Below are 57,171 nucleotides of genomic sequence, written 5' to 3'. Positions count from 1 at the left end.
TGGGCGGCGCGAAGGCCGGCCCGGCGCAAGCGGAGGAACCGTCATTCTATGCTGTGCCGCCGGGGCGGCGGCCAGGCGGCGCCCCGGCGGTCTCAGGCCGCGGCCAGCAGGCTGGCGTCCAGTTCGTCCAGGCGGTTGATGCCCAGCATGGCCATATTGCGGTCGACCTCGGCGCGCAGCAAGCCGATGGCATGCGCCACGCCCGCCTGGCCGCCGACGGCGGCGGCGTAGTTGAACGGACGGCCCACGAACACGAAGCGCGCGCCCAGCGCCAGCGCCTTGAGCACATCGCCGCCACGGCGCACGCCGCTGTCCATCATGACCGGCATGGCGCCGGCCTCGGCCACCACGCCGGGCAGCGCGCGCAGGGGCGGGATGGCGCCGTCGAGCTGGCGGCCGCCGTGGTTCGAGACAATGATGCCGTCCGCGCCGTGTTCGCGCGCCAGTCGCGCGTCCTGCGGATGCAGGATGCCCTTGATGATGAGCGTGCCGCGCCATTGCGCGCGGATGCGGGCCACGTGCTGCCAGTTCAGGTGGTCGCGCGCGCTGAAGTCGCGCAACACCGAGGCCGACACGATGGGCGCGCCGCGCGTGGCGAACGAGTTCTCGAAATGCGGCATGCCATGGGCCAGCAGGGTGCGCAGGAAGGTGCCGGCCAGCCAGCGCGGCCGCGTCAAGCCGTCCCACGCCAGCCGCAGGCTGGGTTTGAGCGGGGTGGAAAAGCCGGTGCGCACATTGTTCTCGCGATTGGCGGACACCGGAATGTCCACGGTCAGCACCAGGGTTTCATAGCCGGCGCGTGCGGCGCGCGCCACCAGCGCGTCGATGCGGGCCGGGTCGCCGGGCAGGTAGGCCTGGAACCAGGTGCCAGGCGCTTCGCGGATCACGTCTTCGAGCGCGATCAGCGCAGTGCCGCTGAGAATGGCCGGGATGCCCTGTTCGTGCGCGGCGCGCGCCAGCACGATGTCGCCGCGGTAGGCCGACAGCGCGCTGATGCCCATCGGCGCGATGCCGAACGGCGATTCGTAGCGTCGTCCGAACAGTTCGATGTGCTGGCTGCGGCGCGACACGTCGACCAGCACGCGCGGCTGGAAAGCATAGCGGCCGAAGGCGTCGCGATTGGCGCGCAGGGACTGGTTGTCCTCGGCAGCGCCGGCCACGTAGCCGAAGATGGGGCGCGGCAGGCGCTTGCGCGCGGCGGCCTCGAAATCATCCAGCGACAGCATGCGCGCCAGGGCGCGCGAAGGGCGGTCGGCGGGGCGAGCGGTGGCGGCGGGCGTGGTGGCGGGCAGGGAGGAGGCGGACATGGCGGCGGAGAGAAAAACCGCCAATCTACCCAGGCCGCCTCACTGCATAAAGCGAATAAATCCGTACGGGATCATTCGCCTTGCGGAAACGAGGTCCGCGGCAACGCCAGCAGTTCACCCATGCGCACGGGACCGCGCACCGACGGCGTATCGGCCCAGCGCACCTTGTCCGGCCCGAACAGCACGATGGCGGTCGAGCCGAGCTTGAAGCGGCCCATCTCGGCGCCCTTGGCCAGATGGATCGGCGCGCGCGCCGCGTCGTCGTAGCGCACTGCCTTGACGCGGCGCTTGTATGGCGTGACCAGGCCAGCCCAGACGGTTTCGATCGAGGCCACGATCATGGCGCCCACCAGCACCAGCGCCATGGGGCCGTGCTCGGTGTCGAAAATGCAGACCACGCGCTCGTTGCGGGCGAACAGCCGCGGCACGTTGCGCGCCGTCAGCGGATTGACCGAGAACAGCCGGCCCGGCACGTGGATCATTTCGCGCAGCGTGCCGGCCACCGGCATGTGGACACGGTGGTAGTCCTTGGGCGACAGGTAGATGGTGGCGAATTCCCCGCCCTGGAACGGCGCGGCGCGTTCGGCATCGCCGCCCAGCAGGTCGGTCAGGCCATAGCTGTGGCCCTTGGCCTGGAAGATGCGGCCATGCTCGATGGCGCCCATCTGGCTGATGGCGCCGTCGGCGGGACAGAGCACGCCACCGGGTTCATCGTCGAGCGGGCGCGCGTCCGGCTTGAGGGCGCGGGTGAAGAAGTCGTTGAAGCAATCGTAGGCCAGCGCGTCTTCCTGCACGGCTTCGCGCATGTCCACGCCGTACTTGCGCACGAAGCGCGAGATCATCCAGTTCTTGACCGCGGGTTCCCGGCAGTCCGAGGCGTATCCGAAGAAACGCGACACCAGGTGATGCGGCGCCAGGTACTGGCTGGCGAGGAAAAGTTGGTCTTTGATCGGCATCTAGGAGCGCTAAAAAAACGCGTCCCGCGTACAGCGGGACGTGGTTGTCGGTTGTCGCGCGCGGACCGCCGCGCATGGCGGGCCCGGGCGGGCAATTCGCGGGATTGTAGCGCGTTCGAACGCGAATGGACCATGCCGCGAAGCGCATCGCCGCCGGGCTCCGGCCGCGCGGTCAGGCCGCGGCCTTGGCCGACAGCTTGGTCTTGTAGAGCCAGTCCTTGTAGTCGTCCAGATCGCCGTCGAAGGGGCTGAAGCGCCCGTCGGCGACGATGATGAACTGGTCGGTGGTGGCGCGCAGCAGGTGGCGGTCGTGCGATACCAGCACCAGCGTGCCCTCGAACTGGGCCAGCGCGGTGGTCAGGGCCTCGCGGGTTTCCAGGTCCAGGTGGTTGGTGGGCTCGTCCAGCAACAGCAGGTTGGGGCGCTGCCACACGATCAGCGCCAGCGCCAGGCGCGCCTTCTCGCCGCCGGAGAATGGCGCGATCGAGCTGGTGGCCATGGCGCCGTTGAAATTGAAGCTGCCCAGGAAGTTGCGCAGCTCCTGCTCGCGCACCGTCGGCGCGATCTTGGTCATGTGCCACAGCGGCGATTCGTCATGGCGCAGCATCTCGACCTGGTGCTGGGCGAAGTAGCCGATCGACAGGCCCTTGTTGAACTGGGTCTCGCCCGCCAGCGATTGCAGCTCGCCGGCAATGGTCTTGATGAAGGTCGATTTGCCGGCGCCGTTGATGCCCAGCAGGCCCAGGCGCTGGCCCGCCTGCAGCGAGAAGTCGATGCCCGACACGATGATCTTGTCGGACGTGACGCCGCTGTCCTCGTCGGTGTTGCGGTAGCCGGCGCTGACCTTGTCCATGGTCAGCAGCGGATTGGGCGCGCGCAGCGGCTCGCGGAACTCGAACGAGAACTCGGCGGCGGCGCGCAGCGGCGCCACTTCTTCCATGCGGGCCAGCGCCTTGATGCGGCTCTGCGCCTGGCGCGCCTTGCTGGCCTGGGCCTTGAAGCGGTCGATGAAGGATTGCAGGTGGGCGCGCTGGCGCATCTGCTTTTCCATCATGCCCTGCGCCAGTTCCAACTGGGCGGCGCGCTGGCGTTCGAACGACGAGTAGTTGCCCGAGTAGCGCTTGAGCTTGCGCTCGTCGATGTGGACGATGACGTTGACCACGCCGTCCAGGAAGTCGCGGTCGTGCGAGATCACGATGAGCGTGCCCGGATAGCGCTTGAGCCAGTCTTCCAGCCAGATGATGGCGTCCAGGTCCAGGTGGTTGGTGGGCTCGTCCAGCAGCAGCAGGTCGGACGGGCACATCAGCGCCTGCGCCAGGTTCAGCCGCATGCGCCAGCCGCCCGAGAAGCTGGTCAGCGGCAACTGCATTTGCGCCTGCGTGAAGCCCAGGCCGGTCAGCAGTTGCTCGGCGCGCGAGTGCACCGTGTAGGCGTCGGCGTCGGCCAGCGCGGCGTAGATGTCGGCCATGCGCAGGCCGTTCTCGGCGCTTTCCGGCTCGGCTTCGAGCGCGGCCAGCTCCGCCTCCAGTTTGCGCAGCGTGACGTCGCCGTCGATGGCGTATTCGATGGCGGGGCGATCGAGCGCGGGGGTTTCCTGCGCCACATAGGCCATGCGCCAGCTGGCGGGATAATCCAGGTCACCCTGGTCGGCGTGCAGCGTGCCGCGCAGCAGGCCGAACAGGCTCGACTTGCCGGCGCCGTTGGCGCCGATCAGGCCGATCTTGTCGCCGGGGTTCAGCAGCAGGTCGACCTTGTCGAACAAGGGCTTGACGCCGCGCATGAGTGAAACTTGTTGGAAGCGGATCATGAATCGTGTGGCAGGGGGGGGGCGCGACGAACGCGCGGCAAGGTTCCCGCCACAGGCAGCGGCGAAAAAAACGGAACCGGGAAGACATCGCGCCGGCGGCGCGACATGCGGGCCGCGCCGGGCGCGGCGGGCGGAAGCGGCGGGGCCGCTCCGGGATCGCGGGGGGTATTGTAGTTCAGGCGCCGGCCGGGCCGGCCTCGATGGCGGCGGCCATTGCCAGCAGGCGTTCGGCTTCGCGCGCATGCAGGTTCTCGACCAACATGCCGTCCACCACCGCCACGCCCTGGCCCGCCGCCTGCGCCGCGCGCCAGGCCTGGAGCCGCTTGCGGGCATTGGCCAATTCGCTGGCGGACGGCGCGAACGCGGCGTTGGCGGCGGCGATCTGCTTCGGATGGATCAGTGTCTTGCCGTCGAAGCCCTGGTCGCGTCCCTGGCGGCAGGCGGCCGCGAGGCCGGCCTCATCGTCCAGGTCCAGGTGCACGCCGTCGAGCACCGCCAGGCCATGGGCGCGCGCGGCCAGCACTGCCAGCGAGCGCGCCAGCAGCGTCTCGTGGCGCTCGGGCGTATGGCGCGCGCGCAGGTCCTTGACCAGGTCGGAGGTGCCCACCACGATGGCCGCCAGGCGCGCGTGGCCGCCGGCAATCGCGTCCAGCCGCAGAAAGCCCAAGGGCGTTTCGGCCATGGCCCACAGCGGCAATGCGGCCGGCGCGCCAGCCGCATCCAGGGCGCGCGCCAGCGCGTCGAGTTCAGCAGCCGATTGCACCTTGGGCAGCAGCACCGCATCGGCGCCGGCCCGCGCGATCGCGCGCACGTCGTCCAGGCCCCACGGCGTGTCCAGCGCATTGACGCGCACCACGCATTCGCGCCGGCCGTAGCCGCCGGCGCGCAGGGCCGCGGCCACCTGCTCGCGCGCCAATGCCTTGGCGTCGGGTGCGACCGCGTCCTCGAGATCGAGGATCAGCGTGTCGGCATCGAGGCTGCGCGCCTTGTCGAGCGCGCGCGCGTTGGCGCCCGGCATGTAGAGGACGGAACGGCGGGGGCGGGTATCGGTCAGTGCCATGTCGGGGAAAATTCAGTGCTTGCTGTTGCCGACGATCTGCACCGGCATGGTGCAGACATAGCCGACGCCATAAACGGTGCGTATGCCCATGTCGCCGCCGGCCTGCGCGCGCAGCTTGCGGCGCAGCCGGTGCATGTGCGCATCGAGACGATGGGTGTCATAGGCCTCGGTGCTGGCGCCCAGCGCCTCGACCAGCCGCCCGCGCGACAGCGGCAGCGGCGCGGCCTGGATCAAGGCGCCGATCAGGCGGCTTTCGGTGTCGGTGATGTCGACGTGGACGCGCTTGGGCGACACCAGCCTGCGGCGCGCGGGATCGAAGCGCCAGATCTCGGTGGCTGGCGCTTCGGGGTCGGCCGCGGGCACGACACGCAGGCGCCGCGACAGCGACACCAGGGTCGCGCCGAGTTCGGCCAGATTGACGGGCTTGGTCAGGTAGTGGTCGGCGCCCAGACTCAGCCCCGACACCTTGTCTTCGCTCAGCAGCCGGCCGGTGAGCATGATGATGCCCATCGAGGGATACGTGGTGCGCAGATGCGCGACCCTTGTCAGCCCGTCGCCATCGGGCAGCATGGCGTCCAGCACCAGGATGCCGGGAGTGACGTTCAGCAGCAATTGATCCAGTTCGGAGAGCGAGCCCGCCGTGAGGATGGCTTCGCCCAGGCCGAGGTCGTGGATGAATTCGGCGATGGTGTCGCGCCAGTCGCCGTGATCGTCGACGATGATGATGGTCACGGCGCCGGACGAGCAGGCGGTTGCGCGCGGGGCGCTCCATGGGCAAACACGCTTTCCGCTCCTTTCATGCTACGGCTTTTTATTGGTGTGGATGGGTCCGCCTGGCTGGGGCGCAGGGCCGGGATGCGCCAGCCGATGAGATCCCCTCGAGGCGCTCCCGCGGAGAATATCATTATCGCCGTTGTGGCGGCGCAGCATGTTGCGCAGGGCAGCCGCTGGCGCGGCACCGGGTGGTCAAAAAATGAGCAGCCCCTGCGGTGTCGCCGCGCAGGCCGGCCCGCCTGCCTGCGTCAGTTTCTTATCCACAGTTTCTGTGGATAAGAAAGTCGTGCGAAAGTTGTACACCGCCAGGTCGGTTCAGGGCGTTGGCGCGGCGGCCAGATATTCCACCGGCACGCCGGGCGGCACCTTGCGCACGCGGTCGCGTTCGATGCGCGGCGGCGCGAAGCGCGTCTTGCGGGCCGCCGCGTTCTGCAACAGCACCGACAGTACGGCACCCTTGTCCTGGATCCATTGACTTTTGCCGCGCAGCAACTTCATTGCGCTGTCGGCCGTTCCCAACTTGTAGGAGATGGCGTTGATCTGTACCGAATTCCTGCCGTTGAAAGCGGACTCGTCCTGCTCGGTGATCGCCGCCGCGTCCAGGTTGCTGCTTTCGTGGTCGACGCGATAGATGAATTTGATGCCGCTGAACGGGTCCTGCACCACGACGAGCTTGTCCGAACCTGAAACGTCCGAAAGCATGCCGATCACCGGCGATTCGACCAACTGGTTGCCCCGCTGTTCTTCGGTGTAGATGAAGATACTGGGACGATTGTGCCCGACCGGCGCGGGCGGGGCGAGGGGAGAACGATCCATACCTGACTTGAAATGAGCGGGGCGCTCGGACGGCGAGCCTGCCCCGGGTACCGCATTAACGGCCTCCGGTTGCGGGAACTTGAGCGCAGGCCACGATGAAAGACAAAGAGCAAGCCCCGCCGGCCATCACGCTGCGCGGCGCAGGCGCGCCAGCAGGCGCGTCCTGGCGGCGGGCCAGTCCTCTTCGAGGATGGCGAAATAGGCCATGTCGCGGGTGCGTCCCGACTGCGCGATCAGGTGCTTGCGGAATACCCCTTCCTCGACGCCGCCGATGCGGAGAATGGCCTGGCGCGATTGCAGATTGGCCGCCTCCGTCTTGAACACGACCCGCATGATACCAATTGTTTCAAAGGCGTGCTGCAATAAAAGATACTTGGCCTCGGTGTTGGCGCCGCTGCGCTGGCTGGCCGGGGTGAGCCAGGTGGCGCCAATCTCCAGGCGCCTGTGCGCCAGGGCGATATCCATGTAGCGGGTGGTGCCGATGACCTGGCCGTCGGCCCGCCGCACGATGGCAAAGGGCAGGCAGTCGCCGGCGGCCTGGCCGGCCAGCGCGCGCTCGACATAGCGGCGCATGTCTGCGGCGCTGTCGATCGGTTCCGGCTGCAGCCGCCAGAGTTCGGGGTGCAGGCCGACCTCGGCCAGGGGGCCGGCATGGGCGGCTGTCAAAGGCACCAGGCGCACGATGTCGCCTTCCAGAGTAACGGGTTGCAGGGGGGCGAGGGCGGGCAAGGGCAGGGCTCCTGAAAAACGCATCGCGGCCGGGCGTGCGGCGCCATGGCCGGCGGCGGGCGACCGGCGGCGGGCGATGGTCGATTCTACGCCCGCGCGCGGGCTTGCCGCGGCGATGCCCCGGGGGCAGAATGCGCAGCATGAAAACAGACGTGGTGGTCCTGGGGGCGGGCATCATAGGCGTGAGCGCGGCGCTGCATCTGCAGGCGCGCGGACGCTCGGTGACGTTGTTCGACCGCCGCGGCCCGGGCGAGGAGACCAGCTATGGCAATGCCGGGCTGATCGAACGCGCCAGTGTCATTCCCTATGCCTTTCCGCGCGACTGGCGCAGCCTGCTGCGCTATGCCGGCAACCGCCGGCCCGATGTCCGCTACCACCCGCGTTTCCTGCCGCGCATCGCGCCCTGGCTGCTGCGCTATTGGTGGCATTCGGCGCCGTCGCGGCTGGCGCGCGCCGCGGCCGCCATGCTGCCATTGATCGAACGCAGCGTGACCGAGCACGACGTGCTCAAGGACGCGGCCGGCATCTCCCATCTGTTCCGCCGCAATGGCTGGATCGACGGCATGCGCAGCCAGGCCAGCCTGGATCGTGCCGCGGCCGACGCGGTGGCATTGGCCTGCTACGGGCTGGACTACCAGGTGCTGGACCGGCCGGCGCTGGCGGCGCTGGAGCCGTCCCTGTCGCCCAATCTGGTGGGCGCCATCCATTGGCGTGACCCCGTCAATGTGTCCGATCCGGGCGCCGTGGCGCGCGGCTACGCGGCCCTGTTCCAGCAACGCGGCGGCACGCTGGCGCGCGGCGACGCACGCAGCCTGGAAGCGGTGGCCGGCGGCGGCTGGCGCGTGCGCGGCGTGACCGGGCCGCTGGAGGCGCGTGACGTGGTGGTGGCGCTGGGGCCGTGGTCGTCCGACGTGTTGCGGCCGCTGGGCTACCGGGTGCCGATGGCGGTCAAGCGCGGCTACCACCAGCACTTCGCGCTGGAGGATGGCGCCGCGCTGTCGCGGCCGGTGGCCGATATCGACAGCGGTTTCGTGATGTCGCCGATGACGCTGGGCTTGCGCCTGACCACGGGCGCCGAATTCGCGCCGCGCGATGCGCCGCCGTCGCCGGTGCAGGTCGCGCGTGCGCGCCTGCTGGCGGCCCAGTTGCTGCCGCTCGGCGAGGCGGTCGAGAAGACGCCGTGGATGGGGTGCCGGCCCTGCATGCCGGACATGCGCCCGGTGATCGGCCCGGCGCCGCGCCATCCCGGGCTGTGGCTGGCCTTCGGTCACGCGCATCACGGCTTCACGCTGGGGCCGGTGACGGGCAAGCTGCTGGCTTGCCTGGTGACCGGAGAGACGCCGGACATGGACCCGGCGCCGTATGCGCTGAACCGCTAGGCCGGCGCGCAGCGGGCCGGCCAGGCAGGCCGCGACCGCGTCAGGCGCGGGCCTTGGCGCGGCGCTCGCGCACCGCCTGCGCCAGCATGTCGAGCACCGGCAGGGTCTGGGTCCAGCCCAGGCAGGCGTCGGTAATCGACACGCCCGGGCGCAGCGGCTGTCCTGGCTTGAGGTCCTGGCGGCCTTCCTCCAGGTGGCTCTCGATCATCACGCCGGTGATGCGGGTATCGCCCTGGGCCAACTGCGCGGCGATGTCGCGGGCCACGTCCACCTGGCGCAGGTGCGACTTGTTGGAGTTGGCGTGCGAGCAGTCGATCATGACCTGTTCCCGCTGGCCGGCCGCGCGCAACACGGCACAACAGGCGTCGACGCTGGCGGCGTCGTAGTTGGGGCCTTGCTTGCCGCCGCGCAGGATCACGTGGGTGTCGGCGTTGCCGCGGGTTTCGAAGATCGCGGCCATGCCCATCTTGGTCATGCCCATGAAGGCGTGCTTGGCGCTGGCCGCGACCATGGCGTCGGCCGCGATCTGCACGCCGCCGTCGGTGCCGTTCTTGAAGCCCAGCGGGCAGCTCAGCCCCGAACTCAGTTGGCGGTGGCTGGGGCTCTCGGTGGTGCGCGCGCCGATGGCGCCCCAGGCGATCAGGTCGGCGATGTACTGCGGGCTGAGCAGGTCGAGGAATTCGGTGGCGATCGGCAGGCCCAGGCCGCTGATGTCCAGCAGCAGTTCGCGGGCGCGGCGCAGGCCTTCGTTGATGCGGAAGCTGCCATCCAGGCGCGGGTCGTTGATGTAGCCCTTCCAGCCCACGGTGGTGCGCGGCTTTTCGAAATACACGCGCATCACGACCAGCAGGTCGTCGCGGTACTGGTCGGCGGCGGCACGCAGCTGGCGCGCGTATTCCATGGCCTGGCCGTGGTCATGGATGGAGCAGGGGCCCACCACCAGCACCAGGCGGTCGTCGCGGCCATGCAGCACGTCGGCGATGCGGGCGCGGCTGTCCTCCACCAGCGTCTGGATCGCCGCCGAGACCGGCAATTCGTCCTGCAGCAGGGCGGGCGAGATCAGGGGACGCACCGCGCTGATGCGGGTGTCGTCCGTGCGGGTGTTGTCCTGGGTGGCGTCGGCCGTGCCGACCTCGCGGTCATGCAGGGGATCGTCAATGCGGGTCAAGGGAAGCTCCGTGCCGTAGATGCGGGAAAGGGCTGCCATTATCGCACCCGCGGGCGTCGTCCGTCCGGGCTACGTCCCCCCTTGATCTCGCCCGATTGGCGCCTGCATCGCCCTAATCGGTCCTAGGGCTTTCTCGCCGCGCCGCTGCCGGCGAAGATGCCTTAGCATTGACGCAACGCGCTCCCGCGATCGCGTCCGGCCCGGGGGCCTGTCACCGGCGCCGCCAGCCTGTTCGAATGCCGACACATCCGAGGACTTGCGCGATGCCCAAAACCGACGCTGGCGCCGCTACCCGGAGGATCCTGCTGGTCGAGGACCATCCGGTGGAGCGTGCTTACCTGCAGAACATGCTGTTGGCACTGGGGTACCGGCGCGTGGCCGGCGTGAGCAGCAGCGTCGAGGCCATCGCCGCGCTGGCGCGGCAGAGCTACGACGTGGTGGTCAGCGACATCGCCATGGGCGAGGGCGATGGCACCCGCCTGCCCAATGAGTTGCGGCGGCTGGTCGACAGCGGCCGTATCAAGACCATGCCCCCCATCATCTGGATCAGCAGCCTGGCCGACGAACTGCTGCAATCGCATGTGCGGCTGGCCATGCAGGCGGGCTGCCCGTCATCGCAGGCGTTGGCCAAGCCCGTGTCGCGCACCGCCTTGCAGCATGCCATCAAAGCGGCCCTGCACAGCGTGGAAGACGACACGCGTTCGCCACGTCAGATCTCAGTGCGGCGCGACCTGATCGAGGCCGAGCTGGGGCAGGCGCTGGCGTCGGGCGAGGGCATGCGCGTGGTGCTGCAACCGCAGGTCGACCTGGACAGCGGCCGCGCGATCGCCGCCGAGGCCCTGTCGCGCTGGGATCATCCGACGCTGGGCGCCATCGCCGCCGCCGATTTCGTGCCGGCCGCGCATCGGCTGGGACTGGACCGCATACTGTTCAACCGCGTCGCCGATTGCGTGGTCGAGGTGCTGGTGGCGATGCACGCCGAAGGCATCGCGGTGCCGATCGCGATCAACGCCTCGGCCTCGACGCTGTGCGCGCCCGACCTGCCGGGCGCGCTGGAGCAACGGATGGCGCGCGCCGGCCTGCCGGCGCATCTGGTCAAGATCGAACTGACCGAGGACGAGCCGGTCATCGACTGGCTGGCCCTGTCGTCGGCGCTGAACCTGCTGCGGGTGCGGGGCTTCGAACTGGCCATGGATGATTTCGGCGCGGGCATTGCCTCGATGCGGCTGTTTTCCGCCATGCCGTTCACCGAGTTGAAGATCGACCGCGATTTCATCGTGCACATGCACCGCGAGCCGGCGTCCCGCGCGGTGGTGGCGGCAGCCATCGAAATGGGACGGGCGCTGGGCCGCCTGGTGGTGGCCGAAGGGGTCGAGCAGGAGCGCGATATCCAGTTGCTGCGCGAGCTCGGTTGCAAGGTGGCGCAGGGGTACGGCATTTCGGTACCGCTATCCCCGGAAGATTTCATTGCCTTCTGCCGCCGGCAGTGAAGGCCGCCGGCGGCGCCAAGGCGGTCAGAGGCCGGCCACGTCGATGTCGCCAGGATAGTCGACCGAGAACTTCAATACGGTTTCGCGCGACTTGCCCGGCTCCAGGTCCCAGTTCCAGACCAGCACGCCATCATCGTCGCGCTTGATGTCGCGCTCGGCCGGCGACAGCAGCTTGACCTCGATTTTCTCGTTGCGCGAGATGGGCAGCCGGTCTTTGAACGTGACCTGTTCCTTGGTGGTCTTGTTGTTCGTGACGGTGATCTTGTATTCGTAGGTCACGCGCTTGCCGCTGCCCGAAAAGCCCGTGCTTTCGGTGAAGCGATTGACCAGCTGGCGCTTGATCGAGATGCCGTCGTCGGCGCCCAGCGCCAGTTCGAGTTTCTCGCCGGGCATCACGGTTTTCAAGGACGACGCGGCGACGAAGGCGTCGTCCAGAAAGGTATTGAGCGTGCCGGCCAGGAACGGATAGTCGGTGCCATTGCTGGCCAGGGCCGTCAGGAACGCCGCCTCGCGCAGCGCCGGGGTGGACTGGTATTGCAGCGTGGCCGGCAGCTTGGCAGTGGTGATGGCGACGCGCTGCGCGCTATTGTCCGAGGGCAGTGTGGCGGGCGAGCGGATCTGGAACGAGGCGCTGGTGGCCTCGGCCTGCACCGCGGCGGTCGAAACCTCGGCCTCTTCCAGCGGGGCCCCCGCCTCGACCGCCGTCATCTCGGCGCTGGCCTTGGCGCTCATGCGCGCGCGCGCATCGCCGCGCGTCAACGGCGAGGGGGCGGCGGCCGGCATCGGCATGGGCGGCCGGGGGGCCGCCACGTCGATGATCCAGGGCGTCAACTTGGGCGCGCCGCCGCCCAGCGCCGGCCGCGCGGTCGACAGCGTGAGCCTGACGTTGTTCCAGTCTTCGCCGGTGTTCTGGCGGATGACGCCGAAGTAGCCGAGGTCGATGCTGCGGTCGGCCCGGCGCAGCCGCGCATCGTAGGAAGGCGTCCAGCGGGCGCCGGCCACGGCGTACGACACGTTCAGGTCCAGCTTGCCGGCGCGCGCCAGGTTGACGCGCAGCGTGACGGTCTTGGTGCGGCGATTGAGCTGGCCCTGCAAGCGCCCCAGTTCGCCTTGCGCGGCGGTCAATTGGCGCGCCAGGTCTTCGCGCCGCTCGGCCACCTGCCGCAGGCCGGCCAGGGCGCGGGTCAGCGTATCGGCGCTGAGCGCCTGGATCGCCTTCAGTTCGTCGAGCGTGGGGCGCGGGCCATCCTTGGCCGGCTCGGTGGCGCCACGCTGCATCATCGCCACCAGCTCGCGCTGGTTGTCCAGTACCGCGGCCTCGTCGTCCAATGCCGCCTGCTGGCCGGTCAGCTTGCGGATCTGTTCTTCCAGCTGCCTGACGCGCTCGTTGGCGGTGTCGGCCTGATACGCATCGCGCACCCGCACGTCCAGCAAGGTCGCCTGGCCGGAGCTTCTGGCCGATACCTGCAACGAGTTCTCTTGCAGGCTGGCGGGCAGCTTTTCCAGCACCAGCTCATGCTCGCCCGCCGCCAGCTCGCTGCTGGCGGCGCGGGTGACGACGGCGCGGTCCTGGTAGACCGTCACGGCGCCGATGGAGGACGCCAGTCCGGCCGCCGCGGCCAGACCGGGAAGCGTGGCAAGCGCCACAGCCAGTAGAGTACGTTGCACGGGAACACCTTTGGGCAGATTGCGCCGGCGGGCCCCATCGCGGAGCCGGCTGAGGCGATTGCGGGCCAATTTACAGGCGCTGGCCGGCGCCGGGTTTACAGAAGATGACAAACGCGACAGACCAATACCGTCTGGGCGGCCCGCCCTCAGGCCGGCGGGTCCGGGTGCGCCAGCCGGCGCAGCATCTCGACCGCGTTGTGCGCCGCGATCGAACGGTCGTGACGGCGGTAGGCCATGTCCAGCAAGGCATGCGGCGCATCGCCCTTGATGGGGCGGTACTCGATGCCCTGGGCGCCCATGTGGCGCATCGCCGCCGGCACGATCGAGATGCCGACACCGGCCGCCACCAGGCTGACGATCGATGCCATTTGCGGGGCTTCCTGGATCACGCGTGGCGAGAAGCCGGCGCGCAGGCAGGCGCCCTGGATGGCGTCGTACAGGCCGGCGCCGATCGGCCGCGGATACAGTACGAAGTCCTCGTTCGCCAGCGCAGCGATGGGCACGCTTCGCCGGCGGCTGAGGGGGTGGTCCGGGGGCAGGGCGATCAGCATCGGCTCGTCCAGCACGCGCTCGGATTCGAATTCCGGATCGAGCACATAGGGCGGACGCACGAAGGCCACGTCCACGCCGTTCTCGCGCAGGCCGCGCAGCAGGCTGATGGTATTGCTTTCGGTCAGGCTGACGCGCACGTCCGGATAGCGGTCGCGGAACGCGCGGATGGCTCGCGGCAGGTAGGGATGGAATACCGCCGACGCAGTGAAACCCACGGTGATGGCGCCGCGCTCGCCGCGGCCCAGGCGGCGCGCGGTGTCGATGGCGCGGTCCGCGCTGGCCAGGATGGCGCGCGCGTCCTCCAGGAACTGGGCGCCGGCCTCGGTCAGCTCGACGCCGCGGGGCAGGCGCAGGAACAGCGGGGTGCCGATCTCGCGTTCCAGCTGCTGGATCTGCTGGCTCAATGGCGGCTGGCCTATGCCGAGCCGGGCGGCGGCGCGGGTGAAGTGCAGTTCATCGGCGACCACCGTGAAATAGCGCAGGTGTCTCAGTTCCATCGTTATTAAATATAGCGAGTGCCGGTTTCATATATTGGACATATGCAGGGCAAAAGTCTACCTTGGATGCACGGGTCCTTGCCCGGTGCTTTTCGAGATTTCCGATGTCCACCCCCTCCGTTCTTGTTGCCTCCACCGCTGGCGCCACCGCGCCGGTGCCTCCGACCGGCTATCTGGCGCGCGGCAACCCGGCGTTGCGGCGCGCGCAGTGGGCCCTGTTCGCGGCGGGGTTTTCGACCTTTTCGCTGCTGTACTGCGTGCAGCCGCTGATGCCGCTGTTCACGCAGGGTTTCGGGGTGTCGCCGGCGCAGAGCAGCCTGGTGCTGTCGCTCTGTACCGGCCTGCTGGCCGTGGCGATCTTCCTGGTGGGCCTGTTTTCGCAGGCGTTGCCGCGCAAGCGCGTCATGGCGCTGTCGCTGTTCGCCTCGGCCGTGCTGGGCACGGCGGCGGCGGTGGCGCCCGACTGGCACAGCCTGCTGGCGCTGCGCGCGCTGCAGGGCCTGGCCATGGGGGGCGTACCAGCGGTGGCCATGGCCTATCTGGCGGAAGAGGTCGAGCCCGGCACCCTCGGGTTCGCCATGGGCCTCTATATCAGCGGCAGCGCCTTCGGCGGCTTGTCGGGCCGGGTGATCACGGGACTGGTGTCGGATCATTTCGGCTGGCGCGCGGCCCTGGGCACGCTGGGCCTGCTGGGTATCGCCGCGGCCGTGCTGTTCGTGTGGCTGCTACCGGCTTCGCGCCGCTTCACGCCGCAACGTTCGCGCGGCTGGGCCGGCGTTGCCGCCGATGTGCGCGCGGGTATCGGCGCGCATCTGCGCAATGGCCCCCTGTGCGGGCTGTTCGCCCTCGGCGGCCTGCTGATGGGGGCCTTCGTCACGGTCTACAACTATGTCGGCTTTCGCCTGCTGGCGCCGCCGTTCTCGCTGAGCCAGACCTTCATCGGCTTCATCTTCGTGGTGTATCTGGTGGGCATCTTCGCCTCCACGTATTGCGGCCGCCTGGCCGATCGCCACGGGCGCGGCGCGATGCTGACGGCGGGCTCCGCCCTGGCGCTGGCCGGGCTGCTGCTGACACTGTCGGACAGCCTGCCCGTGCTGATCGCCGGCATCGTGGTGTTCACCTTCGGCTTCTTCGCGGCGCACGCAGTGGCCAGCGGCTGGGTCGGCCAGATGTCGCGCGGCTACAAGGCGCTGGCGGCCTCGCTGTACCTGCTGGTGTACTACGTCGGCTCCAGCGTGCTGGGATCGCTGGGCGGCCGGTTCTGGACCGACGCTGGCTGGCCCGGCGTGGCGGCGATGACCGGCAGCCTGCTGGGGCTGGCGCTGGCCATCAGCGCCGTGCTGTACTGGCGCAGCGCGCGCTTGCCGGCTGCCACGGTGGAGCAGGGCACGTCATAATCGGGCCGGGAATCCACTGAAGGGGCTGTTTATGTTTTCGCATGTGTGCCTGGGCGTGGGCGATTTCGATCGCGCCTATGCCTTCTATTCCGTATTGGCGGAGGCGCTCGGCCTGGAGCCGCGCTTTCTCGAACGCGAACAGCCCTGGGCGGGCTGGCAGCCGGCGGGCGGCGGGCGGCCGCTGCTGGTCATCGGCGCGCCCCACGACGGTAACCCGGCCTCGCCGGGAAATGGGCAGATGACGGCCTTCCTGGCACAGGATCGCGCCACCGTGGATCGCTGCCATGCCCTGGCGCTGGCGCATGGCGCCTGCTGCGAAGGCCCACCGGGATTGCGCCCGCACTACCACGCCAACTACTACGGCGCCTATTTCCGCGATCCCGACGGCAACAAGCTGTGCGTGGTCTGCCACGCGCCCTGAGGCGTCCGCTGATCGCGCAGGATCCCACCGCCGGCCGGCGCCAGGCTGCTTTTGATCGGCGCGGGCGCTAGGCTGGGGTACGGGTCGGCGCGGCGCCGGCCGCCAGGGGCGCTTCCATGCCCTGGCTGAGCGCCGCCAGCAGCAGGCGGGGCTCGAGAGACAACTGGGCCAGCATCACGCTGCATCGGGACAAGCGGGTCAGATCGTCGAGTTCCTGCCGGGCCAGCCACTCGCAGGCCTGGACCGACACCTGCATACCCGTCAACGCCGACAGGTTGCCGCTGCGGGCGATCCGCTGCAACAGCAGCAGGTACATGAGATTGGTCTCGTGGATGTCGCGCAGAAGTTCGGTGGATTGCGGCATTGGTCGCCCCTCACTTCACTGAATCGCGGCCGGGCGGGTGCCGGGCCGGGAACAGGCATGACGCGCGCATCCTGAAGGCGCTTGATCGAGCCGGTAAAGGCTTGCCTGCCGGCATTGCCTGTTCATCATATTTAAGTGGTCCCGGGGCCGTCAGTAGTGGATTTCCCGAGCGGGGAAGGGTCATTTCGTCAAAATGGTAAAAAAGACCTATTCTCATTTATAATGCCCGGCATGCGGAAACGCGCCAACCGAACGGCGCCAACCTGAAGGCGCCAATCCCATGCACCGCCGCGTTCCGCCACCCGAGAGGCTCAAGATGACCCTAGCATTCCAGGCGCCCAATTCGCTGCAGCGCGAGCATGCGGCATTGCTGGCCGCCTACGGCCAGGCCCAGGCGCGTTGCAGCCGTCTGCTGAGCGCGCAGGCGCAGCGCATCGCACATCTCGAGGCCGAGGTCTTCAAGTTGCGGGCCCAGGTGATCCAGCGGGATACCGCGCTGGCCTGGGCGCGGCAGGACCGGGCCGCGCTCGAGGGCACGATCCCGGGGCTTGCCCCCCGCATCGCGCTGGCGCGGCGCGTGAGCCAGTTGGTGGAGCGGGTGCAGGGGCTGATGCGCGAACGCCTGGCCTGGCAGGACCGCGCGGCCCAGGCGCGCGAGCGGTCGCGCGACCGCGCGGTCGAGCCGCCAGCGCCCGCCGCGGTCATCGCCGCCACTGCGCTGCGCGAAAAATCGGTGCTGTGCGTGGGCGAGGACGCCATGGCCCTGATGCTGACACGCAAGGTGGTGGAAATGGCCGGCGGGCGCTACCTCGGCCATTGCGGCGGCGAGAACGCCGACGCCGAGACCCTTGAGGCCAGCCTGGTGGCGGCCGACCTGGTCATCTGCCAGACCGGTTGCGTCAGTCATGGCGCCTACTGGCGCGTCAAGGACCACTGCACCCGCACCGGCAAGCAGTGCGTGCTGGTCGACAAGCCCGAGGCGCTGACCGCGCTGGGACTGGCGCGCGAAAGCGCCGAATTGCCGCGCTGACTCGGAATCACCCGCCGGCCTCGGCCGCGGCTGCGCCGTCCGGCTTGTTGGGTCTCGGTCAGGCGGGCGTGCTCACGCACCCCCAAGACTGCGGCCGGCGCAGGGCCGCGCCGCGCCCGCGAGCAGGGTCCGTGGCTCCATTCGAGCGCGGGACCGTCGAGCATGGTGTACCTCGTCGACGTTGCGTTCGGAGCAGGGGGCGGACAAGGCGGAGGCGGGGGGCCATGAGGCAGCGGTTTGTCGTTAATGGGATTCGCTCGCACTATGGGCGGCATGGTCGCGGGCGGCAAGGCGTAATGCCGCGTTACCTAGGGTTGCGGCTCTGGCGCCGTCGCCGCAATACAGTCCATGGTGGAACGACCGCAGGAGACCCCATGCTGACCCGGCGAGACCGCGTAACCCATTCCTGGACCGATACGCTTGCACGGCTGGAGGACGAGCGCGTCATGTTGCAGCGGATCGCAGCCGGCGTGCCGCTGGCTGACGTGCTGGGGCATATGCTGCACGCGATCGAGGCGCAGTCCAGTGTCGGGCTGCGCGCCTCGATCGCGCTGGTCGAGGACAACGGCGGCTTCTTGCGCCATGGGGCCGCGCCCAGCCTGCCGGCGCAGTTCAATGCCGCCGTCGATCATGCGCCGATCGGGCCGGATATGGCCTCATGGGGCATGGCGGCGGATTCGGGTAGCCCGGTCTACGTCGAAGACATCGCCACCCATCCCGCCTGGGCCTGCTGGCGCGAGCAGGCGTTGTCACATGGCCTGCGCGCCTGCTGGTCCACGCCCATCAAGGCTCCCGACGGCCGATTGCTGGGCGTGTTCTCCAACTACTATGGGACGCCACGCGCGCCCTCGGCCGAGGACATCGACGCGATTGCCGTGATCACGCGCAGCGCGGCGCTGGCGATCGAACGGCATTTGACCGAGACTGCGCTGCGCCGCAGTGGCGAACGCTGGCGCGCCATGTTCGACGGCATGCAGGAGGCCTTCTTCCTGAGCGAAGCGCTGCGCGACGCGGCGGGCCGTATCGTCGACTTCCGGTTCATCGAGGTCAACCCCGCGTTCGAGCGCCAGAGCGGCATGAAAGAAGGCGATACGCTCGGCCATACCTTGCGCGAGATGATTCCCGGGGTGCCGGACGGGATCCTGGACGCTTTCGCGCAGGTGGTCGAGACCGGCGAGCCGGCGCAGTTCGAGTTCGCGGTGCCCGAGCCCCGGGCGGCCTGGTACGAGGCCCGCGCGCGGCGCGAAGGTGATAACCGGATGATGGCGTTGTTCCTGGACGTGACGGCGCGCAAGACAGCCGAAGCGGAACTCTGGGAGGGGCAATACCGCAAGAATTTCGTGCTGGCGCTGGGCGACCGCATGCGTGAATTGCAGCAGCAGGCGGCGATCGAGCAACTGGCATGCGAGAGCTTGGGGCAGCATCTGGCGTTGGGATTGGTGGCGGTGGTCGATTGGCCGGCGCAGGACGCCGGGCCTGTCGTATCGACGCGCTGGCATCCACCCGGCGACCCGTCCGGCCACTGCCTGGGACCGGCATTGCTGGCCCGGATCCATGATGCGCTGGACGCCGGCCGCACGGTCTTCCTGGAGCCGTTGCTGGCGCAGTCCGATGGCGATGTCCAGCCTTCCACCATTGTCGTGCCGATGGACCGCTGGGGCCGGCGCGGCGGGGCGCTGGTGGTGCGGACGGCGGCGGATTCGCGGCTCAAGCGCGGCGACGTGGCCTGTATCGAGGACGTGACCGAGCGGCTGTGCGGCGCGGTCGAGCGCTCGCAATACGCGCGCATGCTGGAGCAGCGGGTCGAGCACGCTATTGCCGAGCGCGACCGCATCTGGCGCATGTCGCCGGAACTGCTGGCCGTGATCGATGCGCAGGGGCGCTATGCCAGCGTCAACCCGGCGGTGCGGCCGATCCTGGGCTGGACCCAGGAGCAGTTCCTGGCCATGAGGCTGAGCCAGCTGATCCACCCGGAGGACTACCAGGCCACCCGCGATGCCCTGGCGCAGGCGCGCCGCGTTGACGCGCCGCAGGGCGCGCGCCATCTGGAGAACCGCGTGCTCAAGCGCGACGGCGGTTATGCCTGGATCACCTGGAGCATGTCCTGGGCGCAGGACAGCCTGTATCTGGCGGGACGCGACGATACCGATTTGAAATCGCAGGCCGAGACGCTGGCGGAGACCGAAAACGCCTTGCGCCAGGCGCAGAAGATGGAGGCGGTCGGACGCCTGACGGGAGGCATCGCGCACGATTTCAACAACATGCTGCAGGGCATCACCGGGGCGCTCTACCTGATCCAGCGCAAGCTGGCCGCCGGCGTGCCGGAACAGGCCGAGCGCTTTGTCGGCGTGGCCATGGACTCGGCCAACCGCGCGGCCCACCTGACGCAACGGCTGCTGACGTTCTCGCGGCGCCAGCCGATCGATCCGCAGCCGTTCTCGGTCGCCGCCACGCTGCAGTCGATGGTCGATCTGTTCCATCGCTATACCGGCGAAGGGGTCACGCTGGCCTTCGACCTGGAGAGCGGGTTGTGGCCGGTGCGCTGCGACCGCAATCAGTTCGAGAACGCGTTGCTGAACTTGGTGATCAACGCCTGCGATGCCATGCCGGATGGCGGCAAGCTGACCGTGGCCGCGTTCAACACGCGCCTGGATCCGGCGTTCCTGCGGCCTTATCCGGGCGCGCAACCGGGCGACTTCGTCGAAGTGCGCGTCACCGATGCCGGTTGCGGCATGTCGCCCGATGTGTTGGCCCACGCCTTCGATCCGTTCTTCACCACCAAGCCGCTGGGCGAGGGCACGGGGCTGGGACTTTCCATGATCTACGGCTTCGCCAAGCAGGCCGGCGGTGTCGTAACGCTGGAGAGCAAGGTGAAGGTGGGCACCTCGGTCAGGATCTTCCTGCCACGCCACCAGGGCACGGCGGCCGGCGCCACAACGCCCGCGCCGGCCGCCGGCGCCAGGCACGGCGCCGCGCGCCAGGCCGTGGTGCTGGTGGTGGAGGACGAAGCCAATGTGCGCGAGATGGTGTGCGAGAGCCTGGCGGAACTGGGCATGCGGGTGCTGGCCGCCGGTGACGGCGATGCCGGCCTGGAGCAACTGCGCAGCGCCGCCAGCCTTGACCTGCTGGTCACCGATGTCGGCCTGCCGGGCTTGAACGGCCGCCAGTTGGCGGACGCCGCGCGCGCCATCCATCCTGGCCTGAAAGTCCTGTTGATGACCGGCTATGCCGAAAGCGCGGCGCGCGGCTCCGGCTTTCTCGACAGTGGCATGGCGCTGATCGTCAAACCCTTTGCACTGGACGTTCTGGCCGAGCGTGTGCAAAGGATGCTGGAACCGGCCGGGGCCGATTGAACCTCGCGCGGTGCCCGCGCTGATGAGCGCGCCTGGGCGGATGCGCACCCTATTCAAGCGTCGGTAAAAATTGCCGGCAGCCGCCTTTGCCAGGGGGCGTCGAGGGCAGGCACGGGGGTTGCGACAGGGGCAGGGCAACTCACACAAGGAGTGAACTTATGAAAATCCGTGCTTTGACCTATGCCATCGTCGTCGCCGCCAGCCTCGGTGGAACCGGCGCCGCCTGGGCGCAGTCAGCCAGCCCTTCGAGCCCGTCCAACACGCCCAACGACGGCACCGCGGTGCCGCCGAACCGCCCGGTGCCTCCGGGCCAGGCCGCGCCGGCGCCCAACGCGCCGCCCAGCACGCCGGGCAAGGCACCGAACCTGGACCACAAGAACAAGGCCGCGCCGGGCGGTAAGCATTCTGGCGAGATGTCGAAAAGCGGGATGTCGAAAAAGCCGCGCGGCGCCAATGAGAATGTGCCGCGCACGCCGGCCGGCGGCGCCACGCCGCCGCCGGGCTATCCGAACACGGGCGGCAGCAAGTAAATGGAATCGCGGGCGGCCCACGTCAGGGCGGCCCGCGTCAGGGCGGCCCTCGTTTCCATGCGCATCCCCGCCCGGCACCCGTGTGCCTGCGGGGATGCGTCGCCTCGAACACGCGTGGCGCGTCGACGCCGCCTCAATGTACGCGCCGCAGTTCGGCCGGCGGCAGGCGCAATTGGCCGCGGTACTTCGACACCGTGCGGCGCGCCAGGACGATGCCATTGGCGGCCAGTTGCTGCGCCAGCGCCACGTCCGAAAGCGGCATGGCGGGGTCCTCGGCCTCGATCAGTTCCTTGATCAGCGCGCGCACCGCCGCCGCCGAGCAGGTGCCACCGGAATCGGTGGGCAGCTCACGCGAGAAGAAATGGCGGAACTCGAAGACCCCGCGCGGGGTGACCATGTATTTGCCAACGGTGGCGCGCGACACGGTCGACTCATGCATGTCCAGGTCGTCGGCGACTTCCTTGAGCATCAACGGCCGCAGCGCCACGTCGCCGTACTCGAAGAATGTCTGCTGGCGCTTGACGATGGCTTCGGCCACACGCTGGATGGTGCTGTAGCGCTGTTCGACATTGCGCACCAGCCAGCGCGCTTCCTGCAGTTCCTGGGCCATGGGGCTGCGGTCGTCCAGGCGCGCGCGCCGGAACAATTCGGCATACACCTCATGCAGACGGGCCTGCGGCATGGCGCCGCGGTTGGGCTGCACACGCCAGCGCGAGCGCCATTTGTCGACGAAGACGTCCGGCACCACGTAGGCCGGCGTCTGGTCGTCGTAGCGGCGTCCGGGCTTGGGATCGAGGCCGCGGATCAAGCTGCAGGCGGCACGCAGCGCCTCGTCATCGCAATCGAGCGCGTGGCGCATCGCGGCGAAGTCATTGCGGGCCAGCCGCTCGATCTGTTCACGCACGATGCGCAGCGCCAGCGCGCGCAGCGGCGCGTTCAGGCCGGGTGCAGCCTCCAACTGCAGGGCCAGGCATTCCTGCAGGTCGCGCGCGCCCAGTCCGGGGGCGTCCAGTTGCTGCACCAGCCGCAAAGCCGCCAGCCATTCGCCGTCATCGGGCGGCGGCGAGAAGTCCGGGCTCAAGGCATCGCACAGGCTGGCCGGGGGCGTGCGCAGGTAGCCGTCCTCGTCCAGCGAGTCGATGATGAATTCGGCCAGCAGCCGGTCGCGCGGGCCGAGCCGGTAATTGCCCAGTTCGAGCGACAGCTTTTCCCGCATCGAAACCGGCGCGCTGGCCCATTGGCCCAGATCGCGCTCCGGGCCATCGGCATGCGCCGAGGTCGGGTAATCGCCGGCATACTCGCGCGGGGGCTGTGGCGCGTCCGCGGCCATGGCCGGGGTGGCGGCGGATTCCGCGCCGCCGTCCGGCGCCGCCTGCGTGGCGCTGGCATTGGCCCCGTGCGGACCCGCTGCCTGCGTATCGGCAGGAGTTTCCGCTTCCTCCAGGAAAGGGTTGCTGGCCAGCGCCAGTTCCACCGCTGTCGTGAATTCCAGCGCCGACATCTGCAGCAGCTTGACCGATTGCTGCAGGCGCGGCGCCAGGGTCATCTGCTGGCGCAGGCGCAGTTCTTGCATCGGATATACCAAGAAATTCTCCCAACGGCAGCCGCCGGAAGGGCGGCGCATCCCTGGATTGATGCAAGGATCATGCCTGCCCGCGCCGCGGGCGCACACGGACCGGGCGCCGCTGGGCGGCGATTCAGGATTACAAGGGGACGGTAAATATTGCCGGCCGGCCGGGCGCTCAGGCGGGGGCCGGGCCGCCGGCTTCCTGTTGGTACATATCCAGCCGGTTGTAGAGGGTTTTCAGGCTCACGCCGAGCGTTGCGGCCGCCAGACGTTTGTCGCCGCCGTGGTGTGCCAGCGTGGCCAGGATGAAATCGCGTTGCGCATTGTCCAGCGCCGTGCCGACGGCAACGCTGAACACGCCATCCTTGAGTTCGGTTCGCGCGGCGGCCCGGGCCTGTGGCAGCGCGGCGTCGAGCTGGTCGTCACAAAGAATGTAGGCGCGCTGCACCGCATTGCGCAGTTCGCGGACATTGCCGGGCCAGTCATGGCGGGCGATGGCCTGCAGCAGGCGCGTCGAGAATTTCTTGGCGGTGGCGTGGCGCTGGTTCAATTCGTCAAGGCATTGCTGCGCCAGTACCGCGGCATCGCCCGCGCGTTCGCGCAGCGGCGGCACGCGCAGGGGGATCACCAGCAGGCGATGCAGGAAGTCCTGGCGCAGGCGGCCGGCGGCCACCGCGGCGGCCGGATCCCGGTTGCTGGCGCACAGGATGCGGGCGTTGGCGCGCAGCAGGTCGGAACCGCCCACGCGCTGATACGTGCCGCTCTCCAGCACCCGCAGGAAATGCACCTGCATGTCCGGCGGCATTTCGGTGACTTCATCCAGAAACAGGGTGCCGCCGCTGGCCGACTCGAAGTAGCCGGCATTCTGCGCCACGGCGCCCGTGAAACTGCCTTTCTCGTGGCCGAACAACTCGGCATGGGCCAACGAGCCGCTGATGGCGCCACAGTTGACGGCCACGAACGGCTGGTCGGCGCGCCCGCTGGCCGCGTGAATGGCGCGCGCCACCACTTCCTTGCCGGCGCCGCTTTCGCCGACGATGAACACGCTGGCATCGGACGCGGCGGCCAAGCGCACCTGCGCGGCCAGCTTCTGCATGATGGGGGACAGGCTGGAGACGTCCATGGTGAGGACCATGGTAGGGGGCGTGCCGCCGCGAGTATGCGTCCAGTTGCAAGCAATCGAAAACTTTGGTGCATCTTGTCGAATTTTTGCGCCACGCCGCGCTGGCTTGGCTATGCTCGACGGAGGCCGGGCGCGTGGTCCGGCAACGGCCCCGAGAGAGAGCATGCCCCACCTGCTGATCGTCGATGATGATGACGCCATCCGCGAGACCCTGGCCGAAATCGGCCGCGAAAGCGGCTTCACCGTCGCGCTCGCCGCCAGCGTGCGCGATGCGTGGATCCAGCTCGAGCGTCGGGCGCCCGACCTGGTGCTGACCGACGTGCGGCTGCCGGAGGGCAGCGGCATGGACATCTTCAAGAATGTGGCTGCGGCCAGTGCCGAGGTGGTGGTGATGACCGGCCACGGCACGCTGGACAATGCGGTGCAAGCGCTGCGGCTGGGCGCCACCGATTATCTGGTCAAGCCGATCTGCATGGAGCGCCTCAATGCGATTCTGGCGCGCATTGTTTCCAGCGCCGGCGACGCGCCGCCGGGCGTGCCGTTCGAAGCGCCGGGGCGCTTCGGCAAGATGTATGGCGACTCGCCGCCGATGCGCGAGCTATACCGCCATATCGGGCGCGTGGCGCCGACCGACGTCACCGTCCTGCTGGTCGGCGAGAGCGGCACGGGCAAAGAACTGGCGGCCCACGCGATCCACGCATTGAGCGCGCGCCGCCAGCGGCCCTTCATCGCCGTCAACTGCGGCGCCATCTCGCCTCACCTGATCGAAAGCGAAATGTTCGGCCATGAACGCGGCAGCTTCACCGGCGCCGACCGTCAGCACAAGGGCTATTTCGAGCGTGCCGATGGCGGCACGCTGTTCCTGGATGAAGTCACCGAAATGCCGCTGGACCTGCAGGTGAAATTGTTGCGGGTCCTGGAGACAGGGCATTTCATGCGGGTCGGCACGCATCGCGAGATCGGCTGCGACATCCGTGTCATCGCCGCCACCAACCGCAGCCCCGAGCAGGCGGTGCAGGAGGGCAAGCTGCGCGAGGATCTTTATTACCGCCTCAATGTGTTTCCCCTGGCGCTGCCGCCCTTGCGCGAACGCGGCGCGGACATCGAGCTGCTGGCCGACCGCTTCCTGCGCACGCAAAACGAGGAAAGCGGCGCCCACAAGGTGTTCTCGCCCCGGGCCGCGGCCGCGCTGGCGCAGTATGCATGGCCGGGTAATGTGCGCGAACTGAAGAACTTCGTGCGGCGCGCATTCATCATGGCCGAAGGCGACGAACTGGAGGCCGATCATTTGACGCCGCAGGTGTCGCCGGGCGGGGCGGCCGGGGGCGCCGAGGTCAGCGTGCCGGTCGGCGAAACCCTGGCGGAGGCCGACCGCCGCCTGATCCTGGCCACGCTGGCGCGGTGCAAGGGGGTCAAGAAGCAGGCCGCGGCGCTGCTGGGCATCAGTCCCAAGACCCTCTACAACCGGCTCGAGGAATACGCTGCGTCCGGTGACCCCCTGCCGGGCGAGTGGCCGGACGCGCCGCGCTGATGCCGGTGGCGCGCTACTTGCCGTGGCGCGTCTTCAGATCAGCCATGCAGGCGTCCTTGGCGTTGCCCGACAGGGCATCGCATTTCTCCTTGCCGACCTTGTAGTCTGCCTCGTTGCGGGTCTTGGCCGCGTCATGGTTGGCTTCGGCCTTTTCCACGGCGGCCTTGGCGTCGGCCTTGGCCTTGTCGCGCGTGGCCTCGGCTTGCCGCAGGCAGACATCTTTCTGGTTGCCTTTCATGGCGTCGCATTGCTTCTTGTCCTTTTCGTATTGATGGTCGACCTGCGCATCGCTGCGCACAGACATGGTCTGCGCGTGGGTGGGCAAGGCCAGTGCGGACAGGCACAAGGCCGTGGCCGGGATCAAGGCGCGGGACAGCGTGATGGGAAACCGATACATGGATGACTCCTTTGCTTGGCGGCGGCAGCAGGTTCTGCCGTTGCGCCGTCCTTGCCGAGCAAGTGGCGTTCCCGCCGGGCACGCCGCTTGCTCGGCACGGGGCAAGGGCGCTGGCAGTGGCGCCGTGGATCAGGAGAGCAAGATGAATTCGTCCGACCATGACAACACCCGCAACGCAGCGCCGTCCCGCCCGGCCGGCTCGCCGGCGGCGCGCGACGATGCCGTCACGCCCGCGCACGACGGCGGCGGGCAGGCCGACACACCGCGCGATGACGCGCAGGCCGCCCGCCGCAGCGGTCAGTTCGGCGCCGACCGGCCCGCTTCCGGCAAACCGGGGCCCGCCAAGCGGCGGGCCGATGACGCGCCCCATCCGCAAGGGCCGGAATATGAGGAAGGCGGCCGCTATCCCGGCGCCCGCGAGCCTGGCTCGCAGCATTGAGCGCCGTTCGATCGGCCGTCGGGACTTCGCGCGGGCACGCCGGTTGCTGCGCGATGGGCATGGCCGCCGGCAGGCCGATTCACGAGGAGGTTGCGATGTCCCTGATTGTCGCCGCGCGCTTTCACACCTTTGATGAAGCGAGCCAGGCTGCCCGCCAATTGCGCCAGGCAGGTTTCTCCGAAGGCGATATCCACACGTTCTACATCAATACCGCGGGCGAACATGCCCGCTATCCGCTTGGCGGCGACCGCAAGGCGGATCCGGACGCGCGTGGCGCGCAGGTGGGCGCGCTTGGCGGGGCGGCGCTGGTGGGACTGGCCGGAATCGCCGCGCGCTCCCTCGGCCCATAGCGCGAGCAGGCGGGCGCAGCGGCCGATAACGTCGATCGCCGTGCCAGAGTCGTTCACGGCGGGCGACAGCGCGCGGATCGCGATCTCGCTGAGCACCACGATGCCAAAGCGCGGGTCCTGGTCGTAGCTGCGGCGCGTGCCGACACTGAAGGCCTGCCGGATCCGCTCGGCGCGCGCCGCCGCGTCCGCCTCGGGATCGCTCTGCGCTTCGGTCCGCGTCTCGGTGCCAGTCGCGGCGTCCGGCGCGCCGAGCCAGGCCAGCACGGTATCCGGATAGACAAAGGTGCCAGGAATCGCGGGCACATGGAGCGGCCGGCCCGCGCGCTCGCCCTCGTCCTGCAGCGCCGCCATGTCGATGAACTGCACGTAGCCGGTCGTGCCCGCGCGCACCGCTTCGGCCCCTTGGGGCGCCGCGCGGCCGGCGCCGCGCAATTCGCGACCGCCGAGAAAGGGTTCGTCGAGCCGCGCCTCGATCGCCGCGCGCGTGGCGCGCTCGACCCGGTCGGTGGTCTCGCCGACGCGTCCGAGCAGCATCAGGTGGTTGATCCAGCGCAATAACGCGATGACGATCAGCACAATGATGCCGACGGTCACCACGAACAGCACCAGCCGGCCACGCGGCCCGTAGGCGCCAGTCTTGAGCACCACGAGCGCGACCATGCTGAAGAGGAACGAACCGATGAACGTGGACAGCACGTTCTGCGTGATGCCGTCCTGGATCAGCAGAACCGTCGCGCGCGGCGTGACGGTGTTGGTAGCCGCGCCGAACGCCGAAGTCATGATGCTCAGGGAGAAGGTCGTCACCGCCAGCATGCTCGACGCGATGATCGACAGGATGCTGTCGACCGCTTCGGCGCTGATGCTGCCCGGCAAGTCCCATGGCATGTAGCGCTCGGCCAGGGTCGCGGCCATCGCCGCCAGGATGCCGAGCGCGCCGATCAGTGTCGCGCGCACCCACAGCTTGCGCGTGAATTGCAGAAGTAGCCATCGCCAACGCGCCACGCCTGTCCCCTTGCAAAGACCCTAGTGTAACGGTACATGATGTTTCTCCAGAAGCGTGCGGGGATTCGCTCGCGGAGAAGGCAGGCTGGGCGCCGGGAAGCGCGTCGAGGAACCCGGATGCCGTACTCAAATTCCCAAGTACGCCTGCCGGACCCTTGGATCGTCCAGCAGCGCTCGCGCGGGGCCACTATGCACGATGCGGCCCGTTTCCATGACATAGCCGCGATGGGCCGCCGATAGCGCCAGATGAATATCCTGTTCGACCAGCAGGACCGTGACGCCTTCGCGCACGATGTCCGCCAGCACGCCCATCAACTGCTCGACCACCACCGGAGCCAGGCCCAGGCTCATTTCGTCGATCATCATGAGCGTCGGCGCGGCCATTAACGCGCGTGCCATGGCGCACATCTGCTGCTCGCCGCCCGACATGCTGCCGGCGAGTTGCCGGCGCCTTTCCGACAGGCGTGGGAAAAAGCCATAGATTTTGTCCAGGTCGCGCGCGATGGCCGCCTTATCGGCGCGCCGGTAGGCGCCCATCAGCAGATTGTCCTGCACCGTCATGCGATCGAACAGTTGCCGCCCTTCGGGTACCTGAACCATGCCGCGGGCGAAGGCCTCGTCCGGCGTGGGCCGGGACAACGCGCGGCCTTCCATCAGGATGCTGCCCGTGCTGGGCAACACGCACGACAGGGCGCGCAGCAGGGTGGTCTTGCCCGCGCCGTTGCTGCCGACCAGCGCGACCAGTTCCGCGCGCTGTATTTCAAGGGAGATATCGTGCAGCACCGGCAGCTCGCCATAGCCAGCGCTCAGGCCCTCGACCTTCAACACGGGGACGTCGGCGGTCTTCATGCGCGCTGCTTGCCCAAATAGGCCTGCACCACCTCGGCGTTCGCCAGCACCTCGTCCGGCGGGCCGTCGGCGATCTTTTCCCCGTGGTGCAGTACCAGGAGCCGGTCCGACAGACTCTTGATGGCCTTGATGACATGCTCGATGACCAGCACGCTGATGCCGGTATCACGCACCTTGCGGATGATCTCGATGACTTCGTCGATCTCGACCAGGTTCAGTCCCGCCATGACCTCGTCGCATAGCAGCACCTTGGGCTGCATGGCCAGGGCCTTGGCCAGTTCCAGGCGCTTGCGATCCGGGCCGCCCAGTTCGTCGGCGCGTTGGCCGGCGGCGCGCCCCAGCCCGACGAAATCCAGGCAGGTCCGGGCCTGCTCGCGCGCCAGGGCCAGCTTGGGTTGGCCGCCACCGCGGCCGAAAAGCGCGCCAACCGCCACGTTATCCAGCACCGACAGGCCAGGGAAGGGCCGCATGATCTGGAAGGTACGGCCAATGCCCAAGCGGGCGCGCCGGTAGGCCGGCAGTTGGTTGATCAGCTTGCCTTGGTACAGGATCTCGCCCTGGCTGGGCGCCAGCGTACCGCTGATCAGACTGACCAGGGTCGTCTTGCCGGCGCCGTTGGGGCCGATCAAACCCAGGATTTCACCCTCGCCCAGCGTGAAGCTGACCTGGTCCACGGCCACCAGCCCTGCGAAGCGCCGCGTCATATTGCGGATGTCGAGGATGGCGGTCATAGCCTGTGCGCCCGGATGTTCTCGACGAAATAGCGCCAGCCCGACTTGCGCAGGCGGCGCCGCAGGTCGGCCAGCCCACGCGGCATCAGCACCACCGCGGCGACGATGACCACGCCGAAAAACAGGCCGGCGGCGCTGGTGATTTCACTGGAAAGGAGTTCCGACACCGCCGACAGCGAAAAGGCCCCCACCACCGGGCCCAGAATGGTGCCCGCGCCGCCGAACACGGCCATGATGATCATCTTGACGTTCAGGCTGATGTCGAAGGCGCTTTCCGGATCGAGGAAAGTGATCCAGTAGGCGTGGATGCCGCCGGCCAGCGCGCTGAACACGCCCGACAAGGCGAAGGCCGCCACCTTGTACAGAGTGGTGTTCACACCCATGACGGCCGCGCCTTCCTCGTTTTCGCGGATCGCGATCAGGCCAAACCCGAACCTGCTGCGAGTCAGGGCGGCGATAGTCAAGGTCGCCAGCACCAGCAGCCCCAGAGCCAACTCATAGAACATGGGATCGTTATTGAGCGGCGGCAGTACCAGGCCGATATTCTGGCCGGCCAGCTTGATGTTGGAGACGATGGCCGTCATGACCTGCGCTAGCGCCAGGGTGGCGATCGCGAAGTAATGGCCGCGCAGCCGCAGCACGGGCAGACCCAGCAGCACGGCAAACGCCAGCGCCAGAGCGACCCCGAGAGCCAGGCCAACCGGGAAGGGCAGGTCCCATTGCACCATGGCGATGGCCACGCCGTAGCTGCCCAGCCCGTAAAAGACCGAATTTCCGAAGGATGCATAGCCGGCGTAACCGCCAATGATGTTCCACCCCTGGGCCAGCACCGCCAGCAGCAGCGTGTTGATGCCGAACTGCACAAGCACGTCCGAGCCGTACCACGGCACGCCGGCCAGCGCGGCCACCGCCAGCAGCAGCAGGATCGCGCGCAGCGTCTTCATGCCGCCTTTCCCAGCAGGCCGCTGGGCCGCAGCAGCAGCACCAGCACCAAGGTGCCGAAGCTGGCGACGTCGGCGAACGTCGGACCCACGTAGAGCGTGGTGAGCGATTCAACGATGCCCAGGAACAGCCCGCCGACCATCACGCCGAGCGGATTGTCCAGGCCGCCGATAATGGCAATGGCGAAGCACTTCGCCGTCAGCGTGGCGCCGATGTAGGGGTTGATCTGCGACACCGTGCCGTACAGTCCGCCCGCGGCGCCGGCCAGCGCCAACCCCAGGCCGAAGGTCACGGCGTAAAGATGGCGCGGTTCCACGCCATAGAGGCGCGCCGCCACCAGATTCTGGGCGGTGGCCCGAATGGCGCGACCCAGACGGCTATGCAGCAAGAACAGCCACATGCCCAGGGTCAACGCCAGCGCCACCCCAAAGGCGGCCAGCCGCGCCACGGGCAGCGTCACCGGGCCGAGCGAATAGCTGTTGCCTGCGTAGGGCGGATTGATGGTGCGGAAGTCGGCGGAAAACACCCATTGCGCCAGGTAGGTCAACACAACTTCCAGGCCAAAAGTGATGAGCAGCGTGTTGAACATCGGCGAGCGCACCACCAGGTTCAGCAGACCGCGCTGCAGCGCATAGCCCAGTGCGAACATGGCCGCAGCGGTAAGCGGCAGGCCCAGGAACGGGTCCACGCCCAGGTCGGTGTACAGATACCAGGACGCATAGGCGCCCAGCATGATGAACGCGCCATGCGCCAGGTTGACGATATTGAGCACGCCCCAGACCAGCGCGAGGCCTTGCGCCATCACGGCGTACAGGCCGCCGAGCAAGATGCCGTTGGCGAGGATTTGCGCCAGCAGGTCCATCGCGTCGAGGTCCGAGAAAGAGTGGGGCGCTTGTCAGCCTGAACGGGGCCTAGCGCGCGTTCCAGGCCGGCATGGGGTACTTCGGCTGGGCGATGAAGCCCTTGGCCCCATATACCTCCGCCAGCTTGTCGCCCTGCACCTGTATCACGACCTGCGGCAGGTCAATCTGTCCCTGCGCATTGAAGGCTATGGGGCCGTAAAGGCTGTCGAATCTGGTCTTGGCCAAGGCGTCGCGCACTTTTTGCGGCGCCGTGGTGCCCGCGGTTTCCATGGCGTGAACCAGCGCTTCGACATCGGCCACGCCGGATGCCGCGTGATAGTCCGGGTCATAGCCGTACTTTGCCTTGTAAGCCTGGGCAAACTGCTGCGCATCGCCGAACCAGCGGTCCTTCAGCGCCGCCGAAGGCAACCATGCGGTCATGCCGAAAGCATAGTCGGCATCGCTGCCCAGCGCCTTGCGGAAATCCTCTGACGGCACGCCAACGGTGAACGAGTACATCTTGGGCGCAACCGCAAGGCTCTTGGCCTGGCGCACGAAGTTCAATATCTCGGTCTCGTGGCCGGCCACCAGCACGGCGTCCACGTTCTTGCTCTTGATCTGCGACAACAGTGAATTGAAATCGGTGGCATTGGTGCTGTAGCGCTCGTCCATCGCGATCGGCAGTCCCGCCGACTTCAGCAGCGGGCGGGTGCCGTCGGCGACGGACACGTCAAACGCATCGTCCGCGTACAACAGCGCCACGCTGGCTGGCGCGGGCTTGAGCGCCTTGAGCATTTGCACGGTGGTGCCGAAATAGTTACTGGCCGGGGCCAGCGTGCCGAATATGTACTTGAATTTACGCGAGAAGATCTGGTCGGATGCGCCGCCGCCCTCGACCATGGGCACCTTGTACTTTTCCGATACGGCGGAATCGGCCAGCGCGAAATTGCTGGCGAAGGGGCCGAGCAGCAGGTTTGCCTTGTCCTGGGTGATCAGCTGGGTGTACTGGCGCACACTGAGATTGACGTCCGACTGGTTGTCGTAGATCTTGAGCGCCAATTTATGGGGTACGCCGCCGATCTTCACGCCGCCGGCGGCGTTTATCTTGTCCACCGCGATCTGATAGGCATCGCGGTAGTAGCGCCCGGTATTGGCGACGGGGCCTGTCAGCTGAATGGAGGCGCCCAGCACGACTTCCGGCGCATCCGCCGCTGCCGAAGTGCCTGCATACAGGACGAACGCCAAGGCGGGCAGGGCATGCAATAGTCTCCGAGACATGATGGTGTCTCCTTTTGGATTTTATGCGGCCCATTCTCGACCCATACGTTGACGTTGACCTGAAGCTTGGCGCCGCGAATTCGCGATGATCATGGACGGGTGGGCCGCAGCGCCTGGCCAGCCCGCATGCGTTACTTTACATAATATACATTATGCGTATTTCGCACAGCCCAGTGCCATATCCCGTGCCAGGCCCGCCCGCCGCTCATTGATCCAGCCCGGCCAGCAGCACGTATTTGACCTCGACATACTCCTCGATGCCGTAATGGCTGCCTTCGCGGCCGTAGCCCGAATGCTTGACGCCGCCGAACGGCACCGATGCCGTCCCCACGGAACCCGAATTCAGGATCACCATGCCTGCCTCGATATGGCGCGACAGGCGCAACGCACGGCCCAGGTCGCGCGTGAAGGCATAGGCCACCAGCCCGTACTCGGACTGGTTGGCGCGGCGCACCACCTCGTCTTCGGTGTCGAAGCGGTAAATCGCGAACACCGGCCCGAAAATCTCGGTGTGGGCGATATCCATGCCGTCATCCAGGCCGGCCAGCACGGTCGGCTCGTAGAACAGGCCGCCTCTGGCGTGGCGCTTGCCGCCCAGCACGATGCGTCCGCCACGGCGCGTCGCGTCATCCACCAGCGCCGCCACCTTGTCGATGCCGGCTTGATTGATGAGCGGCCCCACCACGAATCCCTCGCGCAGGCCCTGGTCGACTGGGATCGCGGCCACCTTCGCGGCCAGGGCCGCGACAAAGCGGTCATGGATCGCCGCGTGCACGTAGATGCGGTTGGGCGAGATGCATACCTGGCCCGAGTTGCGCAGCTTGGCCATCACCAGTTGGGTGGCGGTCTTGTCGACGTCGGCATCGTCGAACACGATGAACGGCGCGTTGCCTCCCAGTTCCAGCGTCATTTTCTTCAGGTCGTTGCCGCAGGCGGCGGCCAGCAGCTTGCCCACGGCGGTTGACCCGGTGAACGACAGCTTGCGGATACGCGGGTCTCCGGTGAACAGTTCGCCGATCGCGCGCGGGTCGCCGGTCACCATCTCGAACACGCCGGGCCCAATGCCGGCCTGGCGCGCATAGTCGAGCATCCGGTAAGCCGTGAGCGGAGTCAGTTCCGACGGCTTGATGATCATGGTGCAGCCGGCCGCCAGGGCCGTGGCAACCTTGCGGGCGATCATCATGAACGGGAAGTTCCAGGGCGTAATGGCGGCGGTTGGGCCGGCCGGCGCCTTGAATACCAGCACTTCGGCATGCTCGGCGTGCGACGGGATGATGTCGCCGTAGATGCGCTTGCCCTCTTCCGCGTACCACTCGATAAAGCCCAGGCCGTAATCGATCTCGCCCAGCGCTTCGGCCAGGCACTTGCCGTTCTCCCGAACCATCAGTTCCGCGAACACATGCCGATCGGCGCGCATCCGTTCGAACCAGCCGCGCAGCAGCTCGGCGCGTTCACGCGCCAGCTTGCCCGACCAGCCGGGAAAGGCGGCGCAGGTGCGGTCGATGGCAGCCCGGACTTCGGCAACGCCCAGTTCGGGCGCCTGGCCGACGCGGGAGCCGTCGGCGGGGTTGAATACGTCAATCATGATGGCGGTGTTTCCTATGCAGTGGGTGACTGCCGGATCGCGGCTTCTGGCGCGCGAGCCGGGCCCTGACGGCCCTGCCCGGCCACCATGCCCTTTTTTGGGGGGACTGGTGCGGTACCGGCATGGATTGCATAATAGGATTATCGTGAATGACAAACCATGGCATGGAATCTATTTTCATTGCCTGAATCTATTGAAATGACAACTTCAAGCTTTCCAGGCACGGACGCCCGCCTGGCCGGGACCGGACAATCGCCCGCCGACGCGTCCACGGCGGCCATGCGCCAGCGGATGGCCGCCCTGCTCGCCGCGTTGGCGCCCGACGAGGGCTACAACCTGACCGCGTTGCCCGACGTGCGGCTGCTGCGCTCGAATCGTCCGTTGACGTCGGTGCCGGTGCTCTACGACCCAGGCATCGTTATCGTCTGCCAGGGCCGCAAGCGTGGCCATTTCGGCGGCACCACCTATTGCTATGACGCGCAGCAGTGCCTGGTGGTCTCGGTGCCCGTGCCCTTCACGATGGAAACGGACGCGAGCGAACGCGAACCCTTGCTCGCCATCTACCTGCATCTGGATTTCAAGCTGGCGGCGGACCTCATGCTGCAGCTCGATGCGCTGGGCGGCTTCGTGGCCGCCGAGCCAAAGGGCATGCTGTCCAGCCCCATGAGCCCGCGGCTGTGCGAATCGGTGCTGCGCTTCCTGGAGGCGATGGGCCGGCCGCTGGAGGCTCGCGTGCTGGGGCCGTCGCTGGTGCGCGAAATCTACTTCCAGATACTCACCGGCGACCAGGGGCCATCGATGCGCGCGGCCCTGTCGATGCAGGGCCATTTCGGCAAGATCACGCGGGCCTTGCGCCGCATCCATGCGGCCTATATGGACGATCTGGGCGTCGAGCAGCTGGCGCGCGAGGCGGGCATGAGCGTGCCGGCCTTCCACGTGCATTTCAAGGCGGTGACCCAGACCTCGCCGATGCAATACCTGAAATCCACGCGCCTGCACCAGGCGCGCCTGCTGATGGTGCGCAATGGCCTGACCGCGGCCGCCGCCAGCGCGGCGGTCGGCTACGACAGCCCGTCGCAGTTCAGCCGTGAGTTCAAGCGCGTGTTCGGGCGCAGTCCGCTCGAGGAAGCGCGGCGCATGAAGGCCGAATTCGCCGTTCCGCCGGCCTTCGCGGCGTCGACCTATGTGTCGTCGCACTGAACCGCATCGCCGTCGGGCTGGTCGGCCGGCAACGGCCGGCGCGGCTCAGCCGGCGTCGTCGAACGAGCCCGTGCGCACCTCGCCGGCGCGCAGGTAGCGGGTGATCAGCACCCCGCCAGGCGTCGGGGCGGCCTGCGCCAGCGTGAAGGCGGAAATTCGCGCATCGTCGCCGAACAGGCGCTTGCCGCGTCCCAGCATGACCGGATAGACCAGCAGCGACAGCTCGTCCACCAGCCCCGCCGCCAGCAGTTGGCGCACTATGTTGCCGCTGCCGAAGGTCAACAGGTCGGCGCCCTCCCCGCGCTTGAGCGCGCGCACTGCCTCGGTCAGCTCGCCCCCAAGGGCCCGGCTGCCGCGCCAGGACAGGCCGTCGGGCCGGTGCGTGGCCACGTGTTTGGGCACGCGGTCGAGCCGGTCGGCCAGGGCGCGGCTGCCCGAGCCCGCCGGCACGTTCGGCCAATAGCCCGCGAAGATCTCGTAGGTGCGCCGTCCCAGCAACAGCTCGAACGGCGCCGCCATCAGGCCGCTCACATGTTTGCCGATGGCCTCATCGGCGTAGGGCACGGTCCAGCCGCCCAGGCGAAAGCCGCCAGCCGGGTCCTCGTTCGGCCCGCCGGGGGCCTGGACCACGCCGTCGAGGCTGGTGAAGATCGAAACAATGAGTCTGCGCATACCATTCTCCAGGAGAGCGGATCGGGAGGATCCTTGGCACTACGACGAACGACTTGATTGGAAATCGACAGAGCCGGCGAGTCCCGCGGCATTGCCGTGCCAGCCCCTGGCGGCGCGGTCGGCGGCGCGCGCCTCCCGGGGACGCCGTCCTGCCTTGCGCCGCATCCCGGGCGGCACGCGACCCGCTTGCGCGCGAAGGATGGCGCGTAGCGGCCGCCCTAGTAATCGTCGCTGACGCCGCGGCGGTTGCCGCCGGTGATGTCGTCGCGGCCCAGCAGATGCAGCGCCACGGCCTCGGCCACTTTCATGCCGTCGATGGCGGCCGACATGATGCCGCCGGCGTAGCCCGCGCCCTCGCCCGCCGGGAACAGCCCGTTGGTGTTCATGCTCTGGAAATCGTCGCGGCGTGTAATGCGCAGCGGCGACGAGGTGCGCGTTTCGACGCCCGTGAGCACGGCGTCGTGCATGGAAAAGCCCTTGATCTGCCGTTCGAACGCCGGCAGGGCCTCGCGAATGGCGGCGATCACGTAGTCCGGCAGGCTGTCGGACAGATCAGTCAACCGGACCCCCGGCTTGTACGACGGCGTCACGCTGCCCAGCGCAGTGGAAGGCCGGCCGGCGAGGAAGTCGCCCACCCGTTGCGCCGGCGCGCTGTAGTCGCCGCCGCCCAGTTCGTAGGCGCGCTTTTCCCAATGGCGCTGGAAGTCGATGCCCGCCAGCGGCGAGTCCTCGATGCCGGGAAAGTCCTTGGGTTCGATGCCGACCACGATGCCGGCGTTGGCGTTGCGTTCGTTGCGCGAATACTGGCTCATGCCGTTGGTGACCACGCCGCCCGGTTCCGACGCGGCGGCCACCACGGTGCCGCCCGGGCACATGCAGAAGCTGTAGACCGCGCGGCCATTGCCGGCGTGGTGCACCAGCTTGTAGTCGGCCGCGCCCAGCACCGGGTGGCCGGCGCTCGGGCCGAAGCGGGCGCGGTCGATCACCGACTGCGGATGCTCGATGCGGAAACCCAGCGAAAACGGCTTGGCCTCCATGAACACCCCGCGCTTGTGCAGCATGCGGAAAGTGTCGCGGGCGCTGTGGCCCACCGCCAGCACCACGTGGCTGGCGGCGATGAACTCCCCGCCCGCCAGGCGCACGCCGCGCACCCGGCCATCCTCGATCTCGATGTCGTCGACACGGCTTTCGAAGCGGAACTCGCCGCCCAGCGAGGCGATCTGCGCACGCATCTGCTCAATCATCTTGACCAGGCGGAAGGTGCCGATGTGCGGCTTGCTGACGTACAGGATTTCAGGCGGGGCGTCGGCGGCCACGAACTCCTGCAGCACCTTGCGGCCGTAGTGCTTGGGGTCCTTGACCTGGGTCGAGAGCTTGCCGTCCGAGAACGTGCCCGCCCCACCCTCGCCGAACTGCACGTTCGATTCGGGTTGCAGGGTGTTCTTGCGCCACAGGCCCCAGGTGTCCTTGGTGCGCTCGCGCACCACCCGGCCGCGTTCCAGGATGATCGGCCGGAACCCCATCTGTGCCAGGATCAGCGCCGCGAACAGGCCGCAGGGGCCGAAGCCGATCACCACCGGGCGGCTGGCCTCGGGCAGGTCGGCCGGCGCGTGGCCGACGTACTGATATTGCATGGGCGGCGTCGGCATCACGGTGCGCAGGCCGGCGACGCGCTTGAGCACGGCGGCCTCGTCGGCCACTTCGACGTCCACGGAATAGGTCAGCGTGATGGCGCTGCGTTTGCGCGCGTCGTAGCTGCGCCGGAAAATGGTCAGGGCGCGCAGGGCATCGGCAGCGATGCCCAGGCGGCTACAGGCCGCGGCGCGCAGGGTGGCGTCGATGTCGTCCTGGGAGGTCGACAGGGGCAGGATGATTTCGGTCAGGCGCAACATGAGGCAGCGGAACCGTGTCAGGGTTCAAGGGCTCGTAAAGCGCGTATTAGAACATGCGCCCCGGCGGGCTACGGGCGCCCGTAGCCCAACCGTTGCGGACGGCGCTCAGTACTTGACGCTCAGGCGCGCCCAGACGGTGCGCCCGGGCTCATTGAAGGCCGTGTTGGCGGCAAAGCCGAAGCCCGCGTCGCCCGCCAGGTTGAGGTGTTCGGCGTAGGTCTTGTTGAACAGGTTGTCCACGCCCAGCGACAGCTTGACCTGCTTGTTGACCGCGTAGCCGCCGTTGAGCGAGAACACCCCGAACCCGGCGCTGGGACCGAAATCCTTGCCCACCACGTTGCCCTGGTTCAGGGCGTAGCGGCGCTGCGCGGCGACCACCCGCCACAGCGCCCCGGCCGACCAGGTGCCATCGTCGTAGGCGGCGCTGAGCTTGGCCTCCAGCGGCGGCATCTGCGGCAAGGCGCGGCCGTCGCTGCGGTTCTGGCCCCAGGCGTACGCCAACGTCGCGCCCAGCTTCCAGCGCGGCGCCACCTGGTACGACAGCCCCAGCTCACCGCCGGCGATGCGGGCGTTGACGTTGCTGGCCTGCGCGGCCCCCCCCATGCCCCCCATGCCGCCCTGGGCGTAGTCGAACAGGATGAAGTCGTCGACGTAGCCGGCGTAGCCGGACAGCCACGCGTCCATTGTGTCGGTCTTGTACTGCGCGCCAAAGTCCAGTTGCGTGGTCTTCTCAGGCTTGACGCCGCGAAAGGCGTTGACCGAGCCGTCCGGCCCCTTCGTCGGAGAAAACAGTTCCCAGTAATCCGGGAACCGTTCCGCATGGCCCAGGCCGATGTAGACGGTGGCCGGCACCGCCTCCAGGTCGCGCTCGTAGCGCAGGAAGCCGCTCGGCAGCGTGTCGCTGCGGCGCTCGCCGGCCGTGGGGTTGGGCATGGGCATCATCGTCGAGCCATTGGCACGGCGGAAGTCCTTGGCCGAGGCCCAGTCGACCCGCGCGCCGCCGATGACGCGGCTGTCGTCGGTGGCGTGCCAGGTCAGTTCGCCGAAGACGCCGGTGTTGGCGAAGCTGGCATCCTTGACCCAACGGTGTTCGCGGTAGGACACCATGGCGTTGCCGTTGCGCGAGCGATGACGGCTCTGCTGGAAGTCCAGGCCGGTCACCAGGCTCAGGTCCGGCGCCAGGTTCCAGGTCCGGCGCCAGGTTCCAGGTCCCGGCGACGCGCCCGCCCCAGGTGGCGCGGTCCACGTTCGACGCCATCGCCATCGGCATCATGCCGTGCGGATCCGGCGCGCGCAGCGTGTAGTTGTCCATCACGTGATCGGCGTAGTTGTAGTAGAGCTGCGCCTCCAGTTTGTCCAGCACGCCGCCCAGGTTGCGCTTCTCGAAGCGCAGGCCGAAGCTTTCGCGCTTGAACTGCGAACCGTCCATGCCGCGCCCCGCGTAGCGGGCGTTGCCGTCGCCGGTGCCGGCGGTCAGCTCGTACAGCGTATCGGCGTCGGGCGTGAAACCCAGCGCCAGGTCGGCGTTCCACTTGTCCCAGCGCGACGGCACCTTGTTGCCGTCGCCGTCCTTGTAGTCCTGGGCGTGCGAATGGTTGGCGGTGATGCGGGTGTAGACCTTGTCGTTGCCGACGGTCAGGTCGGCGGCTTGGTCATTGCGGCCGTTTGACCCGCCCACGAGGCTGCCGTCAAAGCGCACGCCGGGCTCGCTGAAGCGCGGCGTGTCGCGGTCGAACTTGATGGTGCCGGCCGACGCGCCCGGGCCCCACAGCACCGTCTGCGGCCCCTTGATGACGGTCAGCCTGTCGAAGTTCTCGGGCGAGATGTACGAGCTGGGCGCGTCCATGCGCGCCGGGCAGGCGCCGGGCATCGAGGTGCCGTTGGTAAGGATGTTCAGGCGCGAGCCGAACATGCCGCGCAGCACCGGATCGCCGTTGGTGCCGCCGTTGCGGATGGCCGAGAAGCCGGGAATGGTCTTGAGGTAGTCAGTGCCGTCGCTGGCCGGCAGCGGCTGGCGCGGGACCTTCGGATCGGTGGTGAAGGTCAGCGGCGCGCTCGGCGCCACGCCGGTGATGACCACCGGGTCGGTGACCGTGACACCGTCGGCGTCGACGCTGTTGGGCCAGGCGGGGAACGACGCGGCCACGGCGGTGGCCAGGCAGCCGGCCCGCAGGATTTCCTTTTTATTGCGCATGGGATTCTCTGGATCTGAACAGGCTGGACGCGCGCGCGACCGCGCGGGCCGCATCGATACGCGCCAGCGAAAAAATGGGAAAACGAAGGTTCAGGCCGACAGAGGTGGCGCGCGCGGCTGCCGCGGCAACCGCGCCTGCGCGCTGGAGAAATGGATGTCGATGGTGGGCGCCGGCAGCAGCGGCGGCGTGGCGGGCAGCAGCCAGGCCCGTACGGCCAGCCCGGACGGCGGGGCGCCGCCCAGCATGGCGCAGCCGGCGAAACAGCAATGCGGCAAGGCGCCGCTGTGCTGCTGCGCATCCTGCGCGACGCCGTCGGCGTCCAGCGTGACCACGCGCGGTCCGCTGGCGGTGCAGATGATGGTGGTGGCGCCGGGCGCGCTGCCGGGCCCGGCCAGCGCGGCCGATGCGATCAGCGCCTGGAAGGCGAACAGGAACACCGCGGCCAGCGCGGTCCAGCGTCTGCTGAAAAGGGCTCCTGTGGCGGGCATTCGCATCCTTTTGAAGAGGCGGATGGTAGCACGCTACTTACGCAGAAATGGGCCGCGCCAAGCGCAGTAGGACACTAGGAAAGGTGGGCGGCGAAGGGGCCGCCCGGCGGCCAGCCGACGGCGCGGCGCCGCACAATCTTCACGCAGACTTAACAAATCCGTCACCCCGCGTTTCTAAGCTTCCCCCTTTTTCAACGGATGGGCGGTACAGATGGCGCACGACAAGCACGACGGCAGCAACGACATTGCCACGATCACGAACACCCCCCTGCCGATAGCGGCCGACCCGCGCCGGCGCAGCCTGCTGAAAGCCGGCTTTGGCGCCACCCTGCTGCCGGTCGGCGGCTCGCTGCTGCTTTCGGCCTGCGCCAGCGACGACGAGGACACAGCGGCGGCCAATACGGCCGCGCCGCCGCAACCGGTGAACATCTCCAGCTTCGCCGTGGCGGTGCTGCCGGACACCCAGTTCTACTCGCGCTACGCCACCGATGCCGAGAACCAGCAGTTCATGCGCAAGTACGGTAGCGAGCCCTACAAGGCCCAGACGCAGTGGGTTGCCGACCACGCCAAGGCGCTGGACATTCCTTTCCTGATCCACCTGGGCGATGTGGTCGACCAGCAAGGCAAACCCGACCAGTGGACGGTGGCCAGCGCGGCCATGCAGATCCTGGAAGACGCCAAGGTGCCCTACTCCATCCTGGCCGGCAATCATGACGTGATCCTGGACCGCGATTACGTCGACGCCAGCAGCCAGGCCAGCGCCACCGACGCGCAGCGCACCCTGGCGAACGAGCCGTATCTGAAGACGTTCGGCACCGACCGCGCGCGCCAGCAGGCCACCTTCGGCGGCCGCGATCCCAGCGGTTTCCATGAGTATCACGTGTTCCAGGCCGAGGGCCAGGCATTCATGGTGCTGTCGTTGTCGTGGCGCATCTCCGATGCCGGGCTGGACTGGGCCAACCAGGTCATCCGCGCCCATCCGACGCTGCCGGTGATCCTGGTCAATCACCAACTGCTCAACATCGACAAGGACGGCGTCAGCCCCCTGGAGGTGCCCTACGGCCTGATGCTGTGGGACAAACTGATCCGCGACAACGACCAGATCTTCATGACGCTCAATGGCCACTATCATGGCGCGGCGCGCCTGACCAAGACCAACGCCTTCGGCAACGCGGTCGAGGAAATGGTGGTGGACTACCAAATGGCCTACCAGGGCGGCAATGGCTTGATGCGCCTGTACGAATTCGACCTGAGCAACAACGAGATCCGCGTGCTGTCGTTCTCGCCGTGGGTGCCGCAAAAGCCAAAGGCCACGCTCAACGCCTTCGACCAGGCGGTGCTGACCGGGGCCAACGAGCAGTTCACCATCAAGATGGATTTTGCCAGGCGCTTCAGCGGCTTCAACAAGACGTTCAAGGCCGCCGCGCCCTCGCATCCCCCGCTGCTCGACCAGGCCCGCGCCTTGATCCTGGCCAACTACGCCGAGCCCGCCGCCACGGTGCAGAAGCCCGCTGCCGACAGCGACGACTATCCGCAGGTGCCGGGCACCCTGGCGCACTGGCGCTTTTTCGGCGGCACCGACGGCCAGCCGGTGCCGGTGGGCCAGGTGATCCAGGATCGCGCCGGCTTGAATCCCGTCAGCCGCGCGCCCTTGAACATCGATGGCGTGGCCGGCGCGCAGCTCGCGGACATGGTGTGGTCCAACGACCACCACTACCTGTCGGCCGCGCCCGGTTCGGTACGGTTCCTGAACACCGACAAGAACACCGCTCGCATGAGCTACTTCACCAGCGCCACCACGGCGCCGCTGAACGCCGAGACGGTGCCCAATGGCTACACGGTGGAAGCCTTCATCAAGATCGACCGCGACTGGAGCGCGCAGAAGCATGCCTGGATGAACATCATGACGCGCGACGGCAAGCGCGGCGATCTGGCCGGTTTCAATGGCGGCGACCCCGAATCCCCGCCCTTGCTGTTCGCCATTTCCAGCCTGCGCGAAGTGCAGTGGGAAGTGGTGCCCGAGGTCAACGGCGCGCGCGGCGCGAAGGCCAACTGGTCTGGCGAAATCATTGCCGACAAGTGGATGCACGTGGCCATCGTCAACGACGACACCACGCACGAAACCATTCTGTACGTCGAGGGCGCGCCGGTGCTGCGCAACGTCGCCGACGCGCCGGGGCTGGCGGCGCTGGCCGCCAACATGCCCTGGGTGATCGGCGCCGGTTCATGGGATGGCGCCCGCGCCGACGGCTTCTTCGGCAGCATTGGCGAGGTGCGCATCGTCGACCATGCCCTGCCGTCGACGCAATGGCTGACGGCGCGCCGACGCAGCTGAACTACGCGTCCCCCAGCCGACCGGTGGCAACGGATGATGGCGGCCGGCCTCATCCGCCGCCGGACCCGCGGCCGTGCGGCGGGGTCGTGGCAAAAAGTAATTGATAATCGTTATTGTTATACTCGCGGGAGGTCTTCGCCCCTCTCTCCCGCCATGTGCCCCGATTCCCGCCCTCCGGACATCCACAGCCTGTACCAGGCGCATCACGGCTGGCTGCGCAATTGGCTGCTGCGCCGGCTCGGCAACGCCTTCGATGCCGCCGACCTGGCCCATGACGCATTCGTACGCTTGCTGGCCGCGCCGCGTGCCTTCGACAGCCCCCAGGGCGCGCGCACCTATCTGCGCAGCATGGGCGACGGCATGTGCATCGACCTGTGGCGGCGGCGGGAAGTCGAACGCGCTTGGCTCGACACGCTCGCCACCTGCGCCGGCGCCGCCGCACCGTCGGCCGAACACCAGGCCATCATCGTCGAGACGCTGCTGCAGGCCGCCGACATGCTGCGCCAGTTGCCGCCCAAGGTGGCGCGGGCCTTCATCCTGGCCCAGGTCGACGGCATGAAGTATCGCGACATAGCCGTCGAACTCGCGGTTTCGGAACGTACCGTCAAGAGCTATCTGGCGCGGGCCATGCTGCATTGCGCCCTGCTGGAAGCCTCATACCAGGCCGCGGCGGCGCCCGGCCATTTTCCCGCGCCAACCGCGCACGCGCCGACGGCGTTGCAGCCATGACCTCGCCCGCATCCGTCGGCGGCCCGATCGCCACCGCGGATCACCACAGCCTGGAGCAGGCCGCCGACTGGTATGTGCGGCTACATGCCGACACCGCGGGCAGCGCCGATTGGCAGCAATGGCGCGCCTGGCTCGACCTCAGCCCGCGCCACCAGGCGGCCTGGGGCTACATTGAATCCGTCAGCAAGCGCTTCGCGCCGCTGCGCGCTGGCGAGCCGCGCGCGGCCTCGGCAGGACTGCAGGCCGCGCTCGCACCGCCCCGGCGCCGTCACCTGCGCAGTCTGACGCTGCTATCCGGTGGGCTGCTGGGCGGCTGGCTGGCCTGGCGCCACAGGCCGCTGCGCGAAGAACTGCTGGCGCTGGCGGCCGATCACCGCAGCCCGGTCGGCCAAGTCCGCGAGACCCGGCTGGCCGATGGCAGCGCGCTGTGGCTGAACACCGCCAGCGCCGTCGATTTCGACGGCGGCCCGGCCGAACGCCGACTGACCCTGGTGCGCGGTGAGATCCTGGTGACCGCCATCGCCGCCTCGCGGCCGTTCGTGGTGGCCACGCCCCATGGGCGCCTGCGGACCCGCGTCGCGCGCTTCGGCGTGCGCCTGCTGGAGCAGGCGACGCAGTTGGCAGTGCTGGACGGCACGGTCGAGATCCACACCGCCAACCGCGGCGACACGGGCGTCCTGTCCACCGGCAGCCAGGTCACGTTCAACGCCGCCGGGATCGACCGGCCGGCTCCCCTCGATCCCGGCACCGGCGCCTGGACCCACGGCATGATCGTGGCCAGCGACATGCGCCTGGACGCGTTGGTGGCCGAACTGGCGCGCTATCGCCACGGCCACCTGGGCGTGGCGCCCGAGGTGGCCGGCCTGCGTGTGATGGGCACGTATCCCCTGATCGACACCGACCGCACGCTGCAACTGCTTGCGCGCGCCTTGTCCCTGCGGGTCGAGCGCAAGCTGCCCTGGTGGACCACGCTGGCGCCGGCGTGAACGCAGATCTGCCCTTTTTTCCGTTTCGTTCGATCTGGTAAGTGCGGGGCCGCCATTCATCGGCGTCCCGTCCGCCGATGCACGAATACGGAACCGTCATGAATCGCTCTCACGCCTTACCCCCCCTCCCCGCCCGCCGCCAAGGGTCGCGCCCCTGGGTGCTGGCCGCCAGCCTGGCGCTGGCCGGCCTGATGCCGGCGCTGGCCCAGCCGGCATCGACAGCCGATAGCCGCCGCGCCTACGAGATTCCGGCCGGCCCGCTGACCGAGGCGCTGAACGCGTTCGGCCTGGCCGCGAGCGTGCCGCTCGGCGGCGCCATGCCGCTGACCCAGGGCAAGACCAGTCCGGGCCTCTCCGGCCGCTACACGGTGCCGGAGGCACTGGCCGCGCTGCTGGCAGGCAGCGGCTTGGCCGCCGCGCGCACGCCTGACGGGCATTACGTGTTGCAACCGCAAGTTGCGGGGCCGGCCACGCTGGCGCCCATCGCGGTGATCGGCGCCGCCGCCCGCGAGGCCGACGCGTTCGTGGCGCAGGCCAGCGGCAGCGCCCTCAAGAGCGCTACCTCGCTGATGGAAACGCCGCGCTCGGTCAGCGTGGTGACGCGCGCTCAGATGGACGCGCGCGGCGCCACCTCGATGGTCGAGGCGGTGCGCTATTCGGCCGGCGTCGGCACGGGCAGCGCCGGGTTCGATCCGCGCTTCGACCAGATCTCGATCCGCGGCTTTTCGGTCAACACCACCGGCGACTATCTCGACGGCCTGCGCCAGACGCCGGGTTCTTACGCCTACTTCCGCACCGAGCCGTATGCGCTGGAACGCGTCGACATCGTCAAGGGCCCGATGTCGGTGCTCTATGGCCAGGGCACACCCGGCGGCGTCATCAACCGGATCTCGAAGCGGCCGGGTCCGGACCCGGTCCACGAGATCATGCTGCAAGGCTCGACCCATGACCGCAAGCAGGCCGCGTTCGACATGGGTGGTGACATCAACGCATCTGGCAGCGCGCGCTACCGCGTGATCGGGTTGGTGCGGCGCGGTGAAACCGAACGCATGATCGCGGATGACCGCGACCTGTTCGCGCCGTCGTTCGAGTTCCGCCTGGGCGAGAACACCACGCTGACGCTGCTCGGCCAATACCTGAAGGACGAGACCGACGCCAACGTCGGCAACTACGTCGAAAACGGCAAGGTCACCAAGATCCGCGTCAGCGATCCGCGCTACGATCACCAGCGCCAGACGCAATACCAGATCGGCTACGAGCTGGAGCATCGCCTAAGCCAGAACGTCACGCTGCGCCAGCAATTACGCCACGGCCGTATCGACCTGGACGCGCGTTATCTGAGCGGGGCCGGTCTGGAGCCGGGTACCCGCCTGCTTAAGCGCAACGCCTGGAGCATCAGAAGCATGGTCAAGAACGTGTCGGTGGATAACAACGCGACCGTGCGGTTCAACACCAGCCAAGTCGCCCACAACCTGCTAACCGGCTTTGACTACCAATGGCTGAAATGGAGTCAGGGCAATGGCTATCTGACCGGCTACCCCGCGCTGGACCTGGACAATCCCCAGTACGGCAACGTGTCGCGACCAACCTCGCCGACGAACCTTTCATCGTCGTTGCAACGCAATGCACAGCACGGGTTCTACCTGTCCGACCAGGCTTCGCTGGGCAACTGGCGCATGACGCTGGGCGGCCGCTATGACACGCTGCGCCATGACAAACGCAACCTGCTGAACCGCAGCAAGCCTGCCACGGCCAAGTCCGACCGCGCCTTCACCTGGCAGGCCGGCGCGCTGTACCTGGCCGGCAACGGCCTGGCGCCGTACATGAACTATTCCACCTCGTTCACTCCCAACACCGGCCTGACACGGACGGGCGAGGTGCTCGACCCGACCCACGGCGAGCAGATCGAGGCCGGCATCAAATACCAGCCAACCGGTTCCCGCAGCTATGTGACGCTGGCCGCCTACCGCATCGAGGAAAAGGACGCGGCGCGCGTCGTGCCCGGCCAGCCCTGGTCGGAACTGGCCGGCACCATCCGCTCCACCGGCCTCGAACTGGAAGGCCTGGCGGATCTGGAGCGCGGCCTGAAACTGATCGCCAGCTACAGCTACAACCGCGGCGAAGTGATCAAGAGCAACAACCCGGCCGAGATCGGCAAGGTACCGTCCTACCAGCCGCGCCACCTGGCCAGCCTGTGGCTTGACTATCGCCTGCCGCAAGGGCCGCTGGCCGGTCTTGGCCTGGGCGCGGGCGCGCGCTACATCGGCGCCAGCTATGGCGACAAGCTCAACCTGATGCGCAATCCGGCGGCCACGCTGTTCGATGTGTCGGTGAACTTCGAACCCGGCTACGCCCACCCGGCGCTCAAGGGATGGCAGGCGCGCCTGAGCGTGCAGAACCTGGCCGACAAGCAGGTACAGACGTGCAGCGGCGGCTATTGCTATCTTGGCCAGGGGCGCCAGATCGTGGGCTCGGTGCGCTACAAATGGTGAGCCGCCCGAGGATCTTCGGCGCCTGGCGCGCCGCCTTCCTGGCGTGCCTGATCGGCACTGCCACGATCGCCTGGCCGGCGCACCGGGCGCGGCCATGCCGATGCGCCGGCATCCGGCATCCCGGCCGATATCAACCCCGTTCATGGCAGATAGCGGCGCCGGGCTATTGATGAATGGGCGCGGCGGCCCCATCATTGCGCGGGGCCTGTCCGGGGCCTCGCCGACGCCGTCATCGCCATGCCACTCCGACCGCTAGCCATCCTGCAAATGGGCAGACCGCCCGAAGATCTGCGCGCCGCCCACGGCGAGCAGGCGGATTGGGTCATGGCGGCCCTGGCGGGCGTGGGCGCGCCCCTGACCGTGATCCATCCGGCCGCCGGCGACGACCTGCCCGACCCGGCCGCGCTGCGCGGCGCGGTGCTGACGGGTTCGTGGGCCATGGTCACCGACCGCGAACCCTGGAGCGAGCGCACCGCGCAATGGCTGCGCGAAGCGATGGATGCGCAGTTGTCGCTGCTCGGCATCTGTTACGGCCACCAGCTCATGGCCCACGCCTTCGGCGGCGAGGTCGATTACCATCCGCGCGGCCGCGAAATCGGGCTGCACGCGGTCAGGTGCCTGCCCGCCGCCGCGGCGGATCCGCTGCTGGCCGGCCTGCCCGATCCGTTCCCGGCCCTCCTGACGCACGAACAGAGCGTGCTGCGGCCGCCGGCCGGCGCCACGGTGCTGGCCGCCAGCCGCCACGATCCGCACCAGATCCTGCGCTACGGCCCGCGCGCCCTGTCGGTGCAGTTCCACCCGGAATTCACCGCCGGGCTGATGGATGCCTGCCTGGCGCGCCGCCAGGATTTCCTGGCGGCCGCAGGCCATGACGTGGCCGCGCTGCGCGCCGCGCTGGCGCCCACGCCGCACGCGCGGGGAATCCTGCGCGGTTTCGCGGCGGCCTGCTGAACGTGGCGCCCCGCCTGAACGGCCCGCGCCACGCCTGCCGCACATCCGCCCTGGCGGGCGGCGCGCCATGATGTACCTGCTGTGGTCGTTGCCGGCGCTGGTGGTGATCGGCGCCATCGCCAGCGGCCGTCTCAACACCACGCTGGCCGCCGTGCTCGGGCTGCTGGCGGCCATGGCGGTGGCAGGGTTAGCGGCCCCCGGCGCTTTCGGCGCGGGCGCCCTAGGGCAGGCGCTGGCGCGCGGACTCTGGATCGGCGGCGTCATCACCCCGTACATCCTGGGCGGCCTGCTGTTCTGGCAGATGGCGGCGCGGGGCAGCGCGCCCGCGGGCCAGCCTGCCGGCGCGCCGGCAACTGCCCTGGCGCGCCGCCGCCTGCTGTTCTTCGCCTGTTTCCTGGTGGGCCCGTTCGCCGAATCGGCCACCGGTTTCGGCGTCGGCATGCTGGGCACCGTGCTGTTGATCCGCCCGCTCGGTTTCAAGCCGCGCGAACTGATGGTCTTCGCGCTCCTGAGTCAGACGCTGATTCCATGGGGCGCCATGGGCAGCGGCACGCTGCTGGCCTCCGCCTATGCGCGCGTGCCGCCGGCGCAGTTGGCTTTGTATGGCATGGTGCCCGTGACCCTGATGATGGGCATCTGGATGACGTTGTTCTGGCGCACGGCGCGGCGCGCGGGCCTGCCGGCCACGATGGCCGAACGCGCCCGCGAGGCGGCATGGATGCTGGTCAGCCTGGCCCTGCTGGCCGCCGCCACCGCGCTGCTGGGCCCGGAAACCGCGTTGCTGGCGGCCTATGGGCCCCTGATCGTGCTGCGGTTCGTGCTGGATCGCCGGCCCGGCCTGGCGCAATTGCGGGCCGCCGCCCGTGGCGCGTTGCCATACATCGTGCTGATCGCCTGCCTGGTCGTCACGCGGCTGGTGCCGGCGTTGCACCAGGGCCTGGCCAGCCTGGCGCATTTCAGCCCCTACCCCGACCTGCCGGCGTGGGCGCCGTTCCTGCATGCCGGCAGTTGGCTGATCGGCGGCGCGCTGCTGATCGCGGCCTGGCGCCGCCGGCCGGGACTGCTGGCGGACAACGCGGGCTACGCCTGGCGCACCGGCAGGCACGCGGTCCTGTCGGTGTTCCTGTTCGCGATGATGGCCGAGGTGCTGGCCGGCGCCGGCATTTCGCGGGCCTACGCCGACGGCCTGTTCCGGGCCCTGGATGACTGGACGCTGCTGATCACGCCGCTGTTGGCCGGCGCCTTCGGCATCCTCGCCAACAGCGGCAACGCGCCCAACAGCCTGTTCATGCCGTCGCAGCTGTCGCTGGCGCTGCACGCCGGCCTGAACCTGCCCGCGGCTGCGGCGCTGCTGCACGTGGCGGGCACGTCGATGGGGTTCTTTTCGCCGGTCCGCATGTCCATCGCCGCCGGCCTGGCGCAGGGCCAGGGCCAGGAGCGGCTGGTGTATGCCCAACTGCTGCCCGCCGCGCTGGCCGCCTTCGGCCTGCTGCTGGCCCTGGCCCTGTTGCTGGTGCTGGCGGGATAGCGCCTGACGTGGCGATGGCCCGCGCGGCCCGTTACGACGGCGGCATCAGTCCCAGCGCGCCCACGATCACCAGCACTGCGCCGCCCAGCGCCAGTTCCGCGACCGTATTGCGCCGGATGGCGCGCAGCGCCCGGACCGGCTGCTTCCGGATACGCGCGATCCAGCGATAGCGGTTGGCCAGCGCCAGGCCCGTCATGGCCAGGGCCAGCGCGACCTTGAGCAGCAGCACCCGCACATAGGCCGACCCTGTATCCAGCACCGCCGGGCCCAGGATCAGCGCCGCGTTGGCCACGCCGCTCACCAGCAGAACCCCGACCGCGACATGCCCCCAGGCTGAAAACCGCAACAAGGCCCGCGTGGCCTCGGCGCGCGCGTGCGGACGCTGCCAGGCCGCAAGCCACGACAGGAACACCGGCAACGACCCCAGCCAGAACGCGGCGGCCAGCACGTGCAGGTAGTCGTTGATTGCGTGCGCCACGCCCCAGCCACCTTCATGCATCGCCGCGTGGCCGCTGAACGCCAGCGGCGCCAGCGCCACCGCCGCTGGCCCGGCCAGCCATGAGGGCCGGCCCGGCCGCAGCCCCAGCGCCACGCCCAGCACGGCGGCCGCGCACAGCGCGCGCAGCACCCAGGCCTGGCCGTAGCGGGTCTGCAGCGTCACCGTGTCCAGCATGTCGCCGTCCAGCATCGCGCGCCAATCGCCGGCAATGCTGGCGGCCTGCAACGGCAGCAGGCACAGCGTCGCCACCAGTCCCACCGCGCCAATGCGCAGCAGGGCCGGCCGCAGCGCGGTTTCAGCGGCCACGCCCAGGCGCGGCGCGCCGCCCAGCGCCAGCATGGCGCTGGCGCCGAACAGCATCGCCGCCGCGCCGGCGCTCACGGCCCGGCACAGCGCAAACACGACCCACAACGTGTCCATTTCAGGGTTTGACCGTGAACGTCCAGGCGCCGTTGGTCTTGTGGCCGTCCTTGGACAAGGCCTGCCATTTCACGGTGTAGGCGCCGGCCGGCAAGGGTTTGGCGACAGGCAGCACCAGCGTTTTGTCATCGCCGGGCGCGGGCGCCGCCTTGGCCGGCACGGCCTGTCGGCCGGCCGCGTCCAGCACGGTCAGCGACGAAAACGCCGGCTCCAGCCCTTCGGAGAAACTGGCGGTCACCGTGGATGGCGCGGTCACCTCGGCCTTGTCGGCCGGCGACGCATCCCGCAGGTGGGCATGGGCCCAGGCCCATTGCGGGGCGAGCGCCAGGGTGGCGGCGATGAATACGGGTTTGAACATGATGGGACTCCGAGGTAGCGACGGCGCAAAGCCGTTGAAAAAAGAACCCCGCGGGCGCGAAAGAAGATTGCGCGCACGCGGCGACGGACGGTACGGGATCAGGCACGGGAGCGCGCCCGCATCGCGCCTGCGCGGTGACAGGGACGATGCGGGCGCAAGAATCAGGCGGCGCGCGGTGGCGCGCGTGATTGCTGAGGCAGCCAGGGCGCCTCGCCGCGCGGGCATGGCGTGGCTGGCGAGACGCGCGGCAGCGCCGCTGCCGCCAGCGGCAGGCGCCAGGCCAGTTCCGCGAAGGCGGGCGGGCCGGCGCCGGTGAACATGGCGCAATGGGCGGCGCAGCAGTGCGGCAACGTGCCGTCCACGCCGTGGGAGGCAGGGAAACCGGCAGGCGCGGTGCCAGAGGCGCCGGCGACGTCCGTGCGATCCAGCGCCACCAGACGTGGGCCGTCGGCCGTGCACAGGATGACGGACGCTCCCCTCGCGTCCAGCGCCAGCGCCGGCGCGCCGGACGCCGTCGCGGCCACCAGCGACTGGAAAACCAGCAGCCCCGCCGCCAGCCAGGCCCGCGCGCGGCGGGAGGCGGCGGACATGCTTGTGAACGTATACCGCGTGTGCTTGCCCATCGTGGCGAGCAGCTTACGACGGCCGCCGCGGGGCCGCAACTTCAATCCGACACGCCACAACTGTTATGCTCCACGCTTTCAACATCAGAACTTGCAGCACACTATGGGCCTAGAACAGCTAGCCGCAATCCGAGGACTGCTTGTCAAGCAGGCTCAAGAAGAGGCGGCTTCCAAGAAGAAACCCCCGCGTCCGAACGCTGGCGAGGCGGCTTCGCAGAAGAAGTCCGGCAGGCCTGCGCGCGCGCCCGCCGCCGAGCGGCGCGAGACGCCGGTCGACCCGGTGCTGATCGCCATTTCGCGACTGCAGCGGCAATTCCCCAAAGCCTTCCCCAAGAAGCCGGCGCCCAAGGTGCCGCTCAAACTGGGGGTGCTGGAGGACCTGGTGCAGCACGCCAAGACCCTGCAGCTCAGCGCCGACGAGATCAAGCAGGCCGTCAAGACCTGGTGCGACGGCCGCCGCTACTGGGATTGCATGGTCGAAGGCGCCGCGCGCGTCGACCTGAACGGCGAACCCAACGGCGCCGTGACCGCCAACGAAGCGCAGCACGCCAAACGCATGGCCTCGCGGCGCCACGCCAAGGCGGGCGGTGGCCGTGGCGGCAAGGGCAAGGCAAATCCGGGCAAGCCGGCGGCCGATGGCGCCAAACCGGCGCCGGCCCAGGCCGATGCCCCCGATGAGGCTGCGGCCGCGCCCGTAGCGGACGCGCCGGCGCAGGCATCGGCGGACACGCCCGCCGCCGACTGATCAGCGCGCGAACGACAACGGCCCGTGCGGTGCCTGGCATCGCACGGGCCGTTGTCATTGCGGCGCCGCGACGTCCCGCAGCTGGTTTCCCGCCGGGTAGCCGCGCTTTGCGCTGCCCGCGCCCGCTTGCTGTCGTAATGAACGGATGCCGCGTCAGGTCACCGGCCCCGGGTTGAACAGCGCCAGGGCGTTGTACAGCTTGAGTTGCTCGGCACAGGTCTGGCGCCGGCCGCTGGCCACGTCCAACATCAGCCGGAACAACTCCCAGCCCACCTCCTCGATGGAGGCCTGGCCGGTGGCGATGCGGCCCGCGTCCACGTCCATCAGGTCGTGCCAGCGCCGCGCCAGGTCGCTGCGCGTGGCGACCTTGATCACCGGCACCTGCGCCAGCCCGTAGGGCGTACCGCGGCCGGTGGTGAAGATGTGCAGGTTCATGCCGGCCGCCAATTGCAATGTGCCGCAAATGAAGTCGCTGGCCGGCGTGGCGGTGAAAATCAGGCCCTTGCGCGTCAGCCGCTCGCCCGGCGCCAACACGCCGTCGATGTTGGACGTGCCGGACTTGATGATCGAGCCCATCGCCTTTTCCACGATATTGGACAACCCCCCCTTCTTGTTGCCGGGGCTGGTATTGGCGCTGCGGTCGGCGCCGCCGCGCCGCAGGTAGTCGTCGTACCAGGCCATCTCGCGCACCAGCGCCTCGGCCACTTCCGGGGTGGCGGCACGCGCGGTCAGTTGGTCGATGCCGTCGCGCACCTCGGTGTTCTCCGAGAACATGACGGTGCCGCCGGCCCGCACCAGCAGGTCCGCCGCGAAGCCCACCGCGGGGTTCGCCGTCACGCCCGAGAAGGCGTCGCTGCCGCCGCACTGCACGCCCACCACCAGATCGGACACGGGACAGGTCTCGCGACGGCGCCGGTCCAGCGTTTCCAGGTGGCGCTCGGCGGTGCGCATGATATTGGCGATCATGGATTCGAAGCCGACATGTTCGTCGTCCTGCAGCACGATGGTCTCGACGGCGCCCGCGCCGGCCATGCCCTGCCCCGCGCGGATCGGGATCGCGCCCGGCGCCAGCAGGCGCTCGGGCTGCAGTTTCTCGCACCCCAGGCTGACCACCATGGCGGCGCCGCCGAAATTGGGATTGCGGGCGATATTGCGCAGCGTGCGCATCGGAATCGCCGCGTCCGGCGCATCGATGGCAACGCCGCAGCCATAGGTGTGCTCGATACCCACCACGCCGTCGACATTGGGATAGCGCGGCAGCAGCTCGCGGCGGATGCGCTCGACCGCGTGTTCCACCACGCCCTGCACGCACTGCACGGTGGTGCTGATGGCCAGGATGTTGCGCGTGCCGACCGTGCCGTCGGCATTGCGGTAGCCCTCGAACGTGTGGCCTGCCAGGGCCGGCGGCGGCGCGATCGCGCGCGTGCCCACCGGCAGGTCGTCGAGCGTGCGCGCCGCGGGCATGGTGGTGACGCGTTCGTTGACCCAACTGCCGCGCGCCAGGTCGCGCGCCGCGTAGCCCACCACCACGTTATAGCGGCGCACCGGAGCGCCCCGCGCCAGATCGCACAGCGCCACCTTGTGGCCCTGCGGCACGGCTTCGGCCAGCACCAGGCCGTCCGGCAACGCCGTGCCGGCTGGCAGGCCGCCCTCGTTGGCGACGATGGCGACGTTGTCCTGCGGGTGAATCTTGATCAGTACGGGCGCGGGGTCAGGCGCGAGCGGCATGTGGCATCCTCGAAAGCGATACCGCGGTTCGCGGCATCTCGCTAGTTATCGTACAACTAAAGAAATTATCCCTGGACAGACCGCTGTCCGCAGCGCGGATTTTCCCGGATAAATGCAGAATCTAGCCAGTAAAACGTGGGTGGGTTCGGATTGAATCGGTGAAAATCATGTTATACGATGACGTACCTATTCAACCGATGTTCGCGCGGTAGTCCGTCCGCCGCGCGTGCGCCACCGACGGATATCCGCCCATGACCACGCCGCAGGAACTCAAGGCCATTGTTTCGGAAGGCCTGCTCTCCTTCCCCGTGACCGACTTCGACGCGCAAGGCAATTTCAACGCCCGGACCTATGCCGAGCGCCTGGAATGGCTCGCGCCCTACGGCGCCAGCGCCTTGTTCGCCGCTGGCGGCACCGGCGAGTTCTTCTCGCTGGCGCCCGATGAGTATTCCGACGTCATTCGCACCGCCGTCACCACCTGCGCCGGCAAGGTGCCGATCCTGGCCGGCGCCGGCGGCCCGACCCGCGTGGCCATCGCCTACGCGCAGGAAGCCGAGCGCCTGGGCGCCAAGGGCGTGCTGCTGCTGCCGCACTACCTGACCGAAGCCTCGCAGCAGGGCATCGCCGACCACGTCGAACAGGTCTGCAAGTCCGTCCAGATCGGCGTCATCGTCTACAACCGCGCCCAGTCGCGCCTGTCGGCCGACAAGCTGGCCCAGCTGGCCGAGCGCTGCCCCAACCTGGTCGGCTTCAAGGACGGCGTCGGCGACATCGAAGCCATGGTGCGCATCCGCCGCAAGCTGGGCGACCGCTTCTCGTACCTGGGCGGCCTGCCCACCGCCGAGGTCTACGCCGCGGCCTATCGCGCCCTGGGCGTGCCGGTGTATTCGTCGGCGGTCTTCAACTTCGTGCCCAAGACCGCGATGCAGTTCTACCGCGCCATCGCCGCCCAGGACCACGACACCACCAATCGCCTGCTCGACGAGTTCTTCCTGCCCTACCTGGAGATCCGCAACCGCTGCGCCGGCTACGCCGTCAGCATCGTCAAGGCCGGCGCCAGGCTGGTCGGCCACGACGCCGGCCCGGTGCGCGCGCCGCTGACCGACCTGCACCCTGAAGAAATGGCGATGCTCGACACCCTGATCCGCAGGCTGGGGCCGCAATAGGCCGGCCGCGGGCGCAGCCAGCGCCTAGATCAGGAACTGCCGATAGGCCTCGTTGGCGGTTTCCTCCGAATGCGCGTAGCCCAGCTGCGCCAGGAAGCGGTCCAGCGCCGCGTCGTCCGCCAGCGGCGCCTGGATGCCCACCAGTACCGAACTGAAGTCCGCGCCCTGGTTGCGGTAGTGGAACAGGCTGATGTTCCAGTTCGGCGCCATCGCCGACAGGAATTTCATCAGCGCGCCCGGGCGCTCCGGGAACTCGAAGCGGAACAGCCGCTCGCCGCCCGCCAGCGGCGAACGCCCGCCCACCATATAGCGGATGTGTTGCTTGGAGACCTCGTTGTGGGTCAGGTCGCTGACCGCGAAGCCCTCCTGCTCCAGGCCGCGCATGATGTCGGCTCCCTCGCCGCGGCGCGCGATCTGCGCGCTGACGAAGATGCGGGCGGTGTTCGCGTCGGCGATGCGGTAGTTGAATTCGGTCACGCTGCGCGCGCCCATCACCGCACAAAAGCGGCGGAAGCTGCCGCGCGCCTCGGGCAACGTGACGGCGAACACGGCCTCGCGCGCCTCGCCCACTTCGGCGCGATCGGCAACGAAGCGCATGCGGTCGAAATTCATATTGGCCCCCGAGGTGATCGCCACCAGCGACTGGCCGCTCACGCCCTCGCGCTCGACATACTGCTTGAGCCCGGCCAGCGCCAGCGCGCCGGCCGGCTCCAGCACGCTGCGCGTGTCCAGGAACACGTCCTTGATGGCCGCGCAGACCGCGTCGGTGTCCACCAGGATGACTTCGTCGAGGAACTGGCGGCACAGGCGGAAGGTCTCTTCACCCACCAGCTTGACCGCGGTGCCATCCGAGAACAGCCCCACTTCGGCCAGGCTGACCCGCTCGCCCACCTGGATCGACTGCGCCATGGCGCAGGAATCGACCGTCTGCACCCCGATCACCTTGACCGACGGGTCCACCGCCTTCAGGTATACCGACACGCCCGCCGCCAGGCTGCCGCCGCCAATGGGCACGAACACCGCGTCCGGCCGCCCCGGAAGCTGGCGCAGGATCTCCATACCGACCGTGCCCTGCCCCGCAATGACATAGGGATCGTCGAACGCCGGAATGAAGGTCAGGTCCTGCTCGCGCGCCAGCGTCTGCGCGTAGGCGTAGGCATCGCTGTAGGAGTCGCCCGCCAGCACCACCTGCACCGTCGGGCCGCCGAAGGCGCGCACGGCGTCCACCTTCACTTGCGGCGCGGTCTGCGGCACCACGATGGTGGCGCGCACCCCGAGCCTGGCGGCGGAGATCGCCACGCCCTGGGCGTGGTTGCCGGCGGACGCGGTGATCACGCCGCGCTCCAGCGCCGCCTGCGGCGTGTTGCGCATCTTGTTGTAGGCGCCACGCACCTTGAAGGAAAACACCGGCTGGTTGTCCTCGCGCTTGAGGTGCACGCGGTTGCCGAGCCGGCGCGACAGGCCCGGGGCCGGGTCCAGTTCGGTCTCGCGGGCGATGTCGTAGACCCGCGCCGTCAGGATCTGGCGCACGTACTCCATGGGCGCGGCTTGGCCCCTGGCGAAGGTATCGGTATCGGTGCTGGTGGCGGCTTGCGGCTGTTGCATGGGTAATCTCTGCGGCGGTTCGGGGAGCGGAGCCCGGCAGAGGCGGCAACAAAAAACCCGCCTCGTGGGGCGGGTTTGTTTGACTGACTGCGGTCGCGCGCTAACCCACCATTCCAGGAATGATGGTAATAATCAGCGAAATGCGGACGGCGCGGAAAATCATGGAGCGTAGCTTCCCGCATGTGCCGCCGTTTGTCAAATGGCGTGGCCGGGCACGCGAACCTACAGGTAGGCCCGCACCCGCGCCGGCAGCTCATCCAGCGGCCGGTGCCGCGCCAGCTGCGCCAGCACGCCGCGGAACATGCTCTTCCTGCTGGCCGCGTCCGGCACCCGCCGCACGAACAGGTATTCGAAGTGCGCCAGCAGCCGCCGCAGCAGGTCCGCATCCAGCGCCAGCAGGATCTGCCTTAGATCGTCGGGCAATGGCTCGTCGGGCGAGGCCAGGAACACCCCCATCTGCGTGCGCGTCAGCGGCCTGGCGCGGTACAGGGCCTCGGTGGCGGCCTGGCAGGCCTGGCGGTCGTCCAATGCCAGCAGCGTGGTGCACTTGAGCACCATCAGGAACACCTGGAATTCCGAGCCCGGTTCGGCCAGCTCGATGGCATGGTCGAAGTGCTCGATGGCC

The 57,171-nt window shown here is 68.6% G+C and carries 48 protein-coding genes and 1 pseudogene (1 of these 49 running past the window's edge); 18 read left to right on the top strand and 31 right to left on the bottom strand.

The features are described from left to right. Nucleotides 1-92: 92 nt before the first annotated feature. From HV701_RS05770 to HV701_RS05740, 7 genes are all read right to left on the bottom strand, one after another. Complete coding sequence (locus HV701_RS05770) at nt 93-1,307, bottom strand: alpha-hydroxy acid oxidase (RefSeq protein ID WP_175132109.1); 1,215 nt, start codon at nt 1,305-1,307, stop codon at nt 93-95. A gap of 71 nt (nt 1,308-1,378) precedes the next feature. Further along, complete coding sequence (asd, locus tag HV701_RS05765; RefSeq protein ID WP_175132108.1) at nt 1,379-2,263, bottom strand: archaetidylserine decarboxylase; 885 nt, start codon at nt 2,261-2,263, stop codon at nt 1,379-1,381. A 172-nt stretch (nt 2,264-2,435) separates the two neighbouring features. Continuing rightward, on the bottom strand, nt 2,436-4,070 hold the full coding sequence (locus HV701_RS05760) for an ATP-binding cassette domain-containing protein (RefSeq protein WP_054419566.1): 1,635 nt from the start codon (nt 4,068-4,070) through the stop codon (nt 2,436-2,438). 175 nt (nt 4,071-4,245) lie between these two features. After that, nucleotides 4,246-5,130, bottom strand: coding sequence for an HpcH/HpaI aldolase/citrate lyase family protein (locus tag HV701_RS05755; protein ID WP_217467950.1), 885 nt, complete (start codon nt 5,128-5,130; stop codon nt 4,246-4,248). Between the two features lie 12 nt (nt 5,131-5,142). Beyond that, entirely contained in the window at nt 5,143-5,862 is a 720-nt protein-coding gene (locus tag HV701_RS05750; protein ID WP_175132107.1) for a response regulator transcription factor, read from the bottom strand. A gap of 357 nt (nt 5,863-6,219) precedes the next feature. Next, entirely contained in the window at nt 6,220-6,720 is a 501-nt protein-coding gene (locus tag HV701_RS05745) for a hypothetical protein (RefSeq protein WP_175132106.1), read from the bottom strand. 126 nt (nt 6,721-6,846) lie between these two features. Beyond that, nucleotides 6,847-7,473, bottom strand: coding sequence for a GNAT family N-acetyltransferase (locus tag HV701_RS05740; RefSeq protein ID WP_175132105.1), 627 nt, complete (start codon nt 7,471-7,473; stop codon nt 6,847-6,849). Between the two features lie 116 nt (nt 7,474-7,589). On the opposite strand from HV701_RS05740, the gene HV701_RS05735 reads away from it, so the two are divergent. Further along, on the top strand, nt 7,590-8,828 hold the full coding sequence (locus HV701_RS05735) for an NAD(P)/FAD-dependent oxidoreductase (protein ID WP_175132104.1): 1,239 nt from the start codon (nt 7,590-7,592) through the stop codon (nt 8,826-8,828). Between the two features lie 40 nt (nt 8,829-8,868). Here HV701_RS05735 and HV701_RS05730 read toward each other — a convergent pair whose 3' ends face one another. Beyond that, complete coding sequence (locus HV701_RS05730) at nt 8,869-9,996, bottom strand: 3-deoxy-7-phosphoheptulonate synthase (protein ID WP_244957774.1); 1,128 nt, start codon at nt 9,994-9,996, stop codon at nt 8,869-8,871. 263 nt (nt 9,997-10,259) lie between these two features. On the opposite strand from HV701_RS05730, the gene HV701_RS05725 reads away from it, so the two are divergent. Then, nucleotides 10,260-11,486, top strand: a complete 1,227-nt coding sequence (locus tag HV701_RS05725; RefSeq protein WP_175132103.1) for an EAL domain-containing response regulator — start codon at nt 10,260-10,262, stop codon at nt 11,484-11,486. Nucleotides 11,487-11,510: 24 nt separating this feature from the next. On the opposite strand, the gene HV701_RS05720 is transcribed toward HV701_RS05725, so the two are convergent. Further along, entirely contained in the window at nt 11,511-13,154 is a 1,644-nt protein-coding gene (locus HV701_RS05720; protein ID WP_254595119.1) for a mucoidy inhibitor MuiA family protein, read from the bottom strand. A gap of 146 nt (nt 13,155-13,300) precedes the next feature. Next, nucleotides 13,301-14,203, bottom strand: coding sequence for a LysR family transcriptional regulator (locus HV701_RS05715; RefSeq protein ID WP_175132102.1), 903 nt, complete (start codon nt 14,201-14,203; stop codon nt 13,301-13,303). 104 nt (nt 14,204-14,307) lie between these two features. Between HV701_RS05715 and HV701_RS05710 the strand changes: the two genes are divergently transcribed. Then, nucleotides 14,308-15,600, top strand: coding sequence for an MFS transporter (locus HV701_RS05710; RefSeq protein ID WP_254595118.1), 1,293 nt, complete (start codon nt 14,308-14,310; stop codon nt 15,598-15,600). Between the two features lie 31 nt (nt 15,601-15,631). Further along, the gene (locus tag HV701_RS05705; protein WP_175132101.1) at nt 15,632-16,021 is read left to right on the top strand and encodes a VOC family protein; all 390 of its coding nucleotides are present in this window, start codon (nt 15,632-15,634) and stop codon (nt 16,019-16,021) included. A 67-nt stretch (nt 16,022-16,088) separates the two neighbouring features. Here the strand turns inward: HV701_RS05705 and HV701_RS05700 are convergent, their stop codons facing one another. Beyond that, nucleotides 16,089-16,385, bottom strand: coding sequence for a flagellar transcriptional regulator FlhD (locus tag HV701_RS05700; RefSeq protein ID WP_175132100.1), 297 nt, complete (start codon nt 16,383-16,385; stop codon nt 16,089-16,091). A 316-nt stretch (nt 16,386-16,701) separates the two neighbouring features. On the opposite strand from HV701_RS05700, the gene HV701_RS05695 reads away from it, so the two are divergent. From HV701_RS05695 to HV701_RS05685, 3 genes are all read left to right on the top strand, one after another. After that, nucleotides 16,702-17,415, top strand: a complete 714-nt coding sequence (locus tag HV701_RS05695) for a DUF2325 domain-containing protein (RefSeq protein ID WP_175132099.1) — start codon at nt 16,702-16,704, stop codon at nt 17,413-17,415. A gap of 374 nt (nt 17,416-17,789) precedes the next feature. Further along, nucleotides 17,790-20,768: a GAF domain-containing hybrid sensor histidine kinase/response regulator gene (locus HV701_RS05690; protein ID WP_175132098.1), complete on the top strand. Its 2,979-nt coding sequence runs from the start codon at nt 17,790-17,792 to the stop codon at nt 20,766-20,768. Nucleotides 20,769-20,941: 173 nt separating this feature from the next. Then, a complete protein-coding gene (locus HV701_RS05685; RefSeq protein ID WP_419761618.1) occupies nt 20,942-21,298 on the top strand; it encodes a hypothetical protein in 357 nt (118 codons plus the stop codon). Between the two features lie 133 nt (nt 21,299-21,431). Here the strand turns inward: HV701_RS05685 and HV701_RS05680 are convergent, their stop codons facing one another. After that, nucleotides 21,432-22,871 (bottom strand): RNA polymerase factor sigma-54, encoded by a 1,440-nt coding sequence (locus HV701_RS05680; protein WP_175132096.1) that lies wholly within the window; start codon nt 22,869-22,871, stop codon nt 21,432-21,434. Nucleotides 22,872-23,040: 169 nt separating this feature from the next. Then, complete coding sequence (locus HV701_RS05675) at nt 23,041-23,961, bottom strand: sigma-54 interaction domain-containing protein (protein WP_175132190.1); 921 nt, start codon at nt 23,959-23,961, stop codon at nt 23,041-23,043. 190 nt (nt 23,962-24,151) lie between these two features. Between HV701_RS05675 and HV701_RS05670 the strand changes: the two genes are divergently transcribed. Next, nucleotides 24,152-25,519 (top strand): sigma-54-dependent transcriptional regulator, encoded by a 1,368-nt coding sequence (locus tag HV701_RS05670; protein WP_175132095.1) that lies wholly within the window; start codon nt 24,152-24,154, stop codon nt 25,517-25,519. A gap of 13 nt (nt 25,520-25,532) precedes the next feature. On the opposite strand, the gene HV701_RS05665 is transcribed toward HV701_RS05670, so the two are convergent. Further along, complete coding sequence (locus HV701_RS05665; protein WP_236756684.1) at nt 25,533-25,916, bottom strand: hypothetical protein; 384 nt, start codon at nt 25,914-25,916, stop codon at nt 25,533-25,535. 142 nt (nt 25,917-26,058) lie between these two features. Between HV701_RS05665 and HV701_RS05660 the strand changes: the two genes are divergently transcribed. Beyond that, the gene (locus tag HV701_RS05660) at nt 26,059-26,355 is read left to right on the top strand and encodes a hypothetical protein (protein WP_175132094.1); all 297 of its coding nucleotides are present in this window, start codon (nt 26,059-26,061) and stop codon (nt 26,353-26,355) included. Here HV701_RS05660 and HV701_RS05655 read toward each other — a convergent pair. From HV701_RS05655 to HV701_RS05625, 7 genes are all read right to left on the bottom strand, one after another. Then, nucleotides 26,319-27,707: a DUF2254 domain-containing protein gene (locus HV701_RS05655; protein WP_175132093.1), complete on the bottom strand. Its 1,389-nt coding sequence runs from the start codon at nt 27,705-27,707 to the stop codon at nt 26,319-26,321. The two genes, HV701_RS05660 and HV701_RS05655, sit on opposite strands and share 37 nt — an antisense overlap. A gap of 126 nt (nt 27,708-27,833) precedes the next feature. After that, entirely contained in the window at nt 27,834-28,556 is a 723-nt protein-coding gene (locus tag HV701_RS05650) for an ABC transporter ATP-binding protein (RefSeq protein ID WP_175132092.1), read from the bottom strand. After that, nucleotides 28,553-29,287: an ABC transporter ATP-binding protein gene (locus tag HV701_RS05645; protein WP_175132091.1), complete on the bottom strand. Its 735-nt coding sequence runs from the start codon at nt 29,285-29,287 to the stop codon at nt 28,553-28,555. Before HV701_RS05645 ends, HV701_RS05650 begins: the two co-directional genes overlap by 4 nt. Further along, nucleotides 29,284-30,231, bottom strand: coding sequence for a branched-chain amino acid ABC transporter permease (locus tag HV701_RS05640; RefSeq protein WP_175132090.1), 948 nt, complete (start codon nt 30,229-30,231; stop codon nt 29,284-29,286). Before HV701_RS05640 ends, HV701_RS05645 begins: the two co-directional genes overlap by 4 nt. Next, the gene (locus tag HV701_RS05635) at nt 30,228-31,091 is read right to left on the bottom strand and encodes a branched-chain amino acid ABC transporter permease (RefSeq protein WP_175132089.1); all 864 of its coding nucleotides are present in this window, start codon (nt 31,089-31,091) and stop codon (nt 30,228-30,230) included. Before HV701_RS05635 ends, HV701_RS05640 begins: the two co-directional genes overlap by 4 nt. A gap of 49 nt (nt 31,092-31,140) precedes the next feature. Continuing rightward, nucleotides 31,141-32,349 (bottom strand): amino acid ABC transporter substrate-binding protein, encoded by a 1,209-nt coding sequence (locus HV701_RS05630; protein WP_175132088.1) that lies wholly within the window; start codon nt 32,347-32,349, stop codon nt 31,141-31,143. A gap of 205 nt (nt 32,350-32,554) precedes the next feature. Beyond that, nucleotides 32,555-33,934, bottom strand: a complete 1,380-nt coding sequence (locus HV701_RS05625) for an NAD-dependent succinate-semialdehyde dehydrogenase (RefSeq protein ID WP_175132087.1) — start codon at nt 33,932-33,934, stop codon at nt 32,555-32,557. Between the two features lie 279 nt (nt 33,935-34,213). On the opposite strand from HV701_RS05625, the gene HV701_RS05620 reads away from it, so the two are divergent. Then, entirely contained in the window at nt 34,214-35,134 is a 921-nt protein-coding gene (locus HV701_RS05620) for an AraC family transcriptional regulator (protein WP_217467953.1), read from the top strand. A gap of 45 nt (nt 35,135-35,179) precedes the next feature. On the opposite strand, the gene HV701_RS05615 is transcribed toward HV701_RS05620, so the two are convergent. The 4 genes and pseudogenes from HV701_RS05615 to HV701_RS05600 form a co-directional block, all read right to left on the bottom strand. Beyond that, a complete protein-coding gene (locus HV701_RS05615; protein ID WP_175132085.1) occupies nt 35,180-35,806 on the bottom strand; it encodes a dihydrofolate reductase family protein in 627 nt (208 codons plus the stop codon). A gap of 218 nt (nt 35,807-36,024) precedes the next feature. Then, the gene (locus HV701_RS05610; RefSeq protein WP_175132084.1) at nt 36,025-37,698 is read right to left on the bottom strand and encodes an NAD(P)/FAD-dependent oxidoreductase; all 1,674 of its coding nucleotides are present in this window, start codon (nt 37,696-37,698) and stop codon (nt 36,025-36,027) included. Nucleotides 37,699-37,803: 105 nt separating this feature from the next. Further along, nucleotides 37,804-39,892, bottom strand: a pseudogene (locus HV701_RS05605) (TonB-dependent copper receptor). A gap of 90 nt (nt 39,893-39,982) precedes the next feature. After that, on the bottom strand, nt 39,983-40,381 hold the full coding sequence (locus HV701_RS05600; protein ID WP_175132083.1) for a DUF2946 family protein: 399 nt from the start codon (nt 40,379-40,381) through the stop codon (nt 39,983-39,985). A 211-nt stretch (nt 40,382-40,592) separates the two neighbouring features. Here HV701_RS05600 and HV701_RS05595 point away from each other — a divergent pair, with 211 nt between their 5' ends. From HV701_RS05595 to HV701_RS05570, 6 genes are all read left to right on the top strand, one after another. Next, nucleotides 40,593-42,716, top strand: coding sequence for a LamG-like jellyroll fold domain-containing protein (locus HV701_RS05595; protein ID WP_175132082.1), 2,124 nt, complete (start codon nt 40,593-40,595; stop codon nt 42,714-42,716). A 153-nt stretch (nt 42,717-42,869) separates the two neighbouring features. Next, a complete protein-coding gene (locus HV701_RS05590; RefSeq protein ID WP_175132081.1) occupies nt 42,870-43,445 on the top strand; it encodes a sigma-70 family RNA polymerase sigma factor in 576 nt (191 codons plus the stop codon). Beyond that, nucleotides 43,442-44,431 carry a FecR domain-containing protein gene (locus HV701_RS05585; RefSeq protein ID WP_175132080.1) on the top strand — a complete coding sequence of 330 codons (990 nt, stop codon included), beginning with the start codon at nt 43,442-43,444 and terminating at the stop codon, nt 44,429-44,431. Before HV701_RS05590 ends, HV701_RS05585 begins: the two co-directional genes overlap by 4 nt. Before the next feature lie 98 nt (nt 44,432-44,529). After that, nucleotides 44,530-46,923, top strand: coding sequence for a TonB-dependent siderophore receptor (locus tag HV701_RS05580; protein ID WP_175132079.1), 2,394 nt, complete (start codon nt 44,530-44,532; stop codon nt 46,921-46,923). A gap of 237 nt (nt 46,924-47,160) precedes the next feature. After that, nucleotides 47,161-47,874, top strand: coding sequence for a glutamine amidotransferase (locus HV701_RS05575; protein ID WP_175132078.1), 714 nt, complete (start codon nt 47,161-47,163; stop codon nt 47,872-47,874). Between the two features lie 67 nt (nt 47,875-47,941). Then, entirely contained in the window at nt 47,942-49,402 is a 1,461-nt protein-coding gene (locus HV701_RS05570) for a hypothetical protein (protein WP_175132077.1), read from the top strand. Between the two features lie 31 nt (nt 49,403-49,433). On the opposite strand, the gene copD is transcribed toward HV701_RS05570, so the two are convergent. The 3 genes from copD to HV701_RS05555 all read right to left on the bottom strand — a co-directional run bounded on the left by copD (nt 49,434) and on the right by HV701_RS05555 (nt 51,269). Continuing rightward, on the bottom strand, nt 49,434-50,321 hold the full coding sequence (copD, locus tag HV701_RS05565; protein WP_175132076.1) for a copper homeostasis membrane protein CopD: 888 nt from the start codon (nt 50,319-50,321) through the stop codon (nt 49,434-49,436). Nucleotide 50,322: 1 nt separating this feature from the next. Continuing rightward, nucleotides 50,323-50,679 carry a copper homeostasis periplasmic binding protein CopC gene (gene copC, locus HV701_RS05560; RefSeq protein ID WP_175132075.1) on the bottom strand — a complete coding sequence of 119 codons (357 nt, stop codon included), beginning with the start codon at nt 50,677-50,679 and terminating at the stop codon, nt 50,323-50,325. A 161-nt stretch (nt 50,680-50,840) separates the two neighbouring features. Further along, complete coding sequence (locus HV701_RS05555; protein ID WP_175132074.1) at nt 50,841-51,269, bottom strand: hypothetical protein; 429 nt, start codon at nt 51,267-51,269, stop codon at nt 50,841-50,843. 136 nt (nt 51,270-51,405) lie between these two features. On the opposite strand from HV701_RS05555, the gene HV701_RS05550 reads away from it, so the two are divergent. Then, the gene (locus HV701_RS05550) at nt 51,406-52,047 is read left to right on the top strand and encodes a ProQ/FinO family protein (protein WP_175132073.1); all 642 of its coding nucleotides are present in this window, start codon (nt 51,406-51,408) and stop codon (nt 52,045-52,047) included. Nucleotides 52,048-52,200: 153 nt separating this feature from the next. Here HV701_RS05550 and garD read toward each other — a convergent pair whose 3' ends face one another. After that, nucleotides 52,201-53,775 carry a galactarate dehydratase gene (gene garD, locus HV701_RS05545; protein ID WP_175132072.1) on the bottom strand — a complete coding sequence of 525 codons (1,575 nt, stop codon included), beginning with the start codon at nt 53,773-53,775 and terminating at the stop codon, nt 52,201-52,203. 251 nt (nt 53,776-54,026) lie between these two features. On the opposite strand from garD, the gene kdgD reads away from it, so the two are divergent. Next, nucleotides 54,027-54,941, top strand: a complete 915-nt coding sequence (kdgD, locus tag HV701_RS05540) for a 5-dehydro-4-deoxyglucarate dehydratase (protein WP_175132071.1) — start codon at nt 54,027-54,029, stop codon at nt 54,939-54,941. Nucleotides 54,942-54,965: 24 nt separating this feature from the next. Here kdgD and ilvA read toward each other — a convergent pair whose 3' ends face one another. Together ilvA and HV701_RS05530 are read right to left on the bottom strand one after the other, a co-directional pair. Next, a complete protein-coding gene (gene ilvA, locus HV701_RS05535; RefSeq protein WP_175132070.1) occupies nt 54,966-56,546 on the bottom strand; it encodes a threonine ammonia-lyase, biosynthetic in 1,581 nt (526 codons plus the stop codon). A 222-nt stretch (nt 56,547-56,768) separates the two neighbouring features. After that, nucleotides 56,769-57,171, bottom strand: partial view of a winged helix-turn-helix domain-containing protein gene (locus HV701_RS05530; RefSeq protein ID WP_175132069.1) — the 3' end only. Its footprint extends 1,121 nt past the window's final position; only the last 403 of its 1,524 coding nucleotides appear in the window; its start codon lies off the right edge, out of view — the gene reads right to left on this strand; the stop codon is at nt 56,769-56,771.

The organism is Achromobacter pulmonis (assembly GCF_902859765.1).
GTDB classification, from domain to species: domain Bacteria; phylum Pseudomonadota; class Gammaproteobacteria; order Burkholderiales; family Burkholderiaceae_B; genus Achromobacter; species Achromobacter pulmonis.
Note: the sequence above shows the minus strand (reverse complement) of the source record. Positions and strands in the feature narration are given on the sequence as shown.

Bases quoted from the DNA above. Each gene is read 5' to 3' on its own strand.
- HV701_RS05660 (WP_175132094.1), top strand. From the start codon at position 26,059: ATGAATTCGTCCGACCATGACAACACCCGCAACGCAGCGCCGTCCCGC.
- HV701_RS05590 (WP_175132081.1), top strand. From the start codon at position 42,870: ATGTGCCCCGATTCCCGCCCTCCGGACATCCACAGCCTGTACCAGGCG.
- HV701_RS05715 (WP_175132102.1), bottom strand. From the start codon at position 14,203: ATGGAACTGAGACACCTGCGCTATTTCACGGTGGTCGCCGATGAACTG.
- HV701_RS05580 (WP_175132079.1), top strand. From the start codon at position 44,530: ATGAATCGCTCTCACGCCTTACCCCCCCTCCCCGCCCGCCGCCAAGGG.
- HV701_RS05690 (WP_175132098.1), top strand. From the start codon at position 17,790: ATGCTGACCCGGCGAGACCGCGTAACCCATTCCTGGACCGATACGCTT.
- ilvA (WP_175132070.1), bottom strand. From the start codon at position 56,546: ATGCAACAGCCGCAAGCCGCCACCAGCACCGATACCGATACCTTCGCC.
- HV701_RS05600 (WP_175132083.1), bottom strand. From the start codon at position 40,381: ATGCCCGCCACAGGAGCCCTTTTCAGCAGACGCTGGACCGCGCTGGCC.
- HV701_RS05615 (WP_175132085.1), bottom strand. From the start codon at position 35,806: ATGCGCAGACTCATTGTTTCGATCTTCACCAGCCTCGACGGCGTGGTC.
- HV701_RS05555 (WP_175132074.1), bottom strand. From the start codon at position 51,269: ATGTCCGCCGCCTCCCGCCGCGCGCGGGCCTGGCTGGCGGCGGGGCTG.
- HV701_RS05650 (WP_175132092.1), bottom strand. From the start codon at position 28,556: ATGAAGACCGCCGACGTCCCCGTGTTGAAGGTCGAGGGCCTGAGCGCT.
- HV701_RS05620 (WP_217467953.1), top strand. From the start codon at position 34,214: ATGCGCCAGCGGATGGCCGCCCTGCTCGCCGCGTTGGCGCCCGACGAG.
- HV701_RS05675 (WP_175132190.1), bottom strand. From the start codon at position 23,961: ATGCAGAAGCTGGCCGCGCAGGTGCGCTTGGCCGCCGCGTCCGATGCC.
- HV701_RS05740 (WP_175132105.1), bottom strand. From the start codon at position 7,473: ATGCGTTTTTCAGGAGCCCTGCCCTTGCCCGCCCTCGCCCCCCTGCAA.
- HV701_RS05700 (WP_175132100.1), bottom strand. From the start codon at position 16,385: ATGCCGCAATCCACCGAACTTCTGCGCGACATCCACGAGACCAATCTC.
- HV701_RS05575 (WP_175132078.1), top strand. From the start codon at position 47,161: ATGCCACTCCGACCGCTAGCCATCCTGCAAATGGGCAGACCGCCCGAA.
- copD (WP_175132076.1), bottom strand. From the start codon at position 50,321: ATGGACACGTTGTGGGTCGTGTTTGCGCTGTGCCGGGCCGTGAGCGCC.
- HV701_RS05645 (WP_175132091.1), bottom strand. From the start codon at position 29,287: ATGACCGCCATCCTCGACATCCGCAATATGACGCGGCGCTTCGCAGGG.
- HV701_RS05705 (WP_175132101.1), top strand. From the start codon at position 15,632: ATGTTTTCGCATGTGTGCCTGGGCGTGGGCGATTTCGATCGCGCCTAT.
- HV701_RS05710 (WP_254595118.1), top strand. From the start codon at position 14,308: ATGTCCACCCCCTCCGTTCTTGTTGCCTCCACCGCTGGCGCCACCGCG.
- copC (WP_175132075.1), bottom strand. From the start codon at position 50,679: ATGTTCAAACCCGTATTCATCGCCGCCACCCTGGCGCTCGCCCCGCAA.
- HV701_RS05745 (WP_175132106.1), bottom strand. From the start codon at position 6,720: ATGGATCGTTCTCCCCTCGCCCCGCCCGCGCCGGTCGGGCACAATCGT.
- HV701_RS05755 (WP_217467950.1), bottom strand. From the start codon at position 5,130: ATGGCACTGACCGATACCCGCCCCCGCCGTTCCGTCCTCTACATGCCG.
- HV701_RS05725 (WP_175132103.1), top strand. From the start codon at position 10,260: ATGCCCAAAACCGACGCTGGCGCCGCTACCCGGAGGATCCTGCTGGTC.
- asd (WP_175132108.1), bottom strand. From the start codon at position 2,263: ATGCCGATCAAAGACCAACTTTTCCTCGCCAGCCAGTACCTGGCGCCG.
- kdgD (WP_175132071.1), top strand. From the start codon at position 54,027: ATGACCACGCCGCAGGAACTCAAGGCCATTGTTTCGGAAGGCCTGCTC.
- HV701_RS05770 (WP_175132109.1), bottom strand. From the start codon at position 1,307: ATGTCCGCCTCCTCCCTGCCCGCCACCACGCCCGCCGCCACCGCTCGC.
- HV701_RS05735 (WP_175132104.1), top strand. From the start codon at position 7,590: ATGAAAACAGACGTGGTGGTCCTGGGGGCGGGCATCATAGGCGTGAGC.
- HV701_RS05640 (WP_175132090.1), bottom strand. From the start codon at position 30,231: ATGAAGACGCTGCGCGCGATCCTGCTGCTGCTGGCGGTGGCCGCGCTG.
- HV701_RS05570 (WP_175132077.1), top strand. From the start codon at position 47,942: ATGATGTACCTGCTGTGGTCGTTGCCGGCGCTGGTGGTGATCGGCGCC.
- HV701_RS05630 (WP_175132088.1), bottom strand. From the start codon at position 32,349: ATGTCTCGGAGACTATTGCATGCCCTGCCCGCCTTGGCGTTCGTCCTG.
- HV701_RS05625 (WP_175132087.1), bottom strand. From the start codon at position 33,934: ATGATTGACGTATTCAACCCCGCCGACGGCTCCCGCGTCGGCCAGGCG.
- HV701_RS05665 (WP_236756684.1), bottom strand. From the start codon at position 25,916: ATGTATCGGTTTCCCATCACGCTGTCCCGCGCCTTGATCCCGGCCACG.
- HV701_RS05550 (WP_175132073.1), top strand. From the start codon at position 51,406: ATGGGCCTAGAACAGCTAGCCGCAATCCGAGGACTGCTTGTCAAGCAG.
- HV701_RS05595 (WP_175132082.1), top strand. From the start codon at position 40,593: ATGGCGCACGACAAGCACGACGGCAGCAACGACATTGCCACGATCACG.
- HV701_RS05670 (WP_175132095.1), top strand. From the start codon at position 24,152: ATGCCCCACCTGCTGATCGTCGATGATGATGACGCCATCCGCGAGACC.
- HV701_RS05760 (WP_054419566.1), bottom strand. From the start codon at position 4,070: ATGATCCGCTTCCAACAAGTTTCACTCATGCGCGGCGTCAAGCCCTTG.
- HV701_RS05610 (WP_175132084.1), bottom strand. From the start codon at position 37,698: ATGTTGCGCCTGACCGAAATCATCCTGCCCCTGTCGACCTCCCAGGAC.
- HV701_RS05695 (WP_175132099.1), top strand. From the start codon at position 16,702: ATGACCCTAGCATTCCAGGCGCCCAATTCGCTGCAGCGCGAGCATGCG.
- garD (WP_175132072.1), bottom strand. From the start codon at position 53,775: ATGCCGCTCGCGCCTGACCCCGCGCCCGTACTGATCAAGATTCACCCG.
- HV701_RS05635 (WP_175132089.1), bottom strand. From the start codon at position 31,091: ATGGACCTGCTGGCGCAAATCCTCGCCAACGGCATCTTGCTCGGCGGC.
- HV701_RS05585 (WP_175132080.1), top strand. From the start codon at position 43,442: ATGACCTCGCCCGCATCCGTCGGCGGCCCGATCGCCACCGCGGATCAC.
- HV701_RS05680 (WP_175132096.1), bottom strand. From the start codon at position 22,871: ATGCAAGAACTGCGCCTGCGCCAGCAGATGACCCTGGCGCCGCGCCTG.